This window comes from Vibrio sp. T3Y01, assembly GCF_013114525.1.
Classification (GTDB): Bacteria; Pseudomonadota; Gammaproteobacteria; order Enterobacterales; family Vibrionaceae; genus Vibrio; species Vibrio chagasii_B.
The window spans coordinates 1-45,669 of record NZ_VTXJ01000033.1 but is presented as its reverse complement, the minus strand read 5'-3'; the positions used below and the strand labels follow the sequence as shown (position 1 = coordinate 45,669).

At 45.9% G+C, this 45,669-nt stretch carries 44 protein-coding genes; 33 read left to right on the top strand and 11 right to left on the bottom strand.

The features are described from left to right. Positions 1-188 precede the first annotated feature (188 nt). Together F0232_RS23805 and F0232_RS23800 are read right to left on the bottom strand one after the other, a co-directional pair. On the bottom strand, positions 189-1,655 hold the full coding sequence (locus tag F0232_RS23805; protein WP_105057653.1) for a dihydrolipoyl dehydrogenase: 1,467 nt from the start codon (positions 1,653-1,655) through the stop codon (positions 189-191). 207 nt (positions 1,656-1,862) lie between these two features. Next, positions 1,863-2,591, bottom strand: a complete 729-nt coding sequence (locus F0232_RS23800) for a glutathione peroxidase (protein WP_004737157.1) — start codon at positions 2,589-2,591, stop codon at positions 1,863-1,865. 220 nt (positions 2,592-2,811) lie between these two features. Here F0232_RS23800 and oxyR point away from each other — a divergent pair, with 220 nt between their 5' ends. After that, a complete protein-coding gene (gene oxyR / locus F0232_RS23795; RefSeq protein WP_004737158.1) occupies positions 2,812-3,705 on the top strand; it encodes a DNA-binding transcriptional regulator OxyR in 894 nt (297 codons plus the stop codon). A 91-nt stretch (positions 3,706-3,796) separates the two neighbouring features. On the opposite strand, the gene F0232_RS23790 is transcribed toward oxyR, so the two are convergent. After that, on the bottom strand, positions 3,797-6,358 hold the full coding sequence (locus F0232_RS23790; protein WP_171751039.1) for a penicillin-binding protein 1A: 2,562 nt from the start codon (positions 6,356-6,358) through the stop codon (positions 3,797-3,799). A gap of 151 nt (positions 6,359-6,509) precedes the next feature. On the opposite strand from F0232_RS23790, the gene pilM reads away from it, so the two are divergent. From pilM to F0232_RS23700, 18 genes are all read left to right on the top strand, one after another. Beyond that, entirely contained in the window at positions 6,510-7,535 is a 1,026-nt protein-coding gene (gene pilM / locus F0232_RS23785; protein ID WP_105057651.1) for a type IV pilus assembly protein PilM, read from the top strand. Beyond that, positions 7,519-8,118, top strand: a complete 600-nt coding sequence (locus F0232_RS23780; RefSeq protein WP_105057650.1) for a PilN domain-containing protein — start codon at positions 7,519-7,521, stop codon at positions 8,116-8,118. The genes pilM and F0232_RS23780 overlap by 17 nt, the downstream gene beginning before the upstream one ends. Next, positions 8,111-8,722 carry a type 4a pilus biogenesis protein PilO gene (locus F0232_RS23775; protein ID WP_105057649.1) on the top strand — a complete coding sequence of 204 codons (612 nt, stop codon included), beginning with the start codon at positions 8,111-8,113 and terminating at the stop codon, positions 8,720-8,722. Before F0232_RS23780 ends, F0232_RS23775 begins: the two co-directional genes overlap by 8 nt. Beyond that, on the top strand, positions 8,709-9,227 hold the full coding sequence (locus F0232_RS23770; protein ID WP_105057648.1) for a pilus assembly protein PilP: 519 nt from the start codon (positions 8,709-8,711) through the stop codon (positions 9,225-9,227). The genes F0232_RS23775 and F0232_RS23770 overlap by 14 nt, the downstream gene beginning before the upstream one ends. Positions 9,228-9,262: 35 nt before the next feature. Next, a complete protein-coding gene (locus F0232_RS23765; RefSeq protein WP_105057647.1) occupies positions 9,263-10,981 on the top strand; it encodes a type IV pilus secretin PilQ in 1,719 nt (572 codons plus the stop codon). A 176-nt stretch (positions 10,982-11,157) separates the two neighbouring features. After that, complete coding sequence (gene aroK / locus F0232_RS23760; RefSeq protein ID WP_004737165.1) at positions 11,158-11,676, top strand: shikimate kinase AroK; 519 nt, start codon at positions 11,158-11,160, stop codon at positions 11,674-11,676. Positions 11,677-11,701: 25 nt separating this feature from the next. Next, on the top strand, positions 11,702-12,790 hold the full coding sequence (aroB, locus tag F0232_RS23755; RefSeq protein WP_105057646.1) for a 3-dehydroquinate synthase: 1,089 nt from the start codon (positions 11,702-11,704) through the stop codon (positions 12,788-12,790). A gap of 79 nt (positions 12,791-12,869) precedes the next feature. Then, complete coding sequence (locus F0232_RS23750; RefSeq protein WP_105057645.1) at positions 12,870-14,378, top strand: SPOR domain-containing protein; 1,509 nt, start codon at positions 12,870-12,872, stop codon at positions 14,376-14,378. 69 nt (positions 14,379-14,447) lie between these two features. After that, positions 14,448-15,293, top strand: coding sequence for a Dam family site-specific DNA-(adenine-N6)-methyltransferase (locus F0232_RS23745; protein WP_004737168.1), 846 nt, complete (start codon positions 14,448-14,450; stop codon positions 15,291-15,293). A gap of 185 nt (positions 15,294-15,478) precedes the next feature. Further along, entirely contained in the window at positions 15,479-16,153 is a 675-nt protein-coding gene (rpe, locus tag F0232_RS23740) for a ribulose-phosphate 3-epimerase (RefSeq protein WP_008222304.1), read from the top strand. A 120-nt stretch (positions 16,154-16,273) separates the two neighbouring features. Next, positions 16,274-16,960 (top strand): phosphoglycolate phosphatase, encoded by a 687-nt coding sequence (locus tag F0232_RS23735; protein ID WP_105057644.1) that lies wholly within the window; start codon positions 16,274-16,276, stop codon positions 16,958-16,960. Positions 16,961-17,111: 151 nt separating this feature from the next. Further along, positions 17,112-18,128 (top strand): tryptophan--tRNA ligase, encoded by a 1,017-nt coding sequence (trpS, locus tag F0232_RS23730; protein WP_004737171.1) that lies wholly within the window; start codon positions 17,112-17,114, stop codon positions 18,126-18,128. 384 nt (positions 18,129-18,512) lie between these two features. Next, positions 18,513-21,107 (top strand): ExeM/NucH family extracellular endonuclease, encoded by a 2,595-nt coding sequence (locus F0232_RS23725; RefSeq protein ID WP_105057643.1) that lies wholly within the window; start codon positions 18,513-18,515, stop codon positions 21,105-21,107. A gap of 209 nt (positions 21,108-21,316) precedes the next feature. Then, positions 21,317-21,895 carry an aminodeoxychorismate/anthranilate synthase component II gene (locus tag F0232_RS23720; RefSeq protein ID WP_105057642.1) on the top strand — a complete coding sequence of 193 codons (579 nt, stop codon included), beginning with the start codon at positions 21,317-21,319 and terminating at the stop codon, positions 21,893-21,895. 464 nt (positions 21,896-22,359) lie between these two features. Further along, positions 22,360-23,571, top strand: a complete 1,212-nt coding sequence (locus F0232_RS23715; protein WP_008222315.1) for an aspartate aminotransferase family protein — start codon at positions 22,360-22,362, stop codon at positions 23,569-23,571. 107 nt (positions 23,572-23,678) lie between these two features. After that, positions 23,679-24,698: an arginine N-succinyltransferase gene (astA, locus tag F0232_RS23710; RefSeq protein ID WP_061033630.1), complete on the top strand. Its 1,020-nt coding sequence runs from the start codon at positions 23,679-23,681 to the stop codon at positions 24,696-24,698. 39 nt (positions 24,699-24,737) lie between these two features. Then, positions 24,738-26,195: a succinylglutamate-semialdehyde dehydrogenase gene (gene astD, locus F0232_RS23705; protein ID WP_016796009.1), complete on the top strand. Its 1,458-nt coding sequence runs from the start codon at positions 24,738-24,740 to the stop codon at positions 26,193-26,195. A gap of 215 nt (positions 26,196-26,410) precedes the next feature. Further along, a complete protein-coding gene (locus F0232_RS23700) occupies positions 26,411-27,202 on the top strand; it encodes a DUF1338 domain-containing protein (RefSeq protein ID WP_008222320.1) in 792 nt (263 codons plus the stop codon). Positions 27,203-27,329: 127 nt separating this feature from the next. Here the strand turns inward: F0232_RS23700 and crp are convergent, their stop codons facing one another. The 6 genes from crp to F0232_RS23670 form a co-directional block, all read right to left on the bottom strand. Next, a complete protein-coding gene (gene crp, locus F0232_RS23695; RefSeq protein ID WP_004410522.1) occupies positions 27,330-27,962 on the bottom strand; it encodes a cAMP-activated global transcriptional regulator CRP in 633 nt (210 codons plus the stop codon). Between the two features lie 240 nt (positions 27,963-28,202). Next, positions 28,203-29,072 (bottom strand): phosphoribulokinase, encoded by an 870-nt coding sequence (locus F0232_RS23690; protein ID WP_008222326.1) that lies wholly within the window; start codon positions 29,070-29,072, stop codon positions 28,203-28,205. Positions 29,073-29,149: 77 nt separating this feature from the next. Next, entirely contained in the window at positions 29,150-29,362 is a 213-nt protein-coding gene (locus F0232_RS23685; RefSeq protein WP_004737179.1) for a YheU family protein, read from the bottom strand. Positions 29,363-29,490: 128 nt separating this feature from the next. Beyond that, a complete protein-coding gene (locus F0232_RS23680; RefSeq protein WP_105057641.1) occupies positions 29,491-30,471 on the bottom strand; it encodes a hydrolase in 981 nt (326 codons plus the stop codon). 270 nt (positions 30,472-30,741) lie between these two features. Next, the gene (locus F0232_RS23675) at positions 30,742-31,212 is read right to left on the bottom strand and encodes a TIGR02444 family protein (RefSeq protein WP_061033632.1); all 471 of its coding nucleotides are present in this window, start codon (positions 31,210-31,212) and stop codon (positions 30,742-30,744) included. After that, positions 31,209-33,131: an ABC transporter ATP-binding protein gene (locus F0232_RS23670; RefSeq protein WP_061033633.1), complete on the bottom strand. Its 1,923-nt coding sequence runs from the start codon at positions 33,129-33,131 to the stop codon at positions 31,209-31,211. The genes F0232_RS23675 and F0232_RS23670 overlap by 4 nt, the downstream gene beginning before the upstream one ends. 171 nt (positions 33,132-33,302) lie before the next feature. On the opposite strand from F0232_RS23670, the gene kefG reads away from it, so the two are divergent. The 5 genes from kefG to F0232_RS23645 all read left to right on the top strand — a co-directional run bounded on the left by kefG (position 33,303) and on the right by F0232_RS23645 (position 37,857). Continuing rightward, positions 33,303-33,887 carry a glutathione-regulated potassium-efflux system ancillary protein KefG gene (gene kefG, locus F0232_RS23665; RefSeq protein WP_061033642.1) on the top strand — a complete coding sequence of 195 codons (585 nt, stop codon included), beginning with the start codon at positions 33,303-33,305 and terminating at the stop codon, positions 33,885-33,887. Further along, complete coding sequence (gene kefB / locus F0232_RS23660) at positions 33,874-35,670, top strand: glutathione-regulated potassium-efflux system protein KefB (protein ID WP_105057640.1); 1,797 nt, start codon at positions 33,874-33,876, stop codon at positions 35,668-35,670. Before kefG ends, kefB begins: the two co-directional genes overlap by 14 nt. A gap of 148 nt (positions 35,671-35,818) precedes the next feature. Beyond that, positions 35,819-36,019 (top strand): YheV family putative zinc ribbon protein, encoded by a 201-nt coding sequence (locus F0232_RS23655; RefSeq protein ID WP_004737184.1) that lies wholly within the window; start codon positions 35,819-35,821, stop codon positions 36,017-36,019. Positions 36,020-36,113: 94 nt separating this feature from the next. Further along, positions 36,114-36,704 (top strand): peptidylprolyl isomerase, encoded by a 591-nt coding sequence (gene slyD, locus F0232_RS23650; RefSeq protein WP_008222340.1) that lies wholly within the window; start codon positions 36,114-36,116, stop codon positions 36,702-36,704. A gap of 187 nt (positions 36,705-36,891) precedes the next feature. Next, entirely contained in the window at positions 36,892-37,857 is a 966-nt protein-coding gene (locus F0232_RS23645; RefSeq protein ID WP_105057639.1) for an isoaspartyl peptidase/L-asparaginase family protein, read from the top strand. Between the two features lie 115 nt (positions 37,858-37,972). On the opposite strand, the gene F0232_RS23640 is transcribed toward F0232_RS23645, so the two are convergent. Both F0232_RS23640 and F0232_RS23635 read right to left on the bottom strand, forming a co-directional pair. Beyond that, on the bottom strand, positions 37,973-38,200 hold the full coding sequence (locus tag F0232_RS23640; protein WP_004737187.1) for a SlyX family protein: 228 nt from the start codon (positions 38,198-38,200) through the stop codon (positions 37,973-37,975). Between the two features lie 5 nt (positions 38,201-38,205). Then, complete coding sequence (locus F0232_RS23635; RefSeq protein WP_105057638.1) at positions 38,206-39,183, bottom strand: WD40 repeat domain-containing protein; 978 nt, start codon at positions 39,181-39,183, stop codon at positions 38,206-38,208. Positions 39,184-39,314: 131 nt separating this feature from the next. Here F0232_RS23635 and fkpA point away from each other — a divergent pair, with 131 nt between their 5' ends. The 9 genes from fkpA to F0232_RS23590 all read left to right on the top strand — a co-directional run. Then, a complete protein-coding gene (gene fkpA / locus F0232_RS23630) occupies positions 39,315-40,091 on the top strand; it encodes an FKBP-type peptidyl-prolyl cis-trans isomerase (protein ID WP_061033636.1) in 777 nt (258 codons plus the stop codon). Between the two features lie 205 nt (positions 40,092-40,296). After that, positions 40,297-41,022: a transcriptional regulator gene (locus F0232_RS23625; RefSeq protein ID WP_004737190.1), complete on the top strand. Its 726-nt coding sequence runs from the start codon at positions 40,297-40,299 to the stop codon at positions 41,020-41,022. Next, a complete protein-coding gene (gene tusD, locus F0232_RS23620) occupies positions 41,016-41,405 on the top strand; it encodes a sulfurtransferase complex subunit TusD (protein ID WP_102425867.1) in 390 nt (129 codons plus the stop codon). Before F0232_RS23625 ends, tusD begins: the two co-directional genes overlap by 7 nt. Further along, positions 41,402-41,758, top strand: coding sequence for a sulfurtransferase complex subunit TusC (gene tusC, locus F0232_RS23615; protein WP_102425868.1), 357 nt, complete (start codon positions 41,402-41,404; stop codon positions 41,756-41,758). The genes tusD and tusC overlap by 4 nt, the downstream gene beginning before the upstream one ends. A gap of 8 nt (positions 41,759-41,766) precedes the next feature. Further along, entirely contained in the window at positions 41,767-42,042 is a 276-nt protein-coding gene (gene tusB / locus F0232_RS23610) for a sulfurtransferase complex subunit TusB (RefSeq protein ID WP_061033639.1), read from the top strand. A 182-nt stretch (positions 42,043-42,224) separates the two neighbouring features. After that, complete coding sequence (gene rpsL / locus F0232_RS23605) at positions 42,225-42,599, top strand: 30S ribosomal protein S12 (protein ID WP_004737194.1); 375 nt, start codon at positions 42,225-42,227, stop codon at positions 42,597-42,599. Positions 42,600-42,706: 107 nt separating this feature from the next. Next, positions 42,707-43,177 carry a 30S ribosomal protein S7 gene (rpsG, locus tag F0232_RS23600; RefSeq protein WP_004737195.1) on the top strand — a complete coding sequence of 157 codons (471 nt, stop codon included), beginning with the start codon at positions 42,707-42,709 and terminating at the stop codon, positions 43,175-43,177. A 143-nt stretch (positions 43,178-43,320) separates the two neighbouring features. Continuing rightward, a complete protein-coding gene (gene fusA / locus F0232_RS23595; RefSeq protein ID WP_105057637.1) occupies positions 43,321-45,417 on the top strand; it encodes an elongation factor G in 2,097 nt (698 codons plus the stop codon). Between the two features lie 147 nt (positions 45,418-45,564). Then, on the top strand, positions 45,565-45,669 hold a 105-nt coding region (locus F0232_RS23590; protein WP_238928544.1), incomplete at its 3' end, for a GTP-binding protein.

Sequence of the window (45,669 nt, the reverse complement as noted above, 5' to 3'; positions counted from 1 at the left end):
TACTTCGTCCCTCAGTTCTGGAATGACGGATTAAGTTTGGACTTAGTTGCTTAACTAAATCAACGTCATTCCCGATAGTGACGAAGGAGCGTAGTCGGGAATCTGTTCGTTGCCAAAAAACAAAAAGGAAAGCCAACGGCTTTCCTTTTTAGTATCTAATCTATGCGTTCTGTCTCAATCCACCGAGATTAACAACCTGGACCACAGTCTAGACAGTGTTTCACCATCTCTGGACCTAAGTGCAGTTTCGCATTGAGGTCACGCAGCGCTGTTCGTACACCCTCTTCGATTACTGGGTGGTAGAACGGCATGTCTAGCATCTCAGAAACCGTCATCTTGTTCTGGTGTGCCCATGCTAACAAGTGCGCCAAGTGTTCTGCGTTTGGTCCCATCATCTCAGCACCAAGGAAGCGACCTGTACCTTGCTCGCCGTAAACGTGCAGAATACCTTTGTTGCGTAGCATCACTCGTGAACGGCCTTGGTTCTCGAAAGACACTTCACCCGTTGCGAAACAACCACATGTACCTAAGCGGGTAGTGATCTCTTTGTAAGTCTCACCAACCATCGCGATTTGTGGGTCTGAGAATACCGCTGAGATTTTAGAGCGGCGTAGGCCTGCACGAATCTCAGGGAAGCGACCAGCGTTATCACCCGCAATACGAGCTTGGTCTGCTGCTTCATGTAACAGAGGCAGTTGGTTGCTTGCATCACCCGCAATGAATACTGATGGAAGCGATGTTTGAAGCGTGTAGTGGTCAGCGATTGGAACACCACGCTCATCAAGCTCAAGAGAGGTATTCTCTAGGCCAAGTTTGTCAGTGTTAGGACGACGACCTGTTGCTGCCAATACGTACTCAACGATGTTGGTTTCTAGCTCACCTTGCTTATTGATGAACTGGATTTCGACACGTGGCTCACCCGATTCAGTGGTAATGCGCTTCATGCTTTCGATTTTTACGTCGGCATCGAGATAGAACTCTTCATTGAAGGCTTTATCTGCGTAAGCCATGATCTCTGGGTCAGTTACTGGGCCAACTTGACCACCCAAACCGAACAGTTTTGTCTTCACACCTAAGCGGTGCAGCGACTGACCAAGCTCTAAACCAATGACACCAGGGCCAAATACGGCCACTGATTCTGGTAAATCATCCCAGCTGAAAACGTCATCGTTAATGATTAGGCGGTCGCCAAGTTCATTCCAAACGGCAGGGTATGCAGGGCGAGAGCCAGTTGCGATAACAATACGCTTTGCCGTGATTACCGTGTGGTCATCAACTTGAAGTGTGTTGTCGTCTAAGAATTTTGCGTAGCCAGAGATCTTATCTTGCTCTGGGATTTCATCGACGCCTTCTAAAACAAAACCAACAAAACGGTCACGTTCAAACTTCACTCGGTCCATGACTTCTCGACCGTTAATTACGATATCGCCTTGTGGGTGAACGCCAAAAGCCGGAGCTTTCTCGATTTGATGTACGCTTTCCGCAGCTGCAATAAGCAGTTTAGATGGCATACAACCAACACGAGCACAGGTTGTGCCGTAAGGGCCGCCTTCAATCATCACGACACTGTCAGTGTGTGCTTTTGCAGCGCGGTATGATCCTAGACCTGCCGTACCGCCCCCGATAACTGCTACATCTACATTGACTTGTTTCATAATAATTTTCTCGCAATGGCTAAATTTAGTGTGAACGAACCCCTCCAACTCATGCGATGTTTTTAGTGAGTCAGGATAGTGGGTCAGTTTTGTGGTTCTGTTTTATTAGGTTTAGCTTGTGACTGTGGTTAATGCGAGCCACAAGCTTGATTCAACCCGATAGGGTTAGCTAACCCACAAGTGAGTGGGTTAGCCTTTTGGCAGTGATTAGCCTAGGAAAGCTTCTAGTTCTTCGCTACCACCGATGTGTTTACCACCGATGAATACTTGAGGAACCGTTGTGCGACCAGAGATTGCACGTAGGCTTACTGTTGTAGCGTCTTTACCTAGTACTACTTCTTCGTAGTTTAGACCTTTGTCGATTAGGTTCTGTTTCGCTTTCATACAGAAAGGACAGCCTGGCTTAGTGAATACTGTGATTGACTCTTGCTCTTTGTGCTCTGGAGCAATGTAGTTCAGCATAGTGTCTGCATCAGAAACCTTGAACGGGTCGCCTGGTACGTCTTCTTCGATGAACATTTTTTCTACCACGCCGTTCTTAACCAGCATGCTGTAGCGCCATGAGCGTTTGCCGAAGCCGATGTCGTTTTTCTCAACTAGCATACCCATGCCGTCTGTGAAATCACCGTTACCATCTGGGATGAATGTGATGTTTTCTGCTTCTTGGTCTGCTTTCCATGCGTTCATTACGAACGTATCGTTTACAGAAACACAAAGGATGTCATCAACACCGTTCTCTTTGAACACAGAATGTAGTTCGTTGTAACGAGGAAGGTGGCTTGACGAACAAGTTGGAGTAAACGCGCCTGGTAGGCTGAATACGATAACTGTTTTGTCTTTGAATAGCTCTTCAGTCGTTACGTTAACCCATGCATCACCTTGGCGAGTCGGGAATGTTACTTGAGGGATTGATTGACCTTCTTTAGATGCAAACATATTGATTTCCTTAAATGATATTTTAATTTTGTTCTATTAGAGCTTAACGTTTTTCGTTGCTCTGTTTCGTTTTGTTGAGCCCATTATTAGATAAATTCTTTGATAGCTCTAATCGTTTGATGTTATGGTTTTGATAGGTAAATTCTATCAAGAGCATTTTTCTTTTAAATGTTGCTATGAAAACCCTTGTTCTTATTAAACCTGAGGTAAGAGACTGATCATGAACATTCGTGACTTTGAATACTTGGTGGCGCTCGCAGAGCACAAACACTTCCGAAAAGCGGCAGAAGCGTGCTTTGTCAGTCAGCCAACACTAAGCGGTCAAATACGCAAACTAGAAGATGAAATCGGACTTCAGTTAACCGAGCGTAGTCCAAGGAAGGTCATATTTACAGAATCAGGGTTACAACTTGTTGAACAAGCCAAGCGTATTCTCAACGAAGTGAAAACTTTTAAGGATATGGCGAGTGGACACGGTGAAGCGATGACCGGACCAATGCATATTGGTTTCATTCCAACCGTGGGTCCTTACATCCTGCCTAAGATTGTTCCTCACCTGAAAGAGAGCTTTCCAGAACTAGAGCTGTACCTGCATGAGGCGCAAACTCATCAATTAGTGAGTCAATTGGAAGATGGCAAGCTTGACTGCTTGGTACTGGCTGCGGTTGATGAAACGGCGGTGTTCAAAGAGATTGATGTGTATGACGAGCCATTAAGTGTCGCGGTTCCGTGTGACCATGAGTGGGCTCAGCAGGACACGGTAGATATGCTTCAACTCAATGGACAGACAGTCTTAGCACTTGGTGACGGTCACTGTTTAAGAGACCAAGCCCTAGGGTTCTGTTTTGCTGCGGGAGCAAAAGATGATGAGCGCTTTAAGGCGACCAGCTTAGAGACGCTGCGTAACATGGTCGCGGCGGGCGCGGGGATTACCTTGCTACCTCAATTATCAGTACCAAAAGAAAAGCAGAAAGATGGTGTGTGCTACGTGCCTGCGGTAAACCCAACGCCTTCGCGTCGTATTGTGGTTGCGTACCGTCCGGGGTCTCCATTGAAAGGGCGCTTTGAGCAACTGGCGGAGACGATTCGTACTCAGTTGGAGAAGGTCGTTTAGCTTAACCTCCGTATAGCAGAGACAAAAAGGGTTGATATGAATTCATATCAACCCTTTTTATTTGGTTATGTTGCTAGGTTCAAAGAACTACCTAGAACAGCTCTTCTACCGTTTCACCTGAAGAGGTGGAGTAGATGTCATCATTGAAACGTTCAGTGATGTACTCAGTAGGCTCTGTGCCTTTCTCGAAGTACTCGAACATTGATGAGCTATCGTACTTGTTGGTCAGTAAGCCTGTATCACGGTCAATACGAACACGAACAATGTTTTCTGGAATCTCTTTGCGTTGTGCTGGCACACCGGCCAATGCCGTACCCATGAAGTCTACCCATGCAGGCTCAGCTGTCTTAGCACCAGCTTCCGCACCAGTAATCTGGTTCTTACCAAGGTTAGAGTTCGCTTTAGTACGACCTAGGTTACGGTTGTGGTTATCAAAACCAACCCATACAGTTGCAACCATGCCTGGGCCATAGCCGCTGTACCAAGTATCTTTCGAGTCGTTAGTTGTACCGGTTTTGCCGCCAATATCACGACGTTTCAGTGGTTGAGCGCGCCAACCTGTACCGTTCCAACCGGTTCCCGCACTCCAATCACCGCCGCCCCAGATGTTGCTGTACATCATTTCGCGAACTAGGAATGCGTTCTGCTCAGAGATAACTTGAGGAGCGTATTGAACTTTCGCATCCACATCTTGCTCGGCAAATTCATCCGCCATTGGATCGGTGGTGATGGTTTGTTTGCAATCTTCTTTGCAGACAACTTTTGGTGCTGCTTCAAACTCAGTCTCGCCAAATGGAGTCTCAACGCGGCTGATGTAGAAAGGTTCAACGTAGTAACCACCGTTAGCGAATACTGAGTAACCTTGCGCTACTTTCATTGGCGTTAAGCTACCAGCACCTAGTGCAATAGTTTCAGAACGAGGCACTTCATCGATATCAAAACCAAAGCGAGTCAGGTAGTTACGAGTGTCATCTAAACCAACTTCACGCAGTACACGTACCGCCATAACGTTTTTCGATTGAGCTAAGCCAATACGTAAACGAGTAGGGCCGACGTAAGTTGGTGGCGAGTTCTTTGGTCGCCATGCCGTACCTTGGCTCTTATCCCATTGGTTGATCGGCGCATCGTTGATAAGAGAAGCTAGCGTTAAACCTTTCTCAATTGCAGCTGAGTAAATGAAAGGCTTGATACCAGAACCTACTTGACGAATAGATTGCGTCGCACGGTTGAATTTGTTGTGTACGAAGTTAAAGCCACCAACCATCGACAATACAGCGCCGTTGTTTGGATTCATTGCTACGAATGCAGTGTTCGCATTCGGCACTTGGCTTAGACGCCAAACTACTGGAGTGTCAGATTCTGCTGTTACTGACTCTTCTGTTGCTTCTTCAGATACTTCGTCACCTGTGATGGCGTCATGACGTACCCAAACTTGTTCACCAACCGCAAGAATCTCTTTTGCTTGAGATGGAGCAGGGCCTTGACGGTCATCTGTTAGGAACTTACGAGCCCAATTCATACCTTGCCATTCGATAGTGCCTTCGCCTTGATTCTTCACCCATACTTGAGCGCTTTTCGAATCAACAGCAGTCACTACTGCAGGAACTAGGTCACCGTAGGTTGGTTGAGACTTAAGGTGTTTCACGATCTTGTCGTGGTCCCAAGCCGATTGAGCGGTTTGCCATAAGACTTTTTCAGCACCACGGTAGCCGTGACGCTCATCGTAGCTAAGTAGGTTCTTAATCGCAGCTTGGTTTGCCGCTTTTTGCAGCTTCGAATCAACGGTTGTGTAGACCTTCATACCAGAGGTATATGCGTCTTCACCGTAACGTTCAACCATCCAAGCACGAGCTACTTCTGCCACGTATGGTGCGCTCAGTTCGATCTCTGCACCGTGGTACTTTGATACAAGCTGTTCATTGCTTGCTTCATCAAACTCGGCTTGAGTGATGTATTTCTCGTCGAGCATACGACGCAATACAACGTTACGACGGTTAGTCGCACGTTCAATAGAGTAGATAGGGTTCATGGTTGATGGTGCTTTCGGCATACCTGCTAGGGTCGCTAGTTCACTCAGAGTGAGATCCGGAAGATCTTTACCAAAGTAAACGCGTGCTGCTGCGCCAAAACCATATGAACGGTGGCCAAGGAAGATCTTGTTAACGTAAAGCTCCATGATCTCTTCTTTGCTCAGCAGTTGCTCAATATGGATCGCAATGAAGATCTCTTTAATCTTACGCATGATCTTTTTCTCATTAGATAAGAAGAAGTTACGCGCAAGCTGCTGAGTAATGGTACTCGCACCTTGTTTTGCCGAACCTGACATCGCTACTACGATAGCTGCACGAGTAATGCCGATTGGGTCAATACCAGGGTGTTCGTAGAAACGGCTATCCTCGGTAGCAATCAAAGCCTCAACTAAGTGGCGAGGGATCTCGTCATAAGTCACTGGAATACGACGTTTTTCACCAAATTGGGAGATCAACTTACCGTCTTGGCTGAAGACCTGCATTGGAGTTTGGAGTTCTACGTCACGCAAAGTGGCAACATCAGGCAACTCTGGTTTTACGTAGTAATAAAACCCAAAAATTGTACTGACTCCAAGAATCATGCAAATCAATGTAAATATGAATAATCGCTTTATGAACTTCACCGGATAATCCCTGATTAGTTAAGGCTGATAAGCAGCAAACCCTTGTACTCTAGGCTAAAAAATTAGCTTTCGTTTATTAACGCTTATTTAACTAATAATCACAACCCCTAGATAATCAACGAAATGCTTGGCACTTCAGGAGCTAGGTCACATGGGTTCATCATTAATTACAGGTATAGATATAAATCACCACAGCATCAAAGCTGTGGTGCTAAAACCCGTGGGGGAATTGTATGCCCTAGTGGGATACAAAGAGCTGCCGATTTCGGACGACATTTTTACAGCTAACCATACTTTGGAGTATCAGAAAACTGTTAAGAAACTCAAAGAACTTAGGAAAGGGCTGCCTTTCGGCTGTCGTAATGTCGCCATTTCGGTACCTGATAACACGGTGATCAGCAAGGTACTGCAAATTGAGAGTGAACTCGAAGACAGAGAGAAAGAGTTTTCGATCTACCAAACCTTCGCCCATCAATCTCCTTTTCCCATCGAGGAGCTGAGTTTAGATTTTGTGAAGCTGGAAGACAAACGATTTGGTAAAGGTTCGACGAGCAGTTATCAGGTTTATGCTACTCGTAAAGAAGTGGTCGATAGCCGAGCAGAGGCATTAACCAAGGCTGGCTTTAAACCTGTTGTCGTTGATACGCAGGCGCATGGTTTGCTTCATGTGTGGCAGCTTGCCTCACGCTTGTACCCAGAGAAAAGTAATTGGCTGTTGGTGGATATTGGCGTTGATCAAACCTCGCTGGGCATCATTCCTCACGGAGCAGCCCCTTTCTATAAAGACATCGCCTTTGGCACTCAAGATCTTTGCAGTATCGAGAATCCCAATGATATCGAGGCTGCGTTTGGCAGTGCTCAGGATACTCATCAATTTATCGTTAACTTAATTGAAAAGCTCAAACGTCAGTTGCAGCTCTATTCCTCGGTGAATGCTCACCAACCTATCTCTGGCATCTGGTTAATGGGCGAGGGCGCCAGCACACCAATGGTGGCTGAAGAGCTTGAACGACATTTTCAGCTGAGCTGTGAATCATTGAATCCTTTATCCCTGTTTGAGAATAAGGTCGCGAGGAAGCGCCGCCTGCAAATGGATTGGCAACATTTTGGTATTGCTGCGGGCATGGCGATGAGCGGACTTAAATGGCAGGGAGAGAAGCATGTTGCATCAAATTAACCTGCTACCTTGGCGTGATGAGATTCGTGCTCAGCACCGAAAGCGTTTTATTCATTTAGTTATCCTTGGCGTGATTGTGGCTGGGGCAGGGCAATGGGCAGTCGGAAACTATTTCCATGATCAACAAGCCAAACAGCAAGCTCGCCTAAATTATCTTAACCAATACATAGCAGGGCTCGACCGTCAGATTCAGTCGCTAAAAGTTGCAGAGCAAGAGCATAAAGCCATTTTGACTCGACTTGATGTGGTGGAATCTTTGCAGCTCGGTCGTAATAAAACCACCGACTTTATGAACTTGATGCCGGAGCTGATTCCTGAGGGAGTGTATGTCGACAAGATAAAGATGAACGGTCAAGAGATTGAAATGGCGGGCATCAGTGACAGTACCGCTCGTCTCGCCACCATGCTGGATAACTTAGAACGCTCTGAATCCCTCAAAGGAGTCGAGATGCACTCTATTGTCCATAACCGTAAGCGCTTCAATAAAGAGTTTCAGACCTTCAAGGTGTCTTTCGTGTTCAGCCCTGTGTCATTAGAAAGCACAACTGCACATCGAAAGGATAAGGGGGCTAACCATGGCTAGCCTTCAAAGCGTGATGAGCCTGCAAGAGCTTGATATCGATGAGATCACCGAGTGGCCACTGTTGCCTCAGTTATTGGTGATTCTATTGCTGGTGGCGCTCATTCAAGGGCTGGGAACCTGGTTCTATATTTTGCCTTTGGATGATGAGCTACAACAGATGAAGCAGCAAGAGCAGACCTTGAAAGCAACACTGCGCATCAAAGCCAATAAGGTTGCTGCTTTACCTAAGCTTCAGGGCCAACTGGATGAACTCACCAGTCGCTATGATTACCTGTTAGAACAGCTTCCCGTGCAAAAGGAGTTGGCAAGCATGTTGGCATCAGTCAATGAGCTTGGCTTAGATAACTCACTAACCTTTACCCGAATCGACTGGGGTGAAAAACAGAACAAAGCCTTCTTATACCGCTTACCTCTTAATATCGAGCTGACTGGTGATTACCACGAGATAGGCGACTTCTCTGCAGCTATCGCTAAGCTTCCACGAATCATCAGCTTTGATGATGTGAATTGGCAGCGAGTCAGCCAAGAAAGTAGCACTCTGCACTTTAGGGTTCGAGCTTATACCTACCAGTTTAAATCGGAGGTCAATGATGAAACCCAATAGCACGTTTTACTCAATCGTATTGCTGCTTGCGTTGTCGGGCTGCAAAGCCAATCAAGACTCATTAGAAGACTTTGTTATACAGGTAGAAGCTAAGGCGAGAAAGGAGGTCGAGCAACTTGTCCCAGCAACTGAGTTTTCGGCGGCTACCTATCAACGGCGTACTTTTCGTCCTCCCTTTGAACTGCCTAAAGAAGCAATTGTGCAAAACCAGCCGTTGGTTAAGAAAGATTGCTGGCAACCTAGCGCTCGTGCTCGCAGTAGCAAGTTAGAGAAATACCCACTGAGTAAATTGCGCTTAAAAGGAGTGATGGGCAGCGGCTCCAGCGTGTTTGGGCTTGTACAAACGCCTAAGGGCAATGTCGTCAATGTGAAAAAAGGCCAGTTTATCGGCTTAAACAACGGCCGAGTTACTAAGGTAACGAGCCAGTACGTTCTGATTAATGAAACTCTTCCAGATGGCTTAGGTTGTTGGCATAAGCGCAACGTTAGGCTGGCTCTGAAATAAACCAATGTCACATGATGTGGATATGAGATGTAAATATGAATAAAGGAATAAGTGGATTAGTGAGCAAAACTCTACAAGGTTTTGCTGTGTCTGTGATGTTGGTTTTTAGCGTATTTGGTTACGCAGAGAGCTCGTCTAATAAATTAGAGAACATTGATTTTAGAGTTAACAAGGATAAAGACGCTGTCATCATCATTGAGCTAGCAACAAGCAGCGCGGTGGTCGATGTTCAGCGGGCACAAGAAGGCTTGAGCATCGAACTCATCAATACAGAAGTGGATGATGACAAGCTCTACCTTTTGGACGTTAAAGATTTCGCGACTCTAGTTGAGGGGATTGAAGTATACAAAGAGACGCCAAGCACTCGGTTACTGGCGACCATCAGCAATGACTACCAATACGAATATGACCTCAAGGGGCGCTTCATCGAGGTGGTGATCAGCAAGCCCACGATTGAAGAAGTGACGACAGAGAAAAGCGTACTTGAGAAAGAGGGCAAACTGATATCGATTAACTTCCAAGATATCCCTGTCCGAAACGTGCTGCAGTTAATCGCTGACTACAATGAGTTCAACTTGGTGGTATCCGACTCGGTCGCGGGTAACCTGACATTACGCTTGGATGGCGTCCCTTGGCAGCAAGTTCTCGACATTATCTTGCAAGTTAAAGGCTTAGATAAGCGCGTCGATGGCAACGTTATCTTGGTCGCTCCCAAAGCGGAACTGGACCTGAGAGAACAGCAAGCGCTCGAAAAATCCCGTCTAGAGGAAGAGCTTGGGGAACTTAAATCAGAAATTATCAAGATTAACTTTGCCAAAGCCACCGATATAGCTGACATGATTGGTGGTGAAGGGGCGGTGAGCATGTTGTCTGATCGCGGCTCGATTACCATAGATGAACGCACGAACTCTCTGCTGATTCGCGAGTTGGAAGAGAACATTGCGGTGATACGCGGCATTATTGAGTCGTTAGATATCCCAGTGAAGCAAGTGCAGATAGAGGCGCGTATTGTTACCGTCACCGAAGGTAACCTTGATGAACTCGGCGTGCGCTGGGGCGTTTCATCGACCAACGGAAGCTTCACGGTTGGCGGTTCAATCGAGGGTAATCACCCTTCAGCCATTACACCTTATGACGACGATGGTGGCAGCAGCGTGATTGATGACTACCTTAACGTGAATTTGGCGGCGACATCGCCAAATGCATCGAGTATTGCTTTTCAGGTGGCCAAGCTTGGCTCTGATACGCTGCTCGATCTTGAGCTATCTGCACTGCAACAAGAGTCTAAGGCGGAGATCATCTCTAGCCCACGCTTAATTACCACAAATAAAAAGCCGGCTTACATTGAGCAAGGTACTGAAATTCCTTACTTAGAGTCCTCTTCGAGTGGTGCAACGTCCGTCGCATTTAAGAAAGCTGTGTTGAGTTTGAAAGTTACCCCTCAAATCACACCAGACAATCGCTTGGTTCTGGATTTGAGTGTGACTCAAGATAGGCCTGGGCAAGTGGTGAAAACTGGAACCGGGGAAGCGGTCGCGATAGATACCCAAAGGATAGGTACGCAAGTGCTTGTTAATAATGGTGAAACCGTCGTTCTTGGTGGAATATTTCAACACAGTGTCAGTAGTACAGTCGATAAAGTTCCTCTGTTGGGAGACCTTCCTTTATTGGGTGCATTGTTCCGTCGCAGCTACGAAAATGTGGGTAAAAGTGAACTGCTTATCTTTGTTACACCTAAAGTTGTGATTCAGTAACGTACAATTAGATTAAAAATAAAGTTGCATTAGTGGCACCTAACCTTGATAATTTCGGGTCTTATCACGAATTATCTGTGAGGAATCGGTGCCACGGGCCTTTTAATTTCAGTACTTGTACTGACCTACCTTGTGGCGATGTCATTGAATTAACGTTGTAAATTACTGCTAAAAACATGGCTGAGAAACGCAATATTTTTCTTGTTGGCCCAATGGGCGCCGGCAAAAGTACAATTGGTAGACACCTAGCTTCCCAACTTCATATGGAGTTTCTAGACTCTGACACTGTGATTGAAGAGCGCACTGGCGCAGACATCGCATGGGTTTTTGATGTTGAGGGCGAAGAAGGTTTCCGTAAGCGCGAAGAATCTGTAATCAACGATCTGACTGAAGAGCAAGGTATTGTTCTAGCGACAGGCGGTGGTTCAGTGATGAGCAAAGAAAACCGTAACCGTCTATCTGCACGAGGCATTGTTGTATACCTAGAGACAACAATTGAAAAGCAACTTGCTCGCACAAACCGCGACAAGAAACGCCCTCTACTTCAAACAGACAACCCGCGTGATGTGCTAGAAGATCTAGCTGTATCTCGCAACGCACTATACGAAGAAGTGGCGGACTACACAGTTCGTACTGACGACCAAAGTGCAAAAGTGGTAGCCAACCAGATCGTAAAAATGCTAGAAGAACGTTAAGTTCATTTTTTCGGAGAGCAAACCCATGGAACGGATTACGGTCAATCTAGCTGAGCGTAGCTACCCTATCTCTATTGGCGCCGGGTTATTTGACGACCCGGCGTACCTTTCTTTTTTATCAGGCAAGCAGAAAGTCGTTGTTATCAGTAATGTGACAGTAGCGCCTCTTTATGCTGATAAAATTCTATCTCTACTGGATCAAGTTGGCTGTCAGACATCTCTTCTCGAGTTACCTGATGGTGAGCAATACAAAACGCTTGAAACGTTCAATTCAGTGATGAGCTACATGCTTGAAGGAAATTACAGCCGCGATGTGGTGGTGATTGCTTTAGGTGGTGGTGTTATCGGTGATTTGGTCGGCTTTGCTGCATCTTGTTACCAGCGTGGTATTGATTTCGTTCAAATCCCGACAACGCTTCTTTCTCAAGTGGACTCTTCTGTTGGTGGTAAAACCGCAGTAAACCATCCTCTTGGTAAGAACATGATCGGTGCATTCTACCAACCAAAATCTGTGATCATCGATACCAACTGTTTATCAACGCTTCCTGAGCGTGAGTTTGCAGCGGGCATTGCTGAAGTCATCAAATACGGCATCATTTACGATGAAGCCTTCTTTGATTGGTTGGAGCAGAATCTAGAGAAACTTTATCAACTTGATGAACAAGCACTGATTACTGCAATTGCTCGCTGTTGTGCAATTAAGGCTGAAGTGGTTGCTCTAGATGAAAAAGAGTCAGGAATCAGAGCGTTATTGAACCTAGGTCATACATTTGGTCATGCGATCGAAGCAGAACTAGGCTATGGTAATTGGCTACATGGTGAAGCTGTGTCGTCAGGTACTGTAATGGCAGCGAAAACTGCTCAGTTACAGGGACTGATCACTCAGCAGCAGCTTGAGCGAATTATTTCTATACTCAAGAATGCGAAACTGCCAGTTCATACGCCAGAAAGCATGTCTTTTGAAGACTTTATGACGCACATGATGCGTGATAAAAAAGTGCTGTCTGGTCAATTACGTCTGGTATTGCCAACAAGTATTGGTACTGCTGAAGTGGTTGCTGATGTGCCTCAGGACATCATTAAACAAGCAATTGATTTTTGCCGTACTCTTTAAATTTGGTTGTGAGGTTGCCTAGTTAAACTCTAGGCAACTGAAGCGTTTTACTGATCGATCTAATCGGTAGGGATCCGCAATGAGTTTGGCTCATGAATTAAGAGTATTAGAGTTAGAGTCTCAAGTTGAGCTGCTAGAGCGCTTACAGCTTTTGACTAACTTTGGTTCAAATCTAGTAACGGTGGCTGGTAAACCTGGCTCTGGCCGTTCTTGGTTAGCACAGCGTTATCTCGAAGCGTGGGCGACAGAAAAGAATCAGTGTTTACTGCTTTGTCATCCAAGCCAAGACGACCAACAACGCCGCGCACTTATTCTTAGCCAAATTGTTTCTGATCCGCTATTTAATCAACATGACTCCTTATCTGATAGCCTAGCAAGGTTGCTGGATGGTGAGCCGTGTAGCGTGGTTATTGTTGTCGATGATGCCCACCGACTCTCTGAGCTATTGGTATCCGAACTATGGATGTTGGTACTGGAAGCTCAAGCTAATCCCCAATGGACGATCAATGTCGTTCTTTTCTCAGAAATTGGTCACCTAGACACCTTACTCACACGTCTAAGTTACGGCCAACAACACAAGCCTATCGATCTCGAGATCGATGACCTTTCGCAACCAGAAGCTGAACATTTCTTTGAATCACTGGTGATTCGATACGTGGATGATGAGTCTGAAACTCGCGTGCGACGTGCGTTTAATAAAGCGCAACCTCTGCCTGGCGAGCTAATGGCTTTAGGAGAATTGAAAGTGGAAAAAAGGATTATTATTCGCTCAATCATTGGCTCACCAATCAATATCGCGATTGTGGTGGCTCTGTCGCTGTTGTTAATTGGTGGTGGTTATTGGTGGATGTTCAGCCAACCGACACCAGATGACAAAGCGCAATCTCTGATCGCACCTATCGAGCAGACTGCTATCCCAACCTTTGAGGTGGACAGTGATTCAGAGCAGGCTGGCGTTGAGGGAGTTGTAGACTCTGAAGCGTTAACTGACATCAGTTATCAAGGCGCCGATGATGACAGCTCATCTTTGCCGCCAGTTGTGGTGGAAGAGACGGCTAGCGTGGGTGAGGTTGAACAAGACCAACAACGTGTCGTAATCACTTCTGATGTGGTTGATGCTTTGCTTGATGATAAAGCTGAGAGCGCCGATACCAGTGCCATCGATGCTGCGGTTGAAGAGAACACTGAAGTTGAGGCTAATTCGCAGGCTGACGCTGAAGCGGCATCTACCGTTGATGAAGAGTCGGACTTAACCGAATCAACGCCACCGACTAAAAAGATAACGTTCTCGTTTGCTCGTGAGGAGCTACAAGCTATCTCGCCACGAGCATACACCTTACAGTTGAGTGCGATGACTTCGTTGGAAGATGTGCAGTCTTTCATTGAAGAATACGATCTAGAGAATAAGGTTCGTATCTACCCAACTCTGCGTAACGATACCAAGTGGTTTATCATCACTTATCAAGATTACCCAACGATTCAGGTGGCGCGAGATGCGGTAAGTACACTCTCAAAACCACTTCAACAGTTGGAACCTTGGGCAAAATCGATGAATCAAGTGCATCGAGAGATAGAACGTGCGAAATAACCCTGAGCTTAGCCTCAAAATATGTTACATTCCGCAGCCTTATTTTTGTGTTGATAGATAGAGCAGTAAATGAAAAAGCAGCGTGCCTTTCTAAAATGGGCTGGTGGTAAATATGGCCTAGTTGAAGACATCCAACGTCACCTGCCACCTGCTCGTAAATTGGTAGAACCATTTGTTGGTGCTGGTTCTGTGTTTTTGAACACGGACTATGAACAGTATCTACTGGCTGATATCAATCCCGATCTTATCAACCTGTATAATCTACTTAAAACCGACCCTGAGACCTACATCGCGGAAGCAAAGCGTTGGTTCTGCCCTGAGAACAACCGCAAAGAAGCCTTCTTAGATATTCGAGCTCAGTTCAACGATACTGACAATGTTATGTATCGCTCACTTGCTTTCTTGTACATGAACCGATTTGGCTTCAATGGCCTATGTCGCTACAACAAGAAAGGCGGTTTTAACGTTCCGTTTGGTTCTTACAAAAAGCCTTACTTCCCAGAAGCTGAGCTGGAGTTTTTCGCTGAAAAAGCGAAAAAGGCCACTTTCGTGTGTGAGGGATACCATGAAACCTTTAGCCGTGCCCGTAAAGGTTGCGTGGTTTACTGCGATCCTCCGTACGCACCGCTGTCAAATACCGCTAACTTTACCTCTTACGCAGGTAACGGCTTTAGCTTAGATGATCAAGCAGCACTGGCTGACGTTGCTGAAAAAGCGGCGACAGAACGCGGTATCCCTGTGTTGATTTCTAACCACGACACGACATTAACGCGTCGCTTGTATCATGGTGCAGAGTTGAACGTGGTGAAGGTGAAGCGCACTATCAGCCGTAATGGCGCTGGTCGTAATAAAGTGGATGAGCTATTAGCGCTATTCCATCAAGATAAAAACCAGCAACACGCTGCAGCAGAATAACCTCGAACCCCTCAAATTGAGTGACCAACAGGTACTTTCTTAAACTAATCTTTCGAACTGCTAGGATCTGCCTAGGTGCTTAGGTAGAATTGCACACCAAATAGTCTTGGGGTTGAATCTTGTACGCATACGAGGTGCCACCAAGGCGGTGAACTCGCAATTTACTTACTCTTAAGAGGTTTGGTATGAAAGATTTTCTAATCGCTCCATCAATTTTGTCTGCAGATTTTGCTCGTCTTGGTGAAGACGTTGAAAAAGTACTCGCAGCCGGTGCCGATGTTGTGCACTTTGATGTGATGGATAACCACTACGTACCTAACCTGACTTTTGGCGCGCCTATCTGTAAAGCACTCCGTGACTACGGTATTACTGCTCCAATCGATGTTCACCTAATGGTGAAGCCGGTTGATAACATCGTGCCTGAGTTTGCAAAGGCTGGCGCATCGATGATTACCTTCCACGTAGAAGCATCAGAGCACATCGATCGTACTCTACAACTGATCAAAGAGCACGGCTGTAAAGCGGGCGTGGTTCTTAACCCAGCGACACCGCTATCTTGCCTAGATTACATCATGGACAAAGTAGACATGATCCTATTGATGTCTGTGAACCCAGGTTTCGGCGGCCAATCTTTCATTCCTCACACTTTAGATAAGCTACGTGCGGTTCGTAAGTTGATTGACGAATCAGGTCGTGATATTCGCCTAGAGATCGACGGTGGTGTAAAGGTGGATAACATTCGTGAAATCGCAGAAGCGGGTGCAGATATGTTCGTTGCTGGCTCAGCGATCTTCAATCAACCAGATTACAAAGAAGTGATTGATGAGATGCGTGCAGAGCTTGCAAAAGTAAACGCATAAAAGTAGAACTAGGGTCAGTTGACCTAAAATCAAAAAATTTAGATTAAGGGGGCTGATTGGCCCCTTTTTTACGTCTTATTGCTCAACACATGAGACGAATATAATGAATAGGAAAGTAAGATGTCATTAAGCTCAATAAAACTGATCGCCTTTGATTTGGATGGAACCTTGTTAGATAGCGTGCCTGATTTGGCAGTCGCTGCTGACCAAGCTTGTCAGGAGCTAGGTTTCCCTTCAGTGAGTGAAGAACAAGTTCGTGATTATGTAGGTAATGGTGCTGATGTACTGATCGGGCGTTCACTAAGCCGCGACCTAACTGTGGACCCAAGCTTAGATCCAGAGCTGCTGAAAAAAGCGCGTATCTTGTTCGATGATTTCTACGAGCAGGGCGGTCATAAGCTGAGCCACCTTTACCCATCAGTAAAAGAGACGCTGGCAGAGCTGCACAAAGCGGGCTTTACTATGGCATTGGTAACCAACAAGCCATCGAAGTTTGTGCCAGACGTACTAGCGCAACACGGTATCGATAAGTACTTTGTAGATGTACTTGGCGGTGACTCTTTCCCAGAGAAAAAACCGAACCCAGTAGCGCTAAACTGGTTGCTAGAAAAGCACAATGTGAAAGCAGAAGAGATGTTAATGGTTGGCGATTCAAGCAATGACATCAAAGCGGCAAAGAACGCGGGTTGTCACTCGTTTGGCCTGACATACGGCTACAACCACGGTGAGCCTATTTCAGCATCAAACCCTGACTATGTGGCAGATAATGTCGCGCAATTGCTCGATGTCGTTCTAGTTTCTGCATAAAGCGGACAAAAGTTAGCTAACCCACTAGCAAAATACTTATCAATGAGTACACTGGATGAGCCGCGCAGAAAGAGCTGTGCGGCTTTTCTATATTTAAGTTAAGAAGCTAAGCCATCAATTGACTTAGCGAATAAGCAAAGGAATTAAAACCATGAGCAAGCCCATCGTATTGAGTGGTGTTCAACCATCTGGTGAACTAAGTATCGGTAACTACTTGGGTGCTCTACGTCAATGGCAACAGATGCAAGATGACTACGATTGCCAATACTGTGTGGTAGACCTTCACGCAATTACGGTTCGCCAAGATCCGAAAGCACTGCATGAAGCGACTCTAGACGCACTAGCTATCTGTCTTGCTGTCGGTGTTGATCCAAAGAAGAGCACGCTATTTGTTCAGTCTCACGTACCAGAGCATGCTCAACTTGGTTGGCTTCTTAACTGTTACACACAAATGGGTGAGCTGAGCCGTATGACTCAGTTTAAAGACAAGTCTGCGCGTCACTCAAATGACGTAAACGTAGGTCTGTTTGATTACCCAGTACTGATGGCTGCGGACATCCTGCTTTACGGTGCTCACCAAGTACCTGTAGGTAGCGACCAGAAACAACACCTAGAGTTAGCGCGTGATATCGCAACTCGCTTCAACAACATCTACTCGCCAGAGCAACCAATCTTCGAAGTGCCAGAACCGTACATCCCAACAGTGAATGCACGTGTAATGAGCCTACAAGATGCGACGAAGAAGATGTCTAAGTCGGACGACAACCGTAAGAACGTGATTACTCTGCTAGAAGAGCCTAAGTCGATCATCAAGAAGATCAACAAAGCGCAAACGGATGCCGAAACACCACCACGCATCGCTCATGATTGGGAAAACAAAGCGGGTATCTCTAACCTAATGGGTCTTTACTCAGCAGCAACAGGGAAAACATTCGAAGAGATTGAAGCGCAGTACCAAGGCGTTGAAATGTACGGCCCATTCAAGAAAGATGTGGGTGCCGCGATTGTTGAGATGCTTGAGCCGATTCAAGCGGAATACCACCGCATCCGTGCTGATCGTGCCTACATGGACGCAGTAATGAAAGCGGGCGCAGAAAAAGCCTCTGAGCGCGCAGCAGTAACGCTGAAGAAAGCATACGAAGCAGTAGGTTTTGTAACTCGTCCATAGGGTGACTCAAAACCTTCCGCTGTAAAATCTAAGCCCAAAGTGACTACGTTTACTTTGGGCTTTTTAGTGCCCGCTAGCTAAGGCTTCCCAATAATCGTGCTGTTTTAATTGGTGATTTACGCATTTAATGACTAACACATCTGTAACATCTATGTTGTGCAGAATATCTTATTAAATGAGTTTTGGTTTTATAAATTTTTACTCGTTTCTATTTGTGTTGGAAATATATAGCGTGCCAAACAATTGATGATTCCAAAGTGATAAGTTCCTCATTTTCTTGCCAACTGACTTATTCCTTTCATAAATAAACCTGATAGTTACCACAAAATACATGACTGCCCATAGATGGCAGTAATTATAAATCGATGAACTCAGGTGAAACGGATGGCTCTTTTACACAAACCTTCATTGCTAGCAGTGGCAATTGGTAGCTTGTTAACCACAAGCGCACACGCTGATTTGTTTATTTCACAATATGTGGAAGGCGGCAGCTACAACAAAGCGGTTGAGATTGCCAACAACGGTGATAGCAGCATTAATTTAGATGGTTATTCACTGGCTAAATCAGCGAATGGCAACGGATCATGGGGCGCCACTTTACCTTTAGATGGCCACGTTTTAGCGCCTGGTGAGGTACTTGTTGTTGCACATAGCAGTGCAAGCGATGAGATTAAAGCCGTCGCTGATATTCTTAACGCTTCATTGGCTAATCACAATGGTGATGACCCATTGGCTATCTTGAATGCAGACTCAAGCGTGTTGGACATGGTTGGCGTGATGGGCGATGTCGACTGGGGTAAAGACGTTACCTTGGTTCGTGCTGACCAAACCCCATCGGCGACGTTTGACGCTTCACAGTGGGTATCGCTACCAAAAGACAACATTGAAGGTCTAGGTTCCTTAGACAATGTTGAGTTGCCAGAAGCCTTTGCTTGTACGCAAGATGGCTCAGACCCAGTATTCACCACCATTCAAGACATCCAAGGTGAGGGCGCGACATCGCCGTTCATCGATGGCTACCCGTACATCACCGACGATGAGTATTTCGTAAGAGGGGTGGTAAGTGCGGTTACTACCGGCCTAACTAAAGGTTTCTATCTGCAAGCTCTTGAGGATGACTTCAACTCAAGCACTTCTGAAGGTCTATTTGTTCATACTAACCAATCTAGCTCAGAATTAGCTGCAGGCGATGTGGTGTGTGTGAAAGGTAAAGTACAAGAATACTACAGCCACACTCAGCTTAAAGTTGAAAATAATCAATGGTTAAAGCAAGGCGAGCAGGACGCACCTGACGCGACATACATTGAAGTATTAGACACTGACGAGAACTTCGCGGCGACACTTGAACGTTACGAAGGCATGTTGGTGAAAACAACTGAAGCGCTAGATATGCGTGTAACGCGTACCTTCGGTTATGACTACGCAGGTCGTCGTAACAACATGGTTTTGGCGCATGAGCGTATCAACATGCAACCAAACCAACTTTTCGCAGCGGGTTCTGATGAAGCGAAACAGCAAACGGAAGACAATGCTGACCGTCGTCTTTTCGTAGAGACTGACCAAAAAGCAGGTGATGGACAGGTTCCTTTCTATCCAGATTTTGGCCGTACTGACATCGACCAAGATGGCTCAACGGAAGACTACATCCGTATTGATGACACCATTGTTGGTCTAGAAGGCGTGTTGACTTACAGCTATGGCGAGTACCGTCTGATTACGACTAACCAGATCACGGCTGAAAACTTCATTCGCAACGACCCACGTACCGACAAACCAGACATGGATGAAGGCGACCTACGTATTGCGACCTTCAATGTATTGAACTACTTCAACTCACCATTTGGCGGTGATGCGAATCAACATGGTAATAACCGTGGTGCAAACACCATCACTGAGTTTGAGATGCAACAAGAGAAGATTGTAAACGCGATTCTTCGCTTGGATGCTGACATCATCGGCTTGATGGAAATTGAGAACAACGGATTTGGTGAAGGTTCGGCAATTCAACAGCTTGTGAATCAACTGAATGATCGCATTGAGCATAAGAAAGACCGTTACACCTTTGTGGCTGTCGACTCTAATGAAGATGGCGTTACCGACGAAATGGACTCGATCGGCACTGATGTGATTACTACGGGTGTTATCTACCGTAAGAAGGTGGTTAAGCTTAAAGACAGCCGTGTCATCGCGATGCCAAGCCAGCAAGCACCAGAGGTGTTAGACGACTCAGGTAAGGTGATTGAAGATGGTAAGAACTACCAACGTGACTCATTGGCACCAACCTTTAAGGTGAAGGGTACCAAAGAGAAACTGACTGTAGCGATTAACCACTTTAAATCGAAAGGTTCTAAGTGTTGGGAAGATGCTGCCCCTGTTGAGCAAGGCGGTCAAGGTGGTGTTGATGCCGATAAGCAAGGCTCATGTGAGAACTTCCGTGTTGCAGCGGCGGTTGCGTTGGGCGAAGCACTCGATGGCATTGAAGGTCACAAAGTGATTCTGGGTGATATGAATTCGTACGGCATGGAAGACCCAATGCTAGTGCTGACAGATTACTCTGAAGAGAAGTACGGCAAGCAGATCAAAGCGGCGCGTAACACTTACATTGATGGTGTTGAACAGTTTGGTGATAACGGTGCGGTGATTACTAAGAACTACGGCTACATTAATGCCGTAGCTCAGAAGCACCCAGACAGCTGGAGCTACTCATACAACGATGAAGTTGGCGCTTTAGACCACTTACTGGTGAGCGAGAGCTTAAAAGACATGGTGGTCGACGCGACCGACTGGCATATCAATGGTGGTGAATCGACGCTATTTGACTACAACGAAGAGTACAAAGGCGACCTGCCTAAGTACCAAGACCACTTCCGTTCATCGGATCATGATCCAGCGGTTCTTGAGCTAAAAGTCGGTGGTTCGTTTGGCTTTGGCGCGTTGATGTCACTGTTTGGCCTAGCGATGTGGCGCCGTCGTAAGTAGTGAGCGAATCAGCTTTACTGCTAACGGTGAAAGTGAGTACACATCACCGAATGCGGGTAATTGACAGTTATCTGTAAACAATTAAGGTCAACCTAGGTTGGCCTTAATTATTGGTGAAATGCAGTTTCCACTTGCCTTTCGCTATGGGTATTGCACAATACCGCCCCTATATCTCCCAATCATTTAGTATTTAGCAAACGATTTCACCCATGTTACTTATCATCGATAACTACGACTCTTTTACCTATAACTTGTATCAGTATTTCTGTGAGTTAGGGGTAACTGTAAAAGTTGTACGCAACGATGAAATTGATATTGCGGGCATTGAAGCGCTGAGTCCTAGTCACCTTGTGATATCCCCGGGGCCTTGTACACCGGATGATGCGGGTATCTCTCTGCGAGCCATAGAACACTTTGTTGGTAAACTACCTATCTTAGGTGTGTGTCTTGGCCATCAAGCCATTGCTCAGGTGTTTGGCGGTGAAGTGGTGAGAGCCAGACAAGTGATGCACGGTAAAACCTCACCGATACGCCACAATGGTAAGAGTGTTTTCCAAGGGCTGAATAACCCACTAACCGTCACGCGTTACCACTCCCTTGTGGTGAAAAACGGCACACTACCAGATTGCTTTGAACTGACTTCTTGGACAGAGCTGGAAGATGGCAGTATGGATGAGATCATGGGCTATCAACACAAAACCTTGCCAATTGATGCGGTTCAGTTCCATCCTGAATCGATTAAAACAGAGCAAGGGCACCAACTTCTGGCTAACTTTTTAGCACGTTAAGTGTTTAAAGCGGGCGTTTTATTCTCTTAAATAGGTGAGCTTAACCTGCCAACTCCTTCGTTATACGTTTTAATTTGAGTTTTACCAAGCTCGATCCTTCTGACGCTGATCACTTTTTATAACATTTCTTCCTCATCAGGCTAAGTTTTTAGCCTATGCAAAGTTATTCGCCGTATTTCCTTTTGAACCCAATTTACCGCTGTGCCAGTAAGGCTTTGCCTTTGCAGGGTAGGCGTATGCGTAAAAAAAGCTTCATAAAACAGGTTGATTGATGCATAAATAGTCATAGATAGTGAGGTTTAGCTGGTTGTGAGGGATGGCTAAAGAATAATCTACTATTGAAAACGTTAATTAAATGTAAATATAATGCTGCAGCGGGATTGTAGCGAGACAAAATTTTTTCGTCTCACTTATGAATCATTACGCTTATTTGCGAAGCTTGCGGTATCGAGAAGGAATGTACGATGACAGTGGAAAATAATGTAGAACGTAGTCTGTTTAATGAGGTGATGGTGCCTTGTTATAACCCAATGGAAATGATCCCGGTAAAAGGGGAAGGCGCACGCGTATGGGACCAACAAGGCCGAGAGTATATCGACTTTGCTGGTGGTATTGCTGTGAGCTGTTTGGGTCACTGTCACCCAGCAATGGTGAATGCCGTTACTGAGCAAGCAAACAAGATTTGGCACCTAAGTAATGTAATGACTAACGAACCTGCACTGCGTCTAGCGAAGAAGCTAACTGACGTATGTTTTGCAGAAAAAGTATTCTTTGCGAACTCTGGTGCAGAAGCGAACGAAGCAGCACTTAAGCTAGCTCGTCGTTGGGCGGCGGATGTTCACGGTCCTGAGAAATCTGAAATCATTGCATTCAAACAAGGTTTCCACGGTCGTACATTCTTTACTGTAACCGTTGGTGGTCAAGAAGCTTACTCAGATGGCTTTGGTCCAAAACCTGGCGATGTAACTCACCTACCTTACAACGATATTGCGGCTCTAGAAGCGCATATCTCTGATCGCACTTGTGCCATCATGATGGAACCTCTGCAAGGCGAGGGCGGTATCATCTCTCCAACGGCTGAGTTCGTGAATACGGTTCGTGAACTGTGTGACAAGCACAATGCACTGTTGATTTTTGATGAAGTACAAACAGGTAATGGCCGTACTGGTAACTTCTATGCTTACCAAGGTCTGGGCGTGACGCCAGACATTCTAAGCACAGCGAAGTCTCTAGGTGGCGGTTTCCCTATCGGCGCAATGCTGACGACGTCTGAACTGGCTACACACCTTAAGGTTGGTACGCACGGTTCTACATACGGTGGTAACCCACTGGCGTGTGCGGTAGCTGAAGCCGTGGTTGACGTAGTTAGCCAACCTGAGACTCTAGAAGGCGTAAAAGAGCGTGAAGCGCTATTCCGTGATGGTCTAACTAAGATTAACGACAAATACCAAATTTTCAGTGAGATTCGTGGTAAAGGCCTATTGTTAGGTGCTGCACTGAATGACGAATGGCAAGGTCGTGCGCGTGACGTATTAGTAGCAGCAGGCGAGCAAGGCCTAATGGTACTGGTTGCGGGTGCAAACGTGGTTCGTTTTACTCCATCACTGGTTATCACTAAACAAGAAATTGAAGAAGGCTTATCAAAACTAGACAAAGCAATCGCTACGCTAGTTTAGCCTGAGCGGCGTCATAGGAATGATCGCCATTAGAGCGATCCCATGACGTACTGCTAAAGGCCCAAGCTTCTGGTTTTGGGCCTATTTTGCATCTGGAGGGAATATTGATGCTAGTTGTTCGCCCAATAAAACTGTCTGATTACGATGCGCTGCACACCTGTGCAGTTGAATCAGGTCATGGATTCACATCTCTTCCGGTTAACGAAGAATTGTTAACTAACCGAATTACCCATTCTGAATACAGCTTTGCGAAAGCAGACGTGACCGAACCCGGTGATGAAGGCTATCTAATGGTGGGTTTCGACGCTGAAACTGGCGAAGTTGCTGGTACAACGGGTATCGAAGCTTCCATTGGCTGGGATGTGCCTTTTTACTCGTACCACATCAGTAAAGTGGTTCATTCTTCACAGCGCCTTAAAGTGAATAACGTGGTTAAGCTGTTGACGTTTGGTAATAACTACACAGGCTGCAGCGAAATTTGTACGCTGTTCTTACGTCCTGATTACCGCAAAGGCTTAAACGGTCGACTGATGTCTAAGTGTCGTTTCCTACTGATGGCTGAGCACCCAGAGCGTTTCTCAAAAACGATCTTTGCTGAGATGCGTGGTGTATCAGATGCAGAAGGCAACTCGCCATTCTGGAAGTGGTTGCAAGAGCACTTCTTCTCAATTGATTTCACACTAGCCGATTACCTAACGGGTATTGGTAAGAAAGGCTTCATCGCGGACCTTATGCCGAAACTGCCAATCTATGTAAACCTATTGAGTGAAGAAGCTCAGGCGGTGATTGGTCAAGTGCACGATAACACCCGCCCAGCATTGAAACTGTTGGAACGTGAAGGTTTCACGAATCGTGGTTATGTCGACATCTTTGATGCGGGACCAACGGTCGAGTGTGATTTAAGAAACATCGAATCTGTACGTCACTCTATTCGAGCACAGGTTCAAATTGCAGAGCACTCTAGCTCTAAAGACTTCCTAATTGGTAATACCTCATTTGAGAACTTCCGCGCAGTGGCCGCGAAAGGTGCGTATGACCAAGCAAGCGACACAGTGATTTTATCATCTGAAGTAGCAAGCGCTCTTGAAGTAAAAGAAGGCGAATTCGTTCGCATGTTGGCTCAATAAGAGCGGCGATTATCTGTCGAAGATTTTAAGGATAGAAGTATGACTCAGTGGATAGCAGGACAATGGGTAGCAGGTCAAGGTGATGCCATGACATCAGTAAGCCCATACAACAATGAAGTAGTGTGGCAGGGTGATAGCGCAACACCGGCACAGGTTGAATCTGCAGTGGCAGCGGCTCGCGAAGCGTTCCTAGTTTGGAAAAAACTGAGCTTTGCTGAGCGTGAAGCGATCGTGTTGAAGTTCGCGGAAAAAGTAAAAGAGAACAGCGAAGAGATCGCGCAAATTATCGCAAAAGAGACGGGTAAACCTATTTGGGAAACTCGTACTGAAGCGGGCGCAATGGCGGGCAAGATCGCTATCTCTATTCGTGCTTATCACGAGCGTACCGGGGAAGCATCACGTGAAGCGGCTGGTAACCAAATTGTACTTCGTCACCGTCCATTGGGCGTGATGGCGGTATTTGGTCCTTACAACTTCCCTGGCCACCTACCAAATGGTCATATTGTTCCTGCATTGCTATCGGGAAATACAGTGGTATTCAAACCTTCAGAGCAGACGCCTTGGACAGGTGAGTTCGCAATGAAGCTATGGCAAGAAGCGGGTCTTCCTGCTGGCGTAATCAACCTAGTGCAAGGTGCTAAAGAGACAGGCATCGCACTAGCAGATGCTAAAGGTCTTGATGGCGTGCTATTCACGGGTAGTGCTAATACGGGTCATATCCTGCATCGTCAATTCGCGGGTCAACCGGGCAAGATGCTGGCACTAGAGATGGGTGGTAATAACCCTATGGTGATCAGTGACCAATACGGTGACGCAGACGCAACGGTATACACCATTATCCAATCAGCGTTCATCAGTGCTGGTCAACGTTGTACATGTGCTCGTCGCCTGTATGTTCCTGTTGGCGAGAAGGGTGATCTGCTACTCGACAAACTGGTCGCAGCGACGCAAAAGATTCGTGTTGATCAGCCATTCGCTGAACCTGCACCTTTCATGGGGCCTCAAATCTCTGAAGCTGCCGCTAAGTTTATTCTAGACGCACAAGCTAACCTGCAATCGTTAGGTGGTGTCAGCCTAGTAGAGGCAAAAGCAGGCGAAGCGGCGTTTGTTTCTCCAGGCATTATAGATGCAACCAATATTGCTGAACTGCCAGATGAAGAGTACTTCGGCCCATTGCTACAAGTGGTTCGTTATCAGTCGCTAGAGCAAGCGGTTGAATTAGCTAACGACACACGCTTTGGTTTGTCAGCAGGTTTAGTATCGACAGACGATTCTGAGTGGGAATACTTCGTTGACCATATCCGTGCGGGTATTGTTAACCGCAACCGCCAACTCACAGGCGCAAGTGGTGATGCACCATTTGGTGGTCCGGGTGCTTCTGGCAACCTACGCCCAAGTGCTTACTATGCGGCAGATTACTGTGCTTACCCAATGGCTTCAATGGAAGGTGGTGAAACTCAACTGCCAGCTACGTTTAGCCCAGGTATCGAGCTGTAGTTTAGATTGATATTGAGCTAAGGCTCATTCATTAGTTATGAAATAAGGAAGCAGCGTATCGCTTCCTTGTTTTAACCACGCTCAGCGTCAAGATTGGGCGGTAGATAATAATAGAACAAGTATGTCACAGGCTGATGGCTGCTGACTTTGTGTCTCAGTCTCTCCCTTTCTAATCCAAATTACTAGCTTGCTAGAACCTCTGACAAGGAGTCACCATGACGCCCGATCTACTCTTTAAATCTCTATGGGACGATTACATTCACAGGCTTTGTCCATCCGCAGAGAAAGTACATCATTTGCTAAAAGAAGATGAAGCGCTGATCAACGATCACATTGCATTGCGTACTTTTAATGTTGCTCCTCTTGGTATCGAAACATTAGCCAAACCTTTCCTTGAGTTAGGTTATAAGGCATGTGGCGATTACCTGTTTGAAAGCAAGAAGCTAGTGGCTAAACACTACGAACACCCAGATCCAAAACAACCGAAAGTGTTCATCAGTGAGTTGAAGGTAGAAGAGTGTTCTAGTGAATTACAGCAGATCGTTGCCAAATTGGTTGAGCAGGTTGATGCAAGTAAGTTAGAGGGGCATGAATTCCTATTTGGTGGCCGCCTTTGGGACTTGAGCTTCGCTGATTTCCAACTGTTAGCAAAAGAGAGCGAATACGCTTCTTGGTTAGCCGCTCACGGTTACGGTGCTAACCACTTCACGGTTAGTGTCAATCAACTGAACAAGTTCGATGAAGTACAAGCAGTAAATGACTACCTAAGTGATGCTGGCTTTACGATTAACGCATCTGGTGGTGAGGTAAAAGGCTCTCCAGAGGTGTTATTAGAGCAATCATCAACAATGGCAGACAAAGTGCCAGTGGCATTTGTTGAAGGCAATGAGATGATTCCTGGTGGCTTCTATGAGTTCGCTAAGCGCTATCCAATGGCCAATGGTGAGCTTTACACCGGTTTTGTTGCGGCATCGGCGGATAAGATCTTCGAAAGCACCAACGGTTAAAGAAAGATACAAGTACGGGCTTTGCCCTAGAGATGCGATTTCTCATCTACTCTAGATCTTTAGGTAATAAAAAAGCCACCAAATTCGCATTTGGTGGCTTTGATATTTTTGACTCAGTTAATCGAGATTAACGAGTGCCGTATACCACGATAGTTTTACCGTGTGCAGAAATTAGGTTCTGCTCTTCTAGCATCTTCAAGATACGACCTACTGTCTCACGAGAACAACCAACGATTTGGCCAATCTCTTGACGAGTGATCTTGATTTGCATGCCGTCAGGGTGAGTCATTGCATCTGGCTGTTTCGCTAGGTTTAGTAGCGTTTGAGCGATACGACCTGTTACGTCAAGGAACGCTAAGTCACCAACCTTTTGGCTAGTTACTTGTAGGCGGCTTGCCATTTGCGCTGAAAGACGCATTAGGATGTCTGGGTTCACTTGGATAAGTTGACGGAATTTCTTGAAAGAAATTTCAGCTACTTCACAAGGAGATTTAGCACGAACCCAAGCAGTACGCTCTTGGTCTTCTTCGAACAAGCCTAGCTCACCGATGAAGTCGCCTTGGTTTAGGTAAGAAAGAATCATTTCCTTACCTTCTTCGTCTTTGATAAGAACTGCCACAGAACCTTTAACGATGTAGTACAAGGTTTCTGCCTTTTCACCAGCATGAATCAAAGTACTTTTTGAAGGGTACTTATGAATATGACAGTGTGAAAGGAACCACTCTAATGTTGGATCGGTTTGAGGTTTACCTAGAACCATAATATCTCACTTCCTCTGCAGGGTATGCTTGCCGCTTTCCGTATTTTAGCTAAGCCTGAATTGACTTCTTAGGATAAGAGCACTCGATGAGCGCTGCAAGCTATCTTGTGTTTCGTTTAAGAATAGTATCCTTTTTCAGGTACTATTTCTTGATTTTAATCGTGACCAAGCTACGATTTTTTACGCAAAATTGTGCACATGATCACGGTATGAAAAGTAATCAACCAGAACGTCGTTTTGTTAACCTATTTTTCCGGTTTCGATGAGTTGTTGTAGGATTGGCCTTACAATGAGCTCCATAGCAAAACTCATCTTGCCTCCTGGCACAACTAGCGTGTTATGACGAGACATAAATGAGCCATCAATCATTGCCAAAAGGTAAGGGAAATCGACGTTTTTGATACCACGCAAACGTATAACTACGAAGCTTTCGTCTAAACTTGGAATCCCTTTGGCGTTGAGTGGGTTCGATGTATCTACGGTTGGAACACGCTGAAAGTTGATATGTGTACGTGAAAACTGCGGGGTAATGTAGTTAAGGTAATCATCCATTGAACGTACAATAGAGTCCATTACCGCTTCTCGAGAGTGGCCACGATCGCGAGTGTCACGAACGAATTTTTGAATCCACTCTAGGTTTACGATAGGGACCATGCCGATCAGCAGATCGACGTGTTGAGATACGTTGATGTCGCCATCAACCACGCCACCATGCAGGCCTTCGTAAAACATCACGTCTGAATTTTCAGGGATATCTTGCCATGGCGTAAAGGTGCCCGGCATTTGATTATAAGGGACAGCTTCGTCAAACGTATGTAGGTAACTACGTACTTGGCCAGTACCTTCATTTCCGTATTTACGGAAAAACTCTTCTAAGGCCCCGAAGTCGTTGGCTTGTGGACCAAAGTAGCTGATGTGCTTACCTTGCTCGCGCGCCTTACGGATCTCGACGTCCATCTCTGGTCGAGTGAAGCGGTGGAAACTATCCCCTTCAACCCAAGCGGCCTTCACGTCCATCATATTGAACATTTTGCGGAAGGCTTCTGAGGTGGTGGTGGTGCCGGCTCCTGAGGAACCCGTCACCGCAATAATTGGATGTTTAGCGGACATGACAACCCTTGTCTTATGAGTAACTTACTTGTTAGCAATCGTTTTCCACTATAACACGGCTCTTTTCTCAACGCAGCTTAGAAGCGTTTTGTGAGCTGGATATCAACGGTCTCGTGCAGTTCGGAAAATACAATGTTGGCCTCACCTGAAGCTAATTGATGTTTCACTTGATCAATTTTGTTTTGTAGGGAAATCTCAACGTCGCCGTAGTCTGTTCCCTCACGCAAGACGAATTCTTTGATGAGGTTTTCGAGCGTATCAGGCTCAATGTCTTTCCATGGGATGATCATAAATACTTCTCTCTTTTATGTTCATTGATATGTTGATGAGTGTGTCTAGTGATGTTTTCAGTACAACCCCAATTAGGGACTGCGCTATCTTAGCAAGGTTTCGCGTTTATATTTAGCAGGCTTAGCCGTTATGCCGAATCTTGAATACTTTCATAGTAGGCAGGCAGCGCTTCTTCTAGCCAAAACCTTGGCTTGAGCGTACTTCCTGTAATGAACCCGACATGGCCCCCTTTCTGGAACAAGCGATAATCGATGTTATCCGGTAGGACGAATTTTGGAATCACATCGTCAGTCATGAAAGGATCGTCCTTGGCATGAATGATCTGGGTCGGTAGTTTTATCTGATTGAGCTTAGGAAGAGCGGAACATTGTGCGTAGTAGTCTTGAGCGTTCTTGAATCCGTGCAGGGGGGCGGTGATACGTTCATCAAATTCGTACAGCTTATCAATTTTCTTGATCGTCTCTGCGGTGATATCGAGCTTCTCTTGCAGTAGGTTAATCTTTTTTAAGGCATTAGATTTGAGAGAGCTGAGCAGGTACTTCTTGTAGAGCTTAGAAAAGCCTTTCTCAATGCGACTCGCGCAACAAGCCAGATCAAATGGGGCTGACACTATGGTCGCTGCTGACAACAAGGGGTCGTCTGAGTACTCAGCAAGATAGTTTGCCAACATGTTCCCGCCTAAAGAGATGCCGACCGCCACCTTAGGGTTATTGGGAAACTGTGCGTGCAGGTGTCTTAGAAAAAAGCGGGCATCTTCGACTTCGCCAGAGTGATACGCACGGGCTAAACGGTTCGGTTTACCACTGCAGCCTCTAAAATGCATCATCACAGACAACCAACCATCTTTGGCAAATGCATTCATCAGTCCGTTGGCATAAGGGCTCTCAAAGCTGCCCTCCAGTCCATGGAACAGAATAAAGATAGGTTTGTTACTGCTGGGCTTATCGCCGTCTGCTGACTCACTCCAAGCAAGATCGAGAAAATCACCATCGGGTGTTTCTAAGGTTTGCCATTGAGGGTGAAACAACACCTGCTTTCTGATAAATCTTGGCACTAAGGTTTGTAAGTGTGGATTAGATAAACCAGCAGCTGCGGTAAATATGGTCATAAAACAGTCCGTACTTTTTTATGGGCTTTAAAAAGTGTTGAGTATTGCGATGCGCCCACGTTTTTATTTGAGCTTGGTTGATTCTCGGCATAAGCGCAAGCGTTTCACTGCGACTCGATGCAAAAATAGGGATGGGTAACTGATTGAATATTATAAAAGTTGAACGAGTTAACCGTTGTCCGTGATGAACATTACCTTTGATGTTCACATCACAAGTATCAGTGTCAGACAAGCTTGTGCCTGAACTGGATAAAAGAGAAAAGAAACGAGTTAAGGTTGAGGGGCGGGTTCAGAAAATGCGTCGTAGAGGTTTTCAGCCCCGAGTAGACGACAATATTGCAGAGCCAGTGGGGTCTGTTGATTGGTGAATAGCTGCAGCGAGTTGATACAGTCAACAAGGTCGGATTGCTGCTGCTTCTCAAGTTGCAGTTCAAACTGTAAGGCTTCACGGTAGAGAGAGTCGACAACATGCTCTTTAAGGTGTTTGCGCAGCTCTCGATAGCTATGCAGTAGAGTCTCAGAGCGGCTTAAGCACTGCTGCACTTTGTGCCACTCTTCTTCTGCAAAAGACAATTGCTGCTCATCAAGCCATTTGAGGAGCAGCAGTAGATTGACGTTGCCGTGGAATTGGTTTTGCAAAGCTAAGCACGCATCTTTAACACCACGCACACTGTAGTACTGAAGGCTAAATTGCCATAGTCTTTCCAGTGTGAGTGATATTGGGGCGTGCTTTAGGCTCATAAACTATCCATATCCTGTTCCATCTGCTCAAGCTCTTCTTGAGTGGACATCCAATCCATTTCAACTTCTTCCAGTTGTGACTTACTGCTCGCTTGTAGAGCGAGTACTTCATTCAGTTTAGCCTTATTTTCAGCTTCATACAGTGAAGTGTCGGATAATTGTTGTTCAGCTTCTTCAAGAGCAAGCGTCAGTTTATCCATCTGCTTTTCAAATTGAGTCAGCTTTTTACGGATTGGCGCGGTTAACTTACGGAACTCCGCTTCTTTACGTTTTTGCTCTTTTTTCGCAGCAGCACTGTTGGCGCCATCTTTCGTTGGAGCCTGTGCTTGTGCTTCTTTGCGTTCCACTTTTTGCTGTTCGGTGAGCCACTTGTAGTAATCGTTCAGGTCACCGTCAAACGGTGCAACTTGGCGGTCGTGTACAAGGTACAGGTCATCGGTAGTTGCACGAAGTAGGTAACGGTCGTGCGATACGATAACCATTGCGCCTTCAAATGTCTGAAGAGCAAACGTCAGCGCTTGACGCATGTCGAGATCCAAGTGGTTGGTTGGTTCATCGAGTAGTAACAGGTTCGGTTTTTGCCAGACCAGCAGTGCCAACACTAAACGTGCTTTCTCACCACCTGAGAAAGGCGCTACTTTATCCAGTGCTTTCTCGCCTTGGAAGCCGAAGCTACCAAGGTAATCACGAAGCTGTTGTTCGGTGTGCTTAGGCGCAATCTGCATCATGTGTTGCAGTGGTGTCTCTTCTGGGTGCAGCGTTTCTAGTTGATGCTGTGCGAAGTAACCAATCTTAACGCCTTGTGAGTAGCTCAGCTCGCCACCTTGCTGTTTCAGTTCGCCAGAAAGCAGCTTAATAAGCGTCGATTTACCTGCGCCGTTTCGACCCAGTAGACCGATACGGCTGCCTGGAACCAGGTTAAGGCGAATCTTCTCTAGAATTAGGTTGTCGTCGTAGCCCGCAGATACTTCATCCATCATCATGATTGGGTTTGGTAGTGCGTCAGGTTCTCTGAACTCAAAGCTGAATGGGTTATCAAACTGAGCGGGCAGTACTTGTTCCATTTTTTCGAGTGCTTTAATGCGGCTTTGCGCTTGGCGAGCCTTTGAAGCTTTATAACGGAAACGGTCGATGTAGCTCTGCATGTGAGCCATCTGCTTTTGCTGCTTCTGGTACATCGCCTGTTGCAGAATCAGCTTTTGCGCTCGTTGATTCTCAAACGATGAGTAGTTGCCTGTGTACTCATTTAACTTTTGGTTTTCAACATGCACGATACGATTGACGATAGGATCTAAGAAGTCTCTATCGTGCGAGATAAGTACTAGCGTACCAGGGTAGGTTTGTAACCAGCGCTCTAGCCACATTACTGCATCCAAGTCCAAGTGGTTGGTTGGCTCATCGAGCAGCAGTAAGTCACTGCGGCACAGTAGGGCTTGAGCTAGGTTCAAACGCATACGCCAACCACCTGAGAATTGAGTCAGGTTCCATGTCATTTGTTCTTGGCTAAAGCCTAGGCCGTCTAGCAATTCGGCTGCGCGAGCTTTGATGCTGTAACCACCAATGGTCTCTATCTTGCCGTGAATCTCTGCGACGAGTGTGCCGTTGTCGGCTACTTCCGCTTTTTGTAGCTGATCTTCAAGGCCACGATATTCACGGTCACCATCAATCACGTATTCAATTGCTGTTCTTTCTAATGCTGGAGTTTCTTGAGCAACCCACGCCATTTCCCAATGAGCAGGTTTGCTGAATGAGCCAGCATCAATCGATAGCTCGTCTTTAATTAAAGCGAACAGCGTCGATTTACCACAACCGTTTTTGCCTACCAAGCCAATCTTGTCGCCAGGGTGAAGAGTCGCAGATGCTTGGTCGAGGAGGGGCTTACCGCCGCGTAGCAATTGAATATCAGAGAAAGTAATCATAGAAATAGCATAGAAATTAGAGATGAACAGACGCCTGCATAGTAGGCTGAAACCAGATAAAAGTCGATCACAATGCAATTTGCGTTATGATGCCAATAACATATTAATAACTTTTGCTTAAATTCTTGTGGCCTTGCCACCGTTTAGCCTTAAAAGGAATGCTTCAAAGGAATGAGTAATACTCCCTCGACAGACAAAACCGTGCCTAAGGTGTTAATCATCTACGCACACCCAGAGCCACAAACCTCTATTGCTAATCAGATGATGGTCAAGAAGGTAGAGTCGCTCGGGCATGTCAAAATTCACGATCTTTATGCCATCTATCCTGATTTCTTTATCGATGTGCCTTATGAGCATGAATTACTCCTTGAGTACGATGTGATTGTGTTCCAACACCCTCTGTTTATGTATTCCTGCCCTTCATTGCTAAAAGAGTGGTTTGACCGCGTATTGGGCAAAGGCTTTGCGTTTGGTGAGCAAAGTGCACTGAAAGGTAAACATTGGCGAAGTGTTATCACTACGGGGGGTAAAGAAGAGGCGTTTGGAGCAGCAGGCTATAATAAATATCCATTACAAGAGATTTTACAACCTTTCGAACTCACAGCTGCTTTGTGTCAGATGAATTGGATACCACCATTGGTTTTACACTGGGCACGAAATGTCACAGATATGACACGGTATCAACATGCAGAAGCGTATCGAAACTGGTTGCGAGACCCGCTACAAGATATAGGAGCGAACGATGGCTCTGACTAATGAATTTTTGCAAAGTAGCGTTATATTTTTAGCTGCCGCGGTGGTTGCTGTTCCTATCGCACAACGCGCAGGTTTAGGCTCAGTTTTGGGCTACTTGCTGGCGGGTGTAGCAATTGGCCCATGGGGGCTTGGTTTAATTAGTGACGTAGAAGCGATTCTACACTTTTCCGAATTCGGGGTGGTGCTGCTGCTCTTCCTGATTGGTTTAGAGCTTAACCCTAAAAAACTGTGGCAGATGCGAGCGCCTATTCTCGGGCTCGGTGGCGCGCAGGTGCTGATCACTACTCTGATTATTACTGCCATCGCCTGCATGTTCGGTTTAACGTGGCAAACGAGCCTAGTAATAGGTATGGGTTTGGCCTTGTCCTCGACTGCTATCGCTTTAAGGGTTATTGAAGAGCGAGAGCTTGGGGGTAAAGAAGCTGGGCAATCTGGCTTTGCGGTTTTGCTTTTCCAAGATATTGCCGTAATACCAATGTTGGCTATGCTGCCTCTGCTTGCTGGTAACACCGGCGGAAGCTGGGCAGACATGCTGTGGATGCTAGGTGGCGTGGTTGGTTTGCTGGTGGGCGGTCACTTCTTGTTGAGGCCTCTTTTCCGCTATGTGGTAATGAGTGGTGTACGTGAGTTGTTCACCGTTGCTGCTCTGCTATTGGTGATTGGTATTGCCGTTATCATGCAACAGATCGGCTTGTCGATGGCATTGGGTACTTTCCTAGCTGGTGTACTTCTGGCGGAGAGTGAATACCGACATGAGCTGGAAATCGCGATTGACCCGTTCAAAGGGTTGTTGCTTGGTCTGTTCTTCATCTCAGTGGGTATGGCCGTTAACTTGGGATTGTTGGCCGAAAGCCCATTTGCAATATTGATCGCTGTTCTAGCGCTAGTCGTACTAAAAGGTTTGGTTCTGTACGCCCTTGCGCGAGTGTTTGGTACTCAAGCCAAAGCGCGTAGTCGCATGGCAATGATTCTTAGCCAAGGTGGTGAATTCGCTTTCGTTATCTTCACGGCGGCAAGTGCACAAGGCATCTTGAGTGGTGAGCAAGTATCGTTCTTGCTAGTAGTCGTGAGTTTATCAATGGTGACCACACCATTGATGCTTAAGCTACAAGATAAGTTCTTTGCTCGCCAATTGAATCAAATCAGTGAGAATGCGATGTCTTCGGATGTGGTTGACCGTAGCCCTCGAGTGATCATCGCCGGCTTTGGTCGTTTTGGTCAGATCATTGGTCGTCTGATGTACGCCAATAAGATCCGCATTACGATTTTGGAAAGTGATGCTAGCCAAATCCATATCTTAAGAAAGTTTGGCTACAAGGTGTTTTACGGTGACTCTACACACTTAGAGTTGTTACGCGCAGCGGGAGCGGATAAAGCCGAAGCGATTGTGCTGTGTACTGACTCCCCTGATGAAATCATGAAAACCGTCGATTTATGTAAGCAGCACTTCCCGCGCTTAAAGATTTTAGCGCGTGCTCGAAGCCGTGTTGAAGCGTATCAATTACTTAACCACGGTGTGAGTAACTACTCTCGTGAAACTTTCCTTGGAGCATTGGATTTAGGTCGTCAAACATTGACTGAGCTTGGCATGCACCCATATAAAGCGAAGCGAGCAGAAGCACATTTTAGGAAGTTGGATAATGGTATGCTGAAAGAATTACTGCCTCAGCATAATGAAGACGCAGAATTAGCCCAAAGAGCGAAAGAGGCTCGTAAAGAGCTTGAAGAGATCTTTGGACACGAGATGGAGAATGACCACCAATCTCGAAACTATTGGCAATAGCCTCAGCTTAGAGTGAATGGTTCGAGCTTGTAATGAATGCTTTAAACCAAAAGCCATTGCCCAGAGATACCTAATAATAAACGTGGTCCTATTCGCTTTCACATCAAGCATAGAGAACTGCGAATCCAGAGTAGTAAAGGATATTAACGTGAAACAGAAAAAACGCTTTATCGCAGGGGCGAGCTGCCCAAGCTGCAATACTCAAGACACGCTTCGTTGGTGGATTGAGAATAATATCGAGCTGGTGGAATGTGTCGATTGTGACTTCTCAGAGCAACGTAAACCGAAAACTGTAGAGAAATCTGAACACGCAAATCAAGAAATGATCGGTATTTTTAAGCCTGAATGATTGAGTTTCGATAATTGATCCCCATAATATCCGGGTACAGAATTTTTCCTAAGCTCAACTGTTGGAGCTTAGTCCAAACCTCCTTGGAGCTCTCATGAAAATTGAAAAGAACGTAGTAGTTAGTGTTGCATATCAAGTGAAACTTGAAGATGGCGTAGTAGTTGACCAATCAACTGCAGAAGCTCCACTAGATTACCTTCACGGTCATAACAACCTAATTACAGGTCTTGAAAAAGAGCTTGAAGGCAAAGTAGCTGGCGACAAGTTCTCTGCAACTGTTACTCCAGAAGACGCTTACGGTGAGCACAACGATGCTCTAGTACAACGTGTTCCTGCTGACGTATTCCAAGGTGTTGAACAAATCGAAGTTGGCATGCGCTTCCTAGCGGATACTGACCAAGGTCCAATCCCAGTAGAAGTAACTGAAGTAGACGGCGACGAAGTTGTTGTTGATGGCAACCACATGCTAGCTGGCCAAACTCTAACGTTTGACGTTGAAGTAGTTGCGGTTCGTGAAGCGACTGAAGAAGAAGTTCAACACGGCCACGTACACCAAGCTGGTGGCTGTGGCAGCCACGGTCACGACCATGACCACGAAGGTGGTTGCTGTGGTGGCGAAGGCCACGACCACGGTGAAGAGAAAAAAGACGGCTGCTGCGGCGGCGGTAGCTGTGGTTCTCACTAATACCGACCTAACGGATTAGTTCAAGAATATGAAAGCCTCCCTTGTGGAGGCTTTTTTCGTATTGGGGTTGTGCTTTCTGGCGTGAGCATGACCGCTAGCGAAAGATTTGTTGTTGCTATCAGACATCGAGCTTTGGATATGATATTGATAGCGACAGATAACAAGAATACGTCAGTGGAGAGTTTAGATGTCGCAACCTTTTTCAATTGCCATTCATGGTGGTGCTGGCACCATCTTGCGAGAGCAAATGAGTGATGAGCTAAAAGCGAGCATTACCGAGGCTTTGGAAAAGTCGGTTTTGGCTGGCTATCAAGTACTGCAGTCGGGTGGTGATGCTTTGGATGCGGTAGTGGCATCGGTTAAGGTGATGGAAGACAGCCCACACTTCAATGCGGGCAAGGGATCCGTTCTTACGCATGATGAGTTTGTTGAGATGGATGCGTCTGTAATGCACGGTCGTGAAATGGATGCGGGTGCTATTGCTGGTGTTCGCCACATTAAAAACCCGATCGAATTAGCCCGCGATGTGATGCTGAAAAGCGACCATGTATTGTTGATTGGAGAAGGGGCCGAAAAGTTTGCCTTTGAACACGACTATACCTTTACCGAGCAAGACTACTTCTTCACTGAGCGCCGTTACGACCAGCTTCAATCGATGAAAGAGAAGGGCATATTTGCTTTGTCTGAAGCGAAATATGATGAGCAGCAAGCTGAGAAGTACCCTGATGACAAAAAATACGGCACGGTTGGCGCGGTGGCATTAGACCAAGCCGGTAACTTGGCGGCAGCGACCAGTACTGGCGGTGTGACAAACAAGAAGTACGGCCGTGTCGGCGATTCGCCAATCATTGGCGCGGGCACTATTGCTGAGAATGGCAATGTTGCGGTTTCTACTACTGGCATGGGGGAGTTCTTCTTAAGAAAAATGGTTGCCAGTGATGTGGCTGCGCGCATGCGTTATCTCAAAGAAGATGTTCATACCGCATGTGAACACATTATCCAAGGTGAGCTGAAAACCATGGGTGGCGAAGGTGGTTTGATTGCGATTGATGACCAAGGTGATATTCATTTCGGCATGAACAGTTCCGGCATGTACCGCGCTAGCGTTGATATAGAAGGGCGAGTGGAAGTTAAGATCTATGCCGATGACTAACCAAGCTCCGGTGTAACTCAAACTCCCAATCAGATAAACAAAAGGCGACAGATAATCTCTGTCGCCTTTTGTTTTTCAACCAGACCAACAAGCCGCAGCTCATTGGCAACGCACATTAATAATGTGGTGGTGGCGTCTCTTCAGATGCGTCAGCTAAGTTCGAACCATCAATGTTCTTCACTTTACCCACTACATACTTCATTTGGTCTTGCATCTTAGTGATCAACATCTGTTGTTGGCTAAGCGCTTCATTAAGTTCTTCAATGGTTTGCTCTTGGAAAGCTAGCTGACATTCTAAGTCATTCACGCGGCTTTCTAACTGTTCAACTCGCTTTTCTGTCATCGTTCTTAATCCACATTCCAAGCTTGGGCGATGCCCGCAGAGGTGCCCGATATTACACGGTTCTTATCATCAAAGGCTGCATCATACACTACCGCACGAGGAGGGCGAGTATCTTTTAATGGCTCTGCATCGTGTCGTGAAAGTCGTTTGCCGTCCTCAGTATTCCAAACGCTGACTTGGCTTGACGGGGTACCTGTCACCAACATGCTGCCATCATCGGAAAAACGGGCACTGGAGAATATCAGCTGTCGAGACCAACTCTGTAGCTGGGCTTGAGGTTCGCCCGTTTCAAGATCCCAAATCATCGCTTGATTACCACCATCAGAGGTAAAAGCTAAATTGCCATCGCGCTGTAGGGCAACACGTACTACTCTTTGTTCATGCTCGAAGGTTCGCAGCACTAAGCCTGATTCGGTATCCCATAGGTAGGCCTTATAGTCGTTACCGCCAGAAAGAGCATAGCGGCCATTAGATGAAAGGGCGACGGAATTAACTTTTTCTCGGTGAGCGAGGAACTCCAGACGGCGTCCGGTGACTAAGTCCACATAGATGGCTTTACCATTAGACAAACCGAGCAGTACTTTTTCACCATTGCTAGAGATATCAACATCGCGAATTAAGCCGTCTGAGATAGACCATAGCCCTTCAGCTTGGGTCCAGGATAGGTCCCAAACGGCGAAGTTCATCTGGCTGGCAGTAATGGCAAAGCGGCCATTGTCAGAGATTCGAATACGCGATACTTGGTTTTCAGACTGATCTTGAGGGCCAAGTTGAGCTAACTCTTTGTTTTCGGCAAGGTCCCAAAGTAGCAATTGTTTTTGCTGAGAGTAGAGCAGGGCGAAGCGTCCATCTCTGCTTAAGGCAAAGCTGGTGGCTCCGCTGGGCTCAATTTCCCAACGCTGCTCATCGTCTTGAAAGAAAAAGCATCCATTTAACAAGGTGATGACAATTGCACATAGCAAGGAATGGAAAAATATTTGCATCACTTCTAATAATCCGGTTTGTGTCGAAAGACATATGACTAGTATATTGTTATAACTAACGTATTCACACCAATCTAATCATTAGATTTGTGCACAATAACCAATGGCTTGGCCATTAATTGGAGAATTCAATGAAATCAGTTTTAAAAGTATCACTGCTTGCCGCAACGGTTATGCTAGCAGTTGGTTGTCAGAAAGAAGAACCAAAGGCAGAAGCACCTCAAGTAGAAGAAGTTAAAGTAGAAGCAGTAAACTTTAAAACCGAAGATGACAAAGCGGCATACGCAATCGGCGTATCTTTCGCAAACTACCTGAGCACAAGCATTGATAAGCCAAGCGAGCTAGGCATTAATCTAGACAAAGACATGGTTCTTCAAGGTATTGAAGACGTATTCGCAGAGAAAACTGCACTTAACGAAGAAGAAACTCGTGCAGCGCTTGAAGCTCTAGACAAGCGTGTTGCTGAAACTATGCAAGCACAAGCGGCAGAGAAATCAGCTGAAACTAAGAAAGCAGGTGACGACTTCCGTGCTGAGTTCGCAAAAACTGAAGGCGTTAAGCAAACTGAATCTGGCCTACTTTACCAAGTAATGACACAAGGTGAAGGCGCTTCTCCAAAAGACACAGATACCGTTCAAGTACACTACAAAGGTACATTAACTGACGGTACTCAGTTCGATAGCTCTTACGACCGTGGCGAACCAGCAACGTTCCCACTGAACCGCGTAATCCCAGGTTGGACTGAAGGCGTACAACTAATGCAAGTTGGTTCTAAGTACAAATTCGTAATCCCGCCAGAGCTAGCATACGGTGAGCAAGACACACCGACTATCCCAGCTAACTCAACGCTAGTATTCGAAGTTGAACTACTAAGCATTGATAACGCTGAAGCACCTGCTGCTCAGTAATAATTGCAAGAAATCCTGCTGTAAAAAGCATTTATTGACTAAAAAGCCTAACTTTTCGTTAGGCTTTTTTTATGATTCGAATATGAGTATTTGATTTTTAAACTTGTTCTAAATCACTAGTTGCAATGTTAGCTAGGTGTGCAATTAAAATTTTCTGATAAACTTACATAAATTTGTTGATTTTTCACACGAAGGTAAGGAATAAGTGACTACTACAGAAACAGTCAATGCAGATGTGTTACTTGAAATGGAATCAGTCAATGTCATGCCATTCAGTGAACACGATAAAATCATTCTAAGATCTTATGAAGCGGTGGTAGACGGCATTGCGAGTCTAATTGGCCCATTTTGTGAGATCGTTTTGCACTCTTTAGAAGACCTCAACACCTCTGCGATTAAAATTGCTAACGGTGAGAATACGGGGCGTCAGGTTGGCTCGCCAATTACTGACCTTGCGTTAAAGATGCTAAAAGATATCGAAGGTTCTAAACGTAACTTCTCACGCTCATACTTCACCCGTGCTAAAGGCGGCGTGTTGATGAAGTCGATCACTGTGGCTATCCGAAATGGTGAAGACCGAGTGATTGGCCTGCTGTGTATTAACGTGAACCTGGATGCGCCTTTCTCTCAAGTGCTGCAATCTTTCATGCCGACACAAGACGCAGACGAAGCTGCATCATCGGTTAACTTTGCAAGCGACGTTGAAGAGCTTGTTGACCAAACAGTTGAGCGCACCATTGAAGAGATCAATGCCGACAAGTCAGTATCGAACAATACCAAGAACCGTCAAATCGTGATGGAGCTGTACGACAAAGGTATTTTTGATATCAAAGATGCGATTAACCGTGTTGCTGAGCGATTGAATATTTCTAAGCACACCGTATACCTATATATCCGTCAGCGTAAAACAGAGGATGAAGAGGGTTGTTAAGCTATACACTCCTAGTTAATGGGCCTCTCTACGGTTCACAGTCAGCAAGAAGTGCTTACCAGTTTGCCGTGGCTCTGCTTCAACAGGGCCACAAACTCCACAGTGTATTCTTTTATCAAGACGGCGTAAGTAACGGCTCTGACCTTACCGTGCCAGCTAATGATGAGTTTGATCTGGCTGCTGCTTGGCAGAAATTGGCAGATGAACATAATGTAAGTCTTGAGACCTGTGTTGCGGCGGCACTAAGACGTGGCATCATCAGTTCTGAAGAAGCAGAACAGCATCAGTTGAGTGGCTCTAACTTAGCTACTGGATTCACACAGGCTGGTTTAGGCAGCTTATCGGAAGCGCTACTCACGCAAGACAGAGTGGTACAGTTTTGAGAAAATTAGCCTTTGTATTTAATAGCTTTCCTCATACTACCGCTGCGGGTAGGGAAGGGTTAGACGCGTTATTAGCTGCCTCCGCTTATAGTGAAGATATCGCCGTGTTTTTTGTTGGTGATGGTGTGACACAACTTCTTAAAGCACAGCAGCCTGAACAGACACTCTCCCGTGACTACATCTCGGCGTTTAAGTTGATGGATCTGTACGACATTGAACAGGTGTACGTTTGTAAGCGAAGCCTGAGTCAGTTTGGTCTTTCCGCTGATGACTTGTTGATTGATGTCACCGTCGCTGAAGCTGATGAGTTAGCGCAGACGTTAGCTCAGTGCCAACAGATACTGACTTTCTAGGAATCGCTATGCTTCATATTGTTAAAACAGCGGATAAACTCAAGCTTGCACTCGTCTATTCGCAACCACAGGATCAGTTCTTGTTAGTTGAAGATGCGGTGTATGTTTGCCTTCCAAATCATGAGTTATTCACTCAAATCAGTGCAGTCGAGTATGTGTCGGTATTAAAACCCGATCTAGAGAGTCGTGGCCTACAAAAACTGGCCTCTGAAGCCATCACGCAAGTAGGCTTTGATGGCTTTGTTGAATTGACAGTTTTAAACGACAAATCAGTCACTTGGTAGCCATGTTCTATCGGCTTGGTCAAAACTAGACCATCCTGAGCTCTAGACGGCTAAAAAAGATCTGTATATTTCTTGACACACATCCCACTGCTGAATAGAATTTTGCGTCCCTAATTGCGACATGTAGTTAGGGATAGATTTTTCACAAAGCTTACTTTCAAGTAAATTTCAGGAGCTAGTTAATGGCAACTATTAACCAGTTGGTTCGCAAACCTCGTGTAAAGCAAGTTGTTAAAAGCAACGTGCCTGCACTAGAAGCGTGCCCACAAAAACGTGGTGTATGTACTCGTGTTTACACTACTACACCTAAAAAACCTAACTCGGCACTACGTAAAGTATGTCGTGTACGTCTAACTAACGGTTTCGAAGTAACTTCGTACATCGGCGGTGAAGGCCACAACCTACAAGAGCACAGTGTTGTACTAATCCGTGGCGGTCGTGTAAAAGACCTTCCGGGTGTTCGTTACCACACTGTTCGCGGCGCACTTGACTGTGCTGGCGTTAACGACCGTAAACAAGGTCGTTCTAAGTACGGTGTGAAACGTCCTAAGTCTTAATTGATTCTCTTTTTTAAAAAGAAATCGTTAAGTAAGGCCAAACACTATTTTATTTATTATTCTGAAAAGTTTTGGAAAAAACCTGAAGAAGACAACGGAGAATATCCATGCCACGTCGTCGCGTAATAGGTCAGCGTAAGATCCTTCCAGATCCAAAGTTCAAATCTGAACTGCTGGCAAAATTCGTTAACATCCTAATGGTTGACGGAAAGAAATCTACTGCAGAGAAAATTGTTTACACTGCACTAGATGCAATGGCTGAGAAGTCTGGTAAAGACCACTTAGCTGTATTTGAAGAAGCTCTTGAAAATGTTCGCCCAGCGGTAGAAGTTAAATCTCGCCGTGTAGGTGGTTCAACTTACCAAGTACCTGTAGAAGTTCGTCCGGTTCGCCGTAACGCTCTTGCTATGCGTTGGGTAGTTGAAGCTGCGCGTAAGCGTGGTGAAAAATCTATGGCTCAACGCCTAGCTGCTGAAATGCTAGACGCGTCTGAGAACAAAGGTACTGCGGTTAAGAAACGTGAAGACGTTCACCGCATGGCTGACGCAAACAAAGCGTTCGCACATTACCGTTGGTAATACCTTTTTAGTGCTGCAAGGTTCCTTGCAGCACTTCTTTAGTTCCTATGCTTATGCTAGGAACTATTGCTATTTCTAGGGCAGGCAAATTTCAACCCTAGGTATAGCAATAGTCCCTAAGTCTCTAATAAGAGGATTCAACCGTGGCTCGTAAAACTCCTATTGAGCAGTACCGTAACATCGGTATCGTTGCTCACGTAGATGCAGGTAAAACAACCACAAGTGAACGTATTCTGTTCTATACCGGTCTTTCTCACAAAATCGGCGAAGTTCACGATGGTGCAGCAACCATGGACTGGATGGAGCAAGAGCAAGAGCGCGGTATTACGATCACTTCAGCAGCAACCACTACGTTCTGGCGTGGTATGGAAGCGCAATTCCCAGATCACCGTATCAACATCATCGACACTCCTGGACACGTTGACTTCACTATCGAAGTAGAACGTTCTCTACGTGTACTTGATGGTGCCGTTGTTGTGTTCTGTGGTTCATCTGGTGTTGAGCCTCAATCAGAGACAGTTTGGCGTCAAGCTGATAAGTACCAAGTTCCTCGTATGGTTTTCGTTAACAAAATGGACCGTACTGGCGCAGACTTCTTGCGCGTTATCGAGCAGATCAAGGACCGCCTAGGCGCGACTCCTGTTCCGATTCAACTGAACATTGGCGCTGAAGAAAACTTCCAAGGTGTTGTCGATCTTATCAAGATGAAGGCAATCAACTGGAATGAAGCTGACCAGGGCATGACTTTTACGTACGAAGACATTCCAGCAGACATGCAAGAAATGGCTGAAGAATATCGTACAGAACTTGTTGAAGCAGCGGCAGAAGCCTCTGAAGAGCTAATGGATAAGTACCTTGAAGAAGGTGAACTGACAGAAGCTGAAATCAAACAAGGTCTTCGTACTCGTACTCTTAATAATGAAATCGTACTAGCAACTTGTGGTAGTGCATTCAAAAACAAAGGTGTACAAGCTGTTCTAGATGCAGTGGTTGATTTCCTTCCTTCTCCAGTTGATGTACCTGCAATTAAGGGCATCGATGAAGACGAGAATGAAGCAGAGCGTCACGCGGACGACAAAGAACCGTTCTCAGCGCTAGCATTTAAGATCGCAACAGACCCATTCGTTGGTACTCTAACTTTCATCCGTGTTTACTCTGGTGTTGTTGAAAGCGGTAAAACAGCTTACAACTCTGTGAAGAAACAACGTGAACGTTTAGGTCGCATTGTACAAATGCACTCAAACAAGCGTGAAGAAGTAAAAGAAGTACGAGCAGGTGACATCGCGGCTATTATCGGCCTAAAAGATGTGACCACTGGTGAAACTCTGTGTGACCAGAACCATAAGATTGTTCTAGAGCGCATGGAATTCCCAGACCCAGTTATTCAGATCGTTGTAGAGCCAAGCTCACAAGCCGATCAAGATAAAATGACTATTGCGCTAAGTAAATTAGCAGCAGAAGACCCATCGTTCCGCGTCGATATGGACGACGAAACAGGCCAGACACTGATTTCTGGTATGGGTGAACTACACTTAGATATCATCGTTGACCGTATGAAGCGCGAATTTAGCGTGAACTGCAACGTTGGTAACCCGCAAGTGGCTTACCGTGAAACAATTCGTGGTACAGCGAAAGCGGAAGGTAAATTTATCCGTGAACACGGTGGTAAAGGTCAGTACGGTCATGTATGGCTGAAACTGGAACCATCAGAAGTTGGCGAAGGCTTTGTCTTCGTGGATGAAATTGCCGATGGTACAGTACCAAAAGAGTTTATCGCTTCAGTAGCTAAAGGTGTTGAAGAGCAGATGAACAATGGTGTGCTTGCTGGCTATCCAGTTCTGGATATCAAAGCTACACTATATGATGGTTCTTACCATGAAACAGATTCAAGTGAGATGGCGTTTACAATCGCTGCCTCTATGGCTTTCAGATCAGGTGCACTTGAAGCGCAACCAGTTCTGCTTGAGCCTATGATGAAAGTTGAAGTGACTACTCCAGAAGACTGGATGGGTGACGTTGTTGGCGATATTAACCGTCGTCGCGGCATCATCGAAGGTATGGACGAGGGGACAGCTGGCCTGAAGATAATTCGTGCACAAGTTCCGTTGTCTGTCATGTTCGGTTACTCAACTGATTTACGTTCTGCGACACAAGGTCGTGCTTCTTACTCCATGGAGTTTAGTGAGTACGCTGAAGTGCCTAACAATGTTGCAAAAGCAATCATTGCAGAGCGTGGTTAAACAAAAGGAAGGCATTTTTTTCATTTTTTGAAAGATCTAATGCGTCCAAATATTGCGCTAACGAGAGTTGGCGCATAAAATAGCAATTTCTGGCGCGTCTCGCTCAATAATGAACGTGGCGAATCATAACTAGGAAGGAACACGATTGTGTCTAAAGAAAAATTTGAACGTACGAAACCGCACGTAAACGTTGGTACTATCGGCCACGTTGACCACGGTAAAACAACTCTAACTGCTGCTATCTGTACTACA

Bases quoted from the DNA above. Each gene is read 5' to 3' on its own strand.
- F0232_RS23805 (WP_105057653.1), bottom strand. From the start codon at position 1,655: ATGAAACAAGTCAATGTAGATGTAGCAGTTATCGGGGGCGGTACGGCA.
- F0232_RS23800 (WP_004737157.1), bottom strand. From the start codon at position 2,591: ATGTTTGCATCTAAAGAAGGTCAATCAATCCCTCAAGTAACATTCCCG.
- oxyR (WP_004737158.1), top strand. From the start codon at position 2,812: ATGAACATTCGTGACTTTGAATACTTGGTGGCGCTCGCAGAGCACAAA.
- pilM (WP_105057651.1), top strand. From the start codon at position 6,510: ATGGGTTCATCATTAATTACAGGTATAGATATAAATCACCACAGCATC.
- F0232_RS23780 (WP_105057650.1), top strand. From the start codon at position 7,519: ATGTTGCATCAAATTAACCTGCTACCTTGGCGTGATGAGATTCGTGCT.
- F0232_RS23775 (WP_105057649.1), top strand. From the start codon at position 8,111: ATGGCTAGCCTTCAAAGCGTGATGAGCCTGCAAGAGCTTGATATCGAT.
- F0232_RS23770 (WP_105057648.1), top strand. From the start codon at position 8,709: ATGAAACCCAATAGCACGTTTTACTCAATCGTATTGCTGCTTGCGTTG.
- F0232_RS23765 (WP_105057647.1), top strand. From the start codon at position 9,263: ATGAATAAAGGAATAAGTGGATTAGTGAGCAAAACTCTACAAGGTTTT.
- aroK (WP_004737165.1), top strand. From the start codon at position 11,158: ATGGCTGAGAAACGCAATATTTTTCTTGTTGGCCCAATGGGCGCCGGC.
- aroB (WP_105057646.1), top strand. From the start codon at position 11,702: ATGGAACGGATTACGGTCAATCTAGCTGAGCGTAGCTACCCTATCTCT.
- F0232_RS23750 (WP_105057645.1), top strand. From the start codon at position 12,870: ATGAGTTTGGCTCATGAATTAAGAGTATTAGAGTTAGAGTCTCAAGTT.
- F0232_RS23745 (WP_004737168.1), top strand. From the start codon at position 14,448: ATGAAAAAGCAGCGTGCCTTTCTAAAATGGGCTGGTGGTAAATATGGC.
- rpe (WP_008222304.1), top strand. From the start codon at position 15,479: ATGAAAGATTTTCTAATCGCTCCATCAATTTTGTCTGCAGATTTTGCT.
- F0232_RS23735 (WP_105057644.1), top strand. From the start codon at position 16,274: ATGTCATTAAGCTCAATAAAACTGATCGCCTTTGATTTGGATGGAACC.
- trpS (WP_004737171.1), top strand. From the start codon at position 17,112: ATGAGCAAGCCCATCGTATTGAGTGGTGTTCAACCATCTGGTGAACTA.
- F0232_RS23725 (WP_105057643.1), top strand. From the start codon at position 18,513: ATGGCTCTTTTACACAAACCTTCATTGCTAGCAGTGGCAATTGGTAGC.
- F0232_RS23720 (WP_105057642.1), top strand. From the start codon at position 21,317: ATGTTACTTATCATCGATAACTACGACTCTTTTACCTATAACTTGTAT.
- F0232_RS23715 (WP_008222315.1), top strand. From the start codon at position 22,360: ATGACAGTGGAAAATAATGTAGAACGTAGTCTGTTTAATGAGGTGATG.
- astA (WP_061033630.1), top strand. From the start codon at position 23,679: ATGCTAGTTGTTCGCCCAATAAAACTGTCTGATTACGATGCGCTGCAC.
- astD (WP_016796009.1), top strand. From the start codon at position 24,738: ATGACTCAGTGGATAGCAGGACAATGGGTAGCAGGTCAAGGTGATGCC.
- F0232_RS23700 (WP_008222320.1), top strand. From the start codon at position 26,411: ATGACGCCCGATCTACTCTTTAAATCTCTATGGGACGATTACATTCAC.
- crp (WP_004410522.1), bottom strand. From the start codon at position 27,962: ATGGTTCTAGGTAAACCTCAAACCGATCCAACATTAGAGTGGTTCCTT.
- F0232_RS23690 (WP_008222326.1), bottom strand. From the start codon at position 29,072: ATGTCCGCTAAACATCCAATTATTGCGGTGACGGGTTCCTCAGGAGCC.
- F0232_RS23685 (WP_004737179.1), bottom strand. From the start codon at position 29,362: ATGATCATCCCATGGAAAGACATTGAGCCTGATACGCTCGAAAACCTC.
- F0232_RS23680 (WP_105057641.1), bottom strand. From the start codon at position 30,471: ATGACCATATTTACCGCAGCTGCTGGTTTATCTAATCCACACTTACAA.
- F0232_RS23675 (WP_061033632.1), bottom strand. From the start codon at position 31,212: ATGAGCCTAAAGCACGCCCCAATATCACTCACACTGGAAAGACTATGG.
- F0232_RS23670 (WP_061033633.1), bottom strand. From the start codon at position 33,131: ATGATTACTTTCTCTGATATTCAATTGCTACGCGGCGGTAAGCCCCTC.
- kefG (WP_061033642.1), top strand. From the start codon at position 33,303: ATGAGTAATACTCCCTCGACAGACAAAACCGTGCCTAAGGTGTTAATC.
- kefB (WP_105057640.1), top strand. From the start codon at position 33,874: ATGGCTCTGACTAATGAATTTTTGCAAAGTAGCGTTATATTTTTAGCT.
- slyD (WP_008222340.1), top strand. From the start codon at position 36,114: ATGAAAATTGAAAAGAACGTAGTAGTTAGTGTTGCATATCAAGTGAAA.
- F0232_RS23645 (WP_105057639.1), top strand. From the start codon at position 36,892: ATGTCGCAACCTTTTTCAATTGCCATTCATGGTGGTGCTGGCACCATC.
- F0232_RS23640 (WP_004737187.1), bottom strand. From the start codon at position 38,200: ATGACAGAAAAGCGAGTTGAACAGTTAGAAAGCCGCGTGAATGACTTA.
- F0232_RS23635 (WP_105057638.1), bottom strand. From the start codon at position 39,183: ATGCAAATATTTTTCCATTCCTTGCTATGTGCAATTGTCATCACCTTG.
- fkpA (WP_061033636.1), top strand. From the start codon at position 39,315: ATGAAATCAGTTTTAAAAGTATCACTGCTTGCCGCAACGGTTATGCTA.
- tusB (WP_061033639.1), top strand. From the start codon at position 41,767: ATGCTTCATATTGTTAAAACAGCGGATAAACTCAAGCTTGCACTCGTC.
- rpsL (WP_004737194.1), top strand. From the start codon at position 42,225: ATGGCAACTATTAACCAGTTGGTTCGCAAACCTCGTGTAAAGCAAGTT.
- rpsG (WP_004737195.1), top strand. From the start codon at position 42,707: ATGCCACGTCGTCGCGTAATAGGTCAGCGTAAGATCCTTCCAGATCCA.